The 55,932-nt window shown below is 62.7% G+C and carries 58 protein-coding genes (2 of these 58 running past the window's edge); 24 read left to right on the forward strand and 34 right to left on the reverse strand.

Features of this window, described 5'->3' with window-relative positions:
* The 6 genes from J2W46_RS02315 to J2W46_RS02340 form a co-directional block, all read right to left on the reverse strand.
* A protein-coding gene (locus J2W46_RS02315) for an enoyl-CoA hydratase/isomerase family protein (RefSeq protein ID WP_310350957.1) crosses the window boundary here: on the reverse strand, positions 1-819 show its 5' portion. Its footprint begins 342 nt before the window's first position; the window shows 819 of its 1,161 coding nt (coding positions 1-819); the start codon lies at positions 817-819; its stop codon lies off the left edge, out of view.
* Entirely contained in the window at positions 816-1,652 is an 837-nt protein-coding gene (locus J2W46_RS02320; RefSeq protein WP_310350960.1) for an enoyl-CoA hydratase, read from the reverse strand. The genes J2W46_RS02315 and J2W46_RS02320 overlap by 4 nt, the downstream gene beginning before the upstream one ends.
* On the reverse strand, positions 1,649-2,578 hold the full coding sequence (gene mmsB / locus J2W46_RS02325; RefSeq protein WP_310350962.1) for a 3-hydroxyisobutyrate dehydrogenase: 930 nt from the start codon (positions 2,576-2,578) through the stop codon (positions 1,649-1,651). Before mmsB ends, J2W46_RS02320 begins: the two co-directional genes overlap by 4 nt.
* 28 nt (positions 2,579-2,606) lie before the next feature.
* Complete coding sequence (locus J2W46_RS02330; RefSeq protein ID WP_087751106.1) at positions 2,607-4,115, reverse strand: CoA-acylating methylmalonate-semialdehyde dehydrogenase; 1,509 nt, start codon at positions 4,113-4,115, stop codon at positions 2,607-2,609.
* A gap of 80 nt (positions 4,116-4,195) precedes the next feature.
* Complete coding sequence (locus J2W46_RS02335; protein WP_310350968.1) at positions 4,196-5,899, reverse strand: AMP-binding protein; 1,704 nt, start codon at positions 5,897-5,899, stop codon at positions 4,196-4,198.
* A 95-nt stretch (positions 5,900-5,994) separates the two neighbouring features.
* Positions 5,995-7,128, reverse strand: a complete 1,134-nt coding sequence (locus J2W46_RS02340; protein WP_288824018.1) for an acyl-CoA dehydrogenase family protein — start codon at positions 7,126-7,128, stop codon at positions 5,995-5,997.
* A gap of 211 nt (positions 7,129-7,339) precedes the next feature.
* Between J2W46_RS02340 and J2W46_RS02345 the strand changes: the two genes are divergently transcribed.
* The 5 genes from J2W46_RS02345 to J2W46_RS02365 all read left to right on the forward strand — a co-directional run bounded on the left by J2W46_RS02345 (position 7,340) and on the right by J2W46_RS02365 (position 12,891).
* Positions 7,340-8,377, forward strand: a complete 1,038-nt coding sequence (locus J2W46_RS02345; RefSeq protein ID WP_310350969.1) for an AraC family transcriptional regulator — start codon at positions 7,340-7,342, stop codon at positions 8,375-8,377.
* A gap of 81 nt (positions 8,378-8,458) precedes the next feature.
* Positions 8,459-10,174 carry an NfeD family protein gene (locus J2W46_RS02350; RefSeq protein WP_310350971.1) on the forward strand — a complete coding sequence of 572 codons (1,716 nt, stop codon included), beginning with the start codon at positions 8,459-8,461 and terminating at the stop codon, positions 10,172-10,174.
* Positions 10,175-10,222: 48 nt separating this feature from the next.
* A complete protein-coding gene (locus J2W46_RS02355; RefSeq protein ID WP_020066230.1) occupies positions 10,223-10,996 on the forward strand; it encodes a slipin family protein in 774 nt (257 codons plus the stop codon).
* A gap of 120 nt (positions 10,997-11,116) precedes the next feature.
* Positions 11,117-11,377, forward strand: a complete 261-nt coding sequence (locus tag J2W46_RS02360; RefSeq protein ID WP_310350973.1) for a DUF4148 domain-containing protein — start codon at positions 11,117-11,119, stop codon at positions 11,375-11,377.
* A gap of 212 nt (positions 11,378-11,589) precedes the next feature.
* Complete coding sequence (locus tag J2W46_RS02365; protein WP_020066232.1) at positions 11,590-12,891, forward strand: NCS2 family permease; 1,302 nt, start codon at positions 11,590-11,592, stop codon at positions 12,889-12,891.
* Between the two features lie 30 nt (positions 12,892-12,921).
* Here the strand turns inward: J2W46_RS02365 and J2W46_RS02370 are convergent, their stop codons facing one another.
* Entirely contained in the window at positions 12,922-13,212 is a 291-nt protein-coding gene (locus J2W46_RS02370) for a DUF1488 family protein (protein WP_025597272.1), read from the reverse strand.
* Positions 13,213-13,609: 397 nt separating this feature from the next.
* Here J2W46_RS02370 and J2W46_RS02375 point away from each other — a divergent pair, with 397 nt between their 5' ends.
* Both J2W46_RS02375 and J2W46_RS02380 read left to right on the forward strand, forming a co-directional pair.
* Positions 13,610-15,586 carry a sigma-54-dependent Fis family transcriptional regulator gene (locus J2W46_RS02375; RefSeq protein ID WP_310350976.1) on the forward strand — a complete coding sequence of 659 codons (1,977 nt, stop codon included), beginning with the start codon at positions 13,610-13,612 and terminating at the stop codon, positions 15,584-15,586.
* A 244-nt stretch (positions 15,587-15,830) separates the two neighbouring features.
* Positions 15,831-16,142, forward strand: a complete 312-nt coding sequence (locus J2W46_RS02380; RefSeq protein ID WP_088173879.1) for a 2Fe-2S iron-sulfur cluster-binding protein — start codon at positions 15,831-15,833, stop codon at positions 16,140-16,142.
* Positions 16,143-16,191: 49 nt separating this feature from the next.
* Here the strand turns inward: J2W46_RS02380 and J2W46_RS02385 are convergent, their stop codons facing one another.
* A complete protein-coding gene (locus J2W46_RS02385) occupies positions 16,192-16,395 on the reverse strand; it encodes a DUF1653 domain-containing protein (RefSeq protein ID WP_088173880.1) in 204 nt (67 codons plus the stop codon).
* A 29-nt stretch (positions 16,396-16,424) separates the two neighbouring features.
* The gene (locus tag J2W46_RS02390; RefSeq protein WP_310350979.1) at positions 16,425-17,069 is read right to left on the reverse strand and encodes a helix-turn-helix transcriptional regulator; all 645 of its coding nucleotides are present in this window, start codon (positions 17,067-17,069) and stop codon (positions 16,425-16,427) included.
* Between the two features lie 195 nt (positions 17,070-17,264).
* On the opposite strand from J2W46_RS02390, the gene J2W46_RS02395 reads away from it, so the two are divergent.
* The 5 genes from J2W46_RS02395 to J2W46_RS02415 all read left to right on the forward strand — a co-directional run bounded on the left by J2W46_RS02395 (position 17,265) and on the right by J2W46_RS02415 (position 20,852).
* Entirely contained in the window at positions 17,265-17,483 is a 219-nt protein-coding gene (locus J2W46_RS02395) for a hypothetical protein (protein WP_020066239.1), read from the forward strand.
* A gap of 533 nt (positions 17,484-18,016) precedes the next feature.
* The gene (locus tag J2W46_RS02400; protein WP_027775843.1) at positions 18,017-18,298 is read left to right on the forward strand and encodes a hypothetical protein; all 282 of its coding nucleotides are present in this window, start codon (positions 18,017-18,019) and stop codon (positions 18,296-18,298) included.
* A 163-nt stretch (positions 18,299-18,461) separates the two neighbouring features.
* Positions 18,462-18,737, forward strand: coding sequence for a translation initiation factor IF-1 (gene infA, locus J2W46_RS02405; protein ID WP_013343004.1), 276 nt, complete (start codon positions 18,462-18,464; stop codon positions 18,735-18,737).
* Between the two features lie 381 nt (positions 18,738-19,118).
* Entirely contained in the window at positions 19,119-19,694 is a 576-nt protein-coding gene (locus J2W46_RS02410; RefSeq protein ID WP_020066242.1) for an ANTAR domain-containing response regulator, read from the forward strand.
* A 9-nt stretch (positions 19,695-19,703) separates the two neighbouring features.
* On the forward strand, positions 19,704-20,852 hold the full coding sequence (locus J2W46_RS02415) for a CmpA/NrtA family ABC transporter substrate-binding protein (protein WP_310350980.1): 1,149 nt from the start codon (positions 19,704-19,706) through the stop codon (positions 20,850-20,852).
* Positions 20,853-21,005: 153 nt separating this feature from the next.
* On the opposite strand, the gene rhaS is transcribed toward J2W46_RS02415, so the two are convergent.
* From rhaS to rhaM, 6 genes are all read right to left on the reverse strand, one after another.
* On the reverse strand, positions 21,006-22,013 hold the full coding sequence (rhaS, locus tag J2W46_RS02420; protein ID WP_310350981.1) for a rhamnose ABC transporter substrate-binding protein: 1,008 nt from the start codon (positions 22,011-22,013) through the stop codon (positions 21,006-21,008).
* 55 nt (positions 22,014-22,068) lie between these two features.
* Positions 22,069-23,085, reverse strand: a complete 1,017-nt coding sequence (locus tag J2W46_RS02425; RefSeq protein ID WP_310350983.1) for an ABC transporter permease — start codon at positions 23,083-23,085, stop codon at positions 22,069-22,071.
* Entirely contained in the window at positions 23,078-24,139 is a 1,062-nt protein-coding gene (locus tag J2W46_RS02430) for an ABC transporter permease (protein WP_310350985.1), read from the reverse strand. The genes J2W46_RS02425 and J2W46_RS02430 overlap by 8 nt, the downstream gene beginning before the upstream one ends.
* A complete protein-coding gene (locus tag J2W46_RS02435) occupies positions 24,136-25,665 on the reverse strand; it encodes a sugar ABC transporter ATP-binding protein (protein ID WP_310350987.1) in 1,530 nt (509 codons plus the stop codon). Before J2W46_RS02435 ends, J2W46_RS02430 begins: the two co-directional genes overlap by 4 nt.
* Before the next feature lie 61 nt (positions 25,666-25,726).
* A complete protein-coding gene (locus J2W46_RS02440; protein ID WP_087753321.1) occupies positions 25,727-26,620 on the reverse strand; it encodes an amidohydrolase family protein in 894 nt (297 codons plus the stop codon).
* Positions 26,621-26,674: 54 nt separating this feature from the next.
* Positions 26,675-26,998, reverse strand: a complete 324-nt coding sequence (gene rhaM / locus J2W46_RS02445) for an L-rhamnose mutarotase (protein ID WP_088174007.1) — start codon at positions 26,996-26,998, stop codon at positions 26,675-26,677.
* Between the two features lie 127 nt (positions 26,999-27,125).
* On the opposite strand from rhaM, the gene J2W46_RS02450 reads away from it, so the two are divergent.
* The gene (locus J2W46_RS02450; protein ID WP_310350989.1) at positions 27,126-28,121 is read left to right on the forward strand and encodes a LysR family transcriptional regulator; all 996 of its coding nucleotides are present in this window, start codon (positions 27,126-27,128) and stop codon (positions 28,119-28,121) included.
* Positions 28,122-28,136: 15 nt separating this feature from the next.
* On the opposite strand, the gene J2W46_RS02455 is transcribed toward J2W46_RS02450, so the two are convergent.
* From J2W46_RS02455 to J2W46_RS02480, 6 genes are all read right to left on the reverse strand, one after another.
* On the reverse strand, positions 28,137-28,919 hold the full coding sequence (locus tag J2W46_RS02455; protein WP_310350991.1) for an SDR family NAD(P)-dependent oxidoreductase: 783 nt from the start codon (positions 28,917-28,919) through the stop codon (positions 28,137-28,139).
* Between the two features lie 38 nt (positions 28,920-28,957).
* Positions 28,958-30,136: an L-rhamnonate dehydratase gene (gene rhmD, locus J2W46_RS02460; protein WP_310350992.1), complete on the reverse strand. Its 1,179-nt coding sequence runs from the start codon at positions 30,134-30,136 to the stop codon at positions 28,958-28,960.
* A 50-nt stretch (positions 30,137-30,186) separates the two neighbouring features.
* Entirely contained in the window at positions 30,187-31,512 is a 1,326-nt protein-coding gene (locus J2W46_RS02465; protein WP_310350994.1) for an MFS transporter, read from the reverse strand.
* Between the two features lie 113 nt (positions 31,513-31,625).
* Complete coding sequence (locus J2W46_RS02470) at positions 31,626-32,378, reverse strand: SDR family NAD(P)-dependent oxidoreductase (protein WP_020066255.1); 753 nt, start codon at positions 32,376-32,378, stop codon at positions 31,626-31,628.
* A 262-nt stretch (positions 32,379-32,640) separates the two neighbouring features.
* Complete coding sequence (locus tag J2W46_RS02475) at positions 32,641-32,985, reverse strand: hypothetical protein (protein WP_020066256.1); 345 nt, start codon at positions 32,983-32,985, stop codon at positions 32,641-32,643.
* Positions 32,986-33,155: 170 nt separating this feature from the next.
* Entirely contained in the window at positions 33,156-34,418 is a 1,263-nt protein-coding gene (locus tag J2W46_RS02480; RefSeq protein ID WP_310350996.1) for an MFS transporter, read from the reverse strand.
* Positions 34,419-34,783: 365 nt separating this feature from the next.
* Here J2W46_RS02480 and J2W46_RS02485 point away from each other — a divergent pair, with 365 nt between their 5' ends.
* Complete coding sequence (locus J2W46_RS02485; RefSeq protein ID WP_087753327.1) at positions 34,784-35,056, forward strand: hypothetical protein; 273 nt, start codon at positions 34,784-34,786, stop codon at positions 35,054-35,056.
* Positions 35,057-35,114: 58 nt separating this feature from the next.
* Here J2W46_RS02485 and J2W46_RS02490 read toward each other — a convergent pair whose 3' ends face one another.
* A complete protein-coding gene (locus J2W46_RS02490) occupies positions 35,115-35,423 on the reverse strand; it encodes a hypothetical protein (RefSeq protein WP_310350998.1) in 309 nt (102 codons plus the stop codon).
* A 619-nt stretch (positions 35,424-36,042) separates the two neighbouring features.
* On the opposite strand from J2W46_RS02490, the gene J2W46_RS02495 reads away from it, so the two are divergent.
* Complete coding sequence (locus J2W46_RS02495) at positions 36,043-36,369, forward strand: H-NS histone family protein (RefSeq protein WP_088173890.1); 327 nt, start codon at positions 36,043-36,045, stop codon at positions 36,367-36,369.
* Positions 36,370-36,400: 31 nt separating this feature from the next.
* Here the strand turns inward: J2W46_RS02495 and J2W46_RS02500 are convergent, their stop codons facing one another.
* Complete coding sequence (locus tag J2W46_RS02500) at positions 36,401-36,853, reverse strand: low molecular weight phosphatase family protein (protein WP_310350999.1); 453 nt, start codon at positions 36,851-36,853, stop codon at positions 36,401-36,403.
* Positions 36,854-37,058: 205 nt separating this feature from the next.
* The gene (locus J2W46_RS02505; RefSeq protein ID WP_310351002.1) at positions 37,059-37,739 is read right to left on the reverse strand and encodes a J domain-containing protein; all 681 of its coding nucleotides are present in this window, start codon (positions 37,737-37,739) and stop codon (positions 37,059-37,061) included.
* 457 nt (positions 37,740-38,196) lie between these two features.
* Here J2W46_RS02505 and J2W46_RS02510 point away from each other — a divergent pair, with 457 nt between their 5' ends.
* From J2W46_RS02510 to J2W46_RS02530, 5 genes are all read left to right on the forward strand, one after another.
* Positions 38,197-38,856, forward strand: a complete 660-nt coding sequence (locus tag J2W46_RS02510; protein ID WP_310351004.1) for an NADPH-dependent FMN reductase — start codon at positions 38,197-38,199, stop codon at positions 38,854-38,856.
* Between the two features lie 327 nt (positions 38,857-39,183).
* Positions 39,184-39,399, forward strand: a complete 216-nt coding sequence (locus J2W46_RS02515) for a hypothetical protein (protein WP_020066265.1) — start codon at positions 39,184-39,186, stop codon at positions 39,397-39,399.
* Positions 39,400-39,529: 130 nt separating this feature from the next.
* Entirely contained in the window at positions 39,530-40,447 is a 918-nt protein-coding gene (locus tag J2W46_RS02520; RefSeq protein WP_310351007.1) for a ferritin-like domain-containing protein, read from the forward strand.
* A gap of 14 nt (positions 40,448-40,461) precedes the next feature.
* Positions 40,462-41,916, forward strand: coding sequence for an indoleacetamide hydrolase (iaaH, locus tag J2W46_RS02525; RefSeq protein ID WP_310351009.1), 1,455 nt, complete (start codon positions 40,462-40,464; stop codon positions 41,914-41,916).
* Between the two features lie 12 nt (positions 41,917-41,928).
* On the forward strand, positions 41,929-42,813 hold the full coding sequence (locus tag J2W46_RS02530; RefSeq protein WP_374726796.1) for a CDP-diacylglycerol diphosphatase: 885 nt from the start codon (positions 41,929-41,931) through the stop codon (positions 42,811-42,813).
* 57 nt (positions 42,814-42,870) lie between these two features.
* Here the strand turns inward: J2W46_RS02530 and J2W46_RS02535 are convergent, their stop codons facing one another.
* From J2W46_RS02535 to J2W46_RS02575, 9 genes are all read right to left on the reverse strand, one after another.
* Entirely contained in the window at positions 42,871-43,683 is an 813-nt protein-coding gene (locus J2W46_RS02535; RefSeq protein ID WP_374726797.1) for a MetQ/NlpA family lipoprotein, read from the reverse strand.
* Positions 43,680-44,729 carry a formylglycine-generating enzyme family protein gene (locus J2W46_RS02540; protein WP_310351011.1) on the reverse strand — a complete coding sequence of 350 codons (1,050 nt, stop codon included), beginning with the start codon at positions 44,727-44,729 and terminating at the stop codon, positions 43,680-43,682. Before J2W46_RS02540 ends, J2W46_RS02535 begins: the two co-directional genes overlap by 4 nt.
* A gap of 17 nt (positions 44,730-44,746) precedes the next feature.
* Positions 44,747-46,705: an arylsulfatase gene (locus J2W46_RS02545; RefSeq protein ID WP_310351013.1), complete on the reverse strand. Its 1,959-nt coding sequence runs from the start codon at positions 46,703-46,705 to the stop codon at positions 44,747-44,749.
* A 144-nt stretch (positions 46,706-46,849) separates the two neighbouring features.
* Positions 46,850-47,281: a hypothetical protein gene (locus J2W46_RS02550; protein WP_310351016.1), complete on the reverse strand. Its 432-nt coding sequence runs from the start codon at positions 47,279-47,281 to the stop codon at positions 46,850-46,852.
* Between the two features lie 76 nt (positions 47,282-47,357).
* Positions 47,358-48,461, reverse strand: a complete 1,104-nt coding sequence (locus tag J2W46_RS02555) for an extracellular catalytic domain type 1 short-chain-length polyhydroxyalkanoate depolymerase (protein WP_310351020.1) — start codon at positions 48,459-48,461, stop codon at positions 47,358-47,360.
* A gap of 43 nt (positions 48,462-48,504) precedes the next feature.
* Complete coding sequence (locus J2W46_RS02560) at positions 48,505-48,930, reverse strand: CopG family transcriptional regulator (protein WP_020066275.1); 426 nt, start codon at positions 48,928-48,930, stop codon at positions 48,505-48,507.
* Between the two features lie 209 nt (positions 48,931-49,139).
* Positions 49,140-49,541, reverse strand: a complete 402-nt coding sequence (locus J2W46_RS02565) for a hypothetical protein (RefSeq protein WP_310351022.1) — start codon at positions 49,539-49,541, stop codon at positions 49,140-49,142.
* A 313-nt stretch (positions 49,542-49,854) separates the two neighbouring features.
* Complete coding sequence (locus J2W46_RS02570) at positions 49,855-50,727, reverse strand: SDR family oxidoreductase (RefSeq protein ID WP_310351024.1); 873 nt, start codon at positions 50,725-50,727, stop codon at positions 49,855-49,857.
* Between the two features lie 27 nt (positions 50,728-50,754).
* Positions 50,755-51,687 (reverse strand): NADP-dependent oxidoreductase, encoded by a 933-nt coding sequence (locus J2W46_RS02575; RefSeq protein WP_310351025.1) that lies wholly within the window; start codon positions 51,685-51,687, stop codon positions 50,755-50,757.
* A gap of 108 nt (positions 51,688-51,795) precedes the next feature.
* Between J2W46_RS02575 and J2W46_RS02580 the strand changes: the two genes are divergently transcribed.
* The 4 genes from J2W46_RS02580 (at position 51,796) to J2W46_RS02595 (ending at position 55,213) form a co-directional block, all read left to right on the forward strand.
* On the forward strand, positions 51,796-52,680 hold the full coding sequence (locus J2W46_RS02580) for a LysR family transcriptional regulator (protein ID WP_310351027.1): 885 nt from the start codon (positions 51,796-51,798) through the stop codon (positions 52,678-52,680).
* Between the two features lie 150 nt (positions 52,681-52,830).
* Positions 52,831-53,811: a fatty acid desaturase gene (locus J2W46_RS02585; protein ID WP_310351030.1), complete on the forward strand. Its 981-nt coding sequence runs from the start codon at positions 52,831-52,833 to the stop codon at positions 53,809-53,811.
* Positions 53,812-53,940: 129 nt separating this feature from the next.
* The gene (locus J2W46_RS02590; RefSeq protein WP_310351033.1) at positions 53,941-54,582 is read left to right on the forward strand and encodes a TetR/AcrR family transcriptional regulator; all 642 of its coding nucleotides are present in this window, start codon (positions 53,941-53,943) and stop codon (positions 54,580-54,582) included.
* Between the two features lie 232 nt (positions 54,583-54,814).
* Positions 54,815-55,213, forward strand: coding sequence for a VOC family protein (locus J2W46_RS02595; RefSeq protein ID WP_310351034.1), 399 nt, complete (start codon positions 54,815-54,817; stop codon positions 55,211-55,213).
* Between the two features lie 47 nt (positions 55,214-55,260).
* Here J2W46_RS02595 and J2W46_RS02600 read toward each other — a convergent pair whose 3' ends face one another.
* On the reverse strand, positions 55,261-55,932 hold the 3' portion of the coding sequence (locus tag J2W46_RS02600) for a LysR substrate-binding domain-containing protein (protein ID WP_020066282.1). 282 nt of this gene lie beyond the right edge of the window; only the last 672 of its 954 coding nucleotides appear in the window; the start codon falls outside the window, past its right edge; the stop codon is at positions 55,261-55,263.

Below are 55,932 nucleotides of genomic sequence, written 5' to 3' on the forward strand. Positions count from 1 at the left end.
GCGTTCGAGATCGTGCCGCAACGTCGCCATGATTCTGTCGACGCCGGAACGCCGGTCGAAGTGCCGCTGGATCAGTTGCGTGAATGGCGTGATCGCCGCGTGCGGCACGATGTTGCACGGCGGCTCGACGACCCCGCGCAATGCGCTCAGGAGATCGCCCTCGTGCGACATGTGCTGCAATCGCTGTTCGCAAGAAACCAGCCAGTCGGCAGGCACACATTGATCCGCCAGTTGCAGCCGCAACGCATCGGCGCCGGATAAAGTCGCGCCGGTCAGGCCCACGTACAACTCGAGCTCCGCGGGCATCACGCTCAGAAAACGCGTTGCGCCGACGTCCGGCAGGAAGCCGATGCGCGTCTCCGGCATCGCAATCTTGCTGCGCTCGGTGACGACGCGCAAACGCGCCGCCTGTCCGAGGCCCATGCCGCCGCCCATCGCGATACCGTCGAGTATTGCCACCACCGGCTTCGGGAAAGTGTGCAATGCGTAATCGAGCCGGTATTCGTCGACGAAAAACGCGAGCCAGCGGCTGTCGCCGCTTGTGGCGAGCCGGTGCACTTCGCGCACATCGCCGCCCGCACAAAAGCCCTTGTTTCCAGCCCCTTTCAAGGCGATCGCGACAATGCTGTCGTCGTTGCGGCAATGCTCGACGAGCACGGCGAGCTCGCGAATCATCGCGTGCGACAGCGCATTGAGCGCTGCCGGCCGGTTCAGCGTGATGACGGCGACACGGTTGATCACGCGAAACTGGATTTCTCGTTGAGCTTCGCCGCCTGTAACGGACGCGTTCTCGGGCACGACGCTCTGCAAGGCGCTCATCGTTGCGTCTCCCCGCGAGCGTGTGCTGCTTGCGTAGAACTCGTTGTGTGTTCGCCTTGCGCGATCTGCCAGCGCGGCGTGCGTTTTTCGAGGAACGCATTAACGCCCTCGCGCTGATCGGCACCGTCGAACAGATCGACAAAGTGCTCACGTTCCACTGCAAGCGCGGCTGAACGCGGCACGCCATTGCGCGCCTGATGAATCAGCGTCTTGCTGAAGCCGACTGCCTGCGGGCTCAGTGTCGCGACGCGCGCCGCCATGCTCAACGCAGCCTCGCGCGCGGCGCCCTTCTCCACGACTTCTTCAACCAAACCGATGCGCAGCGCGGTCGCCGCATCCACGCGTTCGCCGGTGAGAATCATGCGCTTCGCCCAGCCTTCGCCGACGAGCCACGGCAGCGTTTGCGTTCCGCAACCGCAAGGCAGCAGGCCAACTGCGGTTTCGGGCAGCGCCATCACCGCGTGCTGTTCGGCGATCCGTATGTCGCACGCCAACGCGCATTCCAGCCCGCCGCCCATCGCAAAGCCGTTGATCGCAGCGATCACCACGGGCCGCGCATTCTGCAACGCTTCAAAGGCCGCGCCGAAGCGCACTGCCGCGACGCGCGCCACTTCGCGATTGCCGTCGGCGAAAGCATTCAGATCGGCGCCAGCACTGAAGAACTTCGGACCTTCGCCGGTAATGACTATTGCGCGGACACGAGTCTCGCCGTTCAGGCGCTCCACCGTCTGCTGCAACTGCAACAGACCGTCAGGTGTGAATGCGTTCGCAGGGGGACGCTTCAGCGTGAGTTGCGCGACGGCGCCCTCATGTGCGTAGTCGAGTTCAATCATCGCGCATCTCCATTACCGGTGGCTTTGGCGGTGTTTTCCGCGGTCTCGTGACGATAGAGCTTGATGACTGCGGAAAAGTCCAGACGACCCGCGCCTTTTGCGCTCATCGTTTGATAAAGCTGCTGCGCGAGTGCGCCGAGATAGACCGGTTGACGCGCGAACCTGGCGGCGTCGGTGGCCAGTCCGAGGTCTTTCAGCATCAGATCGGTGCCGAAGCCACCGCTGTAATCCCGCGACGACGGCGCACTATCAATTACGCCCGGCATCGGGTTATACGTGTCGGAACTCCAGCAGCGCCCCGTCGACGTATTGATAATGCCGGCCAGCACTTTCACGTCGATGCCGAGCGCTTCACCCAGCGACATGGCTTCCGCCACGCCGGCCATCGTGATGCCGAGCACGAGGTTGTTGCAGATCTTCGCGATCTGGCCGGTGCCGGTATCGCCGCAATGCACGATGTTCCTGCCCATCGCCGACAACACCGGCTTGACCTTCTCGTACGCACCGGCACTGCCGCCGACCATGAACGTCAACGTGCCCGCAGCCGCACCGCCGGTTCCGCCCGACACGGGCGCATCGACGAACGTGTTGCCCCGTTGCTGCGCGAGTTCGGCAAACGCCTTCACGCTTGCCGGATCGATCGTGCTCGAATCGACGATGGTCACGCCTTGCGGGATGCCGGCCAACACACCGTCGTCCGCGGTCAGTACGCTGCGCACATGCGCTGCCGCAGGCAGCATCGTGATCACGCATTCGACGTCGGCCACCGCCGCTTTTGGCGAAGCGGCAGCGTGAGCGCCCGCGTCGACGAGCGCCTGCACCGCTTGCTCATTCAGGTCGAATACATTGACCGCGTGGCCGGCCTTCAGCAGGTTGTGCGCCATCGGCGCGCCCATGTTACCGAGCCCGATAAAGCCTATTTTCATGATCTCGTCTCCGTTCTCGCGGCGTCGTTCAGCGCAGGCTGATGGTCGTGTTCACGCCGTCGTTGACCGTGTCGTCGTCGAACCAGCGCGCGGTGACGGTCTTGGTCTGCGTGTAGAACTGCACGACCTGCTTGCCATAGGGGCCGAGGTCGCCGAGCTTCGAGCCGCGCGAACCTGTAAAGCTGAAGAACGGCACGGGCACCGGAATCGGAATGTTGATGCCGACCTGGCCCACGTCGATTTCGCTCTGGAACTTGCGCGCCGCCGCGCCGCTCTGCGTGAAGAGGCCGACGCCATTGCCGAACGGATTGCTGTTGACGAGTGCGATCGCGTCGTCGAGCGTCGCCGCGTTCAGCACGAGCAGGACCGGCCCGAAAATCTCCGTGCGATAGATCTCCATCTCCGTGCCGACGTCCGAGAATATCGTCGGGCCAATGAAATTGCCTTGCTCGTAGCCGGGCACCGTCACGTCGCGGCCGTCGAGTGCGAGCGTAGCGCCCTCTTTCACACCGGCTTCGATCAAGCCCAGAATGCGCTCTTTCGCCGTGCGCGAGACAACGGGGCCGATATCGGTGTTCGGCTCGTTACCGGCGTTCACCTTCAGCGTCTTCGCCTTGGCGACTAGGTCCGGCAGCCATTGCTGCGCGGCGCCCACCAGCACCACGACCGAAGTCGCCATGCAGCGCTGTCCGGCCGCGCCAAAGCCCGCACCGGCAAGCGCGTTCAAGGTCTGTTCGCGGTTTGCGTCGGGCAGCACGACGGCGTGATTCTTTGCGCCCATCATCGATTGCACGCGTTTGCCGTGCTCGCTGCCGAGGCGATACACATGTGTGCCGACCGCCGTCGAGCCGACGAACGAGACCGCTTTTACCAGTTCGTGCGTGCAGAGCGCATCGACCACGTCCTTGCCGCCGTGCACCACGTTCAGCACGCCTTTCGGCACGCCCGCCTCCAGCGCGAGTTCGACCAGCTGCATTGTCGACATGGGGTCCTGCTCAGAAGGCTTCAGCACGAACGTATTGCCGCATACGATCGCCATCGGGAACATCCATAGCGGGATCATTGCGGGGAAGTTGAACGGCGTGATGCCGGCGCACACGCCGAGCGGCTGGCGCAGCGTGTAGGTGTCGACTCCACCGGCGACGTTTTCCGCGAATTCGCCTTGCTGCAAGCTACCGATAGAACACGCATGTTCGACCACTTCGAGTCCGCGGAAGATGTCGCCTTCTGCATCGGGAATCGTCTTGCCCTGCTCCGCGCTCAACGTCTTCGCGATACGCGGCATATGTTCGCGGATCAACGCCTGGTACTTGAGCATGATGCGCATGCGCGCGCCGATCGGCGTGTCCTTCCACGTCTTGAACGCGGCATGCGCCGAGCGGATGGCTTCGTCGACTTCACCCGCGGTAGCGAACGGCACGCGCGCCAGCACCTGTTGCGTCGCCGGGTTGACGACGTCGCGCCATTCGGTCGTCCTGGATTCGACGAACTCGCCGTTGATCAGCAGCTTGACGGTATTCGAAGCAATTGCGCTCATGCTGAAACTCCTGTGCGTTGGCCGCGTGACGGCCGGACAGTGACTGAAAACAGAAAATGTTTGATAACGCTTTGCGCGACTCAGCGCAGGTCCGGGAAATCTTCTTCCCAGTACTCGTCCGGCAAGCGCGCCGGTTCCGCCTGACGCTCCATTTCACGGCGCCGCAACTCGACGCGGCGGATCTTTCCGGAGATGGTCTTCGGCAACTCGCTGAATTGCAGGCGGCGAATACGCTTATACGGTGCGAGTTTTTCGCGCGAGAACGCGAATACGGCGCGCGCGAGCTCAGGCCCTGCCTGATAGCCGTGGCGCACCGTGACGAATGCCTTGGGCACCGACAGGCGCAGCGCATCGGCGCTCGGCACAACGGCCGCCTCGCCGATGGCCTCGTGTTCGATCAGCACACTTTCGAGTTCGAACGGGCTGAGCCGGTAATCGGACGATTTGAAGACGTCGTCTGCACGACCGACATACACGTAGTAGCCGTCCTCGCGGCGCAGCGCCACATCTGACGTGCGGTAAAAACCGTTGCGCATGGCTTGCGCGGTCGCTTGCTCGCTGTTCGCATAGCCTGTCATCAGACCGAGGGGCCGCTGCTTGCCATCGGGTCCGATCGGCAACGCGATCTCGCCTTCGGTCACAGGCTCATCGTCGGCATCGAGCAACTCGATTCTGTAGCCCGGCAACGGACGGCCCATCGAACCCGCAACAACCGGCTGCCCCGGCGAATTGCCGATCTGGCAAGTGGTCTCCGTCTGCCCAAAACCGTCGCGAATCGTAATGCCCCAAGCGTGCTTCACGCGCTCGATGATCTCCGGATTCAACGGCTCGCCCGCGCCGACGATTTCGCGCAGCTTCACCGGATAATCGGTGAGGTGCTCCTGCACGAGCATGCGCCACACAGTAGGCGGCGCGCACACCGTCGTGACGTTGAAGCGCACCAGCACATCCAGCGTGTCTTTCGGCACGAAGCGCGCAAAGTTGAAAACGAATACACAGGCCTGCGCATTCCACGGCGCAAAGAAGCAACTCCACGCGTGCTTGGCCCAGCCGGGCGAACTGATATTCCAATGGATGTCGCCCGGTTGCAGGCCGATCCAGTACATCGTCGACAGGTGGCCGACCGGATAACTTTGATGCGTATGCTCCACGAGCTTCGGCTTGGACGTCGTGCCCGACGTGAAGTAAAGCAGCAGCGGATCGGCGGCGCGCGTCACACCGTCAGGCGTGAATTGCGGCGATGCGTCATACGCCGCCGCAAGATCGATCCAGCCGGCGCGCGGTGTGCCCACTGAGAGACGTGTCAACGGCACGTCGAGCGAATCGAATTTGGATAGCTCGGCACTGTCGACCACCACGAAGTTCGCGCCGCCGATCTGCACGCGGTCGCGCACGTCGTCCGCGGAAAGCTGGGTCGTGGCCGGCAGGACAATCGCGCCGAGCTTCATTGCGGCGAGCATGACGTCCCACAGTTCGACGCGATTGGGCAGCATCAGCAGCACGCGGTCGCCGCGTTTTACCCCGACGCTGCGCAGGAAGTTCGCCATGCGCGCGGAGCGCTCCGACATTTGCGCATACGAGAGACGCAGCCCTTCGCTGGCCGGGTCGTCGACGATCCACAGCGCGGTGTTGTCGTTGTCGCGTGCGATGACGTCGAAGTAGTCGAGTGCCCAGTTGAACTGTTCCAACGCGGGCCATGCGAATTCGCGGTAAGCGCGCTCGTAATCGGTTCGATGGCGCAATAACAGGTCACGCGCGTCGAAAAAGGCTTTCGCTGCAGTCATGGTCGTCTCCTGATGGGCGCGGTATGAATCCGCGTTTGCTCGGGTTTAGTTTTATCCGCAAGCTATTTTGCGCTCAAACGCCGTTCGCGCAGCGTTCAAACGTGACGCGCGATCACCATGCGCTGCACTTCGCTGGTGCCTTCATAAATCTGCGTGATGCGAGCGTCGCGGTAGTGGCGCTCCACCGCGTAGTCCTCGAGATAGCCATAGCCGCCGTGAATCTGGATCGCGTTCGAGCAGACCTCTTCTGCGACCTCGGACGCGAACAGTTTCGCCTGCGATGCCTCCGACAAGCACGGCTCGCCCGCCGAGCGCAGGCGCGCCGCGTGATGCACGAGCAGACGCGCGGCGTTCAGGCGCGTGGCCATGTCGGCGAGCATGTTCGCAATGGTCTGGTGGTCTTTCAGCGCCTTGCCGAATTGCATGCGCTCGCTCGCATAGGCTCGCGCGGCGTCGAACGCGGCTCGCGCAATACCCACGGCTTGCGCCGCGATGCCGATGCGCCCGCCTTCGAGATTCGACAGCGCGATGCGCAAGCCCTCGCCCGGTTCGCCGAGCAGATTCGCTTCAGGCACCGCGCAGTCGTCGAGTGAAATCGGACACGTGTCGGAGGCGCGAATGCCGAGCTTGTGTTCCGGCTTGCCGACGTTGAAGCCCGGCGTATCCGTCGGCACGATGAACGCGGACAGGCCACGCTTGCCGCGGTCGGGATCCGTGACCGCGAACACGATCGCGATGTCGGCTCGCGCGCCGTTGGTCACGAACTGCTTGCTGCCGTTGAGTATCCATTTGCCGTCGCAGAGCACCGCACGCGTGCGCAGATTGTTCGCTTCAGAGCCCGCCTGCGGCTCGGTCAGGCAGAACGCGCCTATGCGCCGTCCGGTCGCGAGGTCGTGCAAATAGCGGTCTTTTTGCGCGTCGCTGCCGAAGTTCAGGATCGGCCCGCAGCCGACCGAGTTGTGCACGCTCATCAGCGTCGCGCATGCGGCGCAGCCCGCGGCGATTTCCTCCAGGGCGAGCGCGTAGGCCACGTAGTCGGTGTACGAGCCGCCCCACTGCGACGGCACGATCATGCCGAGAAACCCCAGATCGCCCATTTGCCTGACCACGTCCGCCGGCAGTTGGGCGTCGCGATCCCATTGGGCAGCGTTCGGCGCGAGGCGCTCGGTCGCAAAGTCGCGCGCGGCGTCGCGGATCATGCGTTGTTCTTCGGTGTAGAAGCTGTCCATGGGTCCGAGTCCATTGCTTGCGTTCGAGGCCAAGTGTAGGCAAGCGACTCGCCGGCTTCGATGCTCAGCCCGATCATTGTGTGTGAGCGCGTTTGCCATACTGGTACGATGCAGTACTGTCCGCGCGGCCTCTGTCTCGACCCGTGTCGAATCACCATTGGGAAAACGTTGAGCGCGATTGCCACTCTTCCACGCTTGCGAATAAACGCTGATGAAGACCGATAAAGGCACGATCTCCGTGAGTCTCGTCGAGGAAACACTCGCGCTTGCCAGGGCACGCGGTTTCGACGCGCTCCCGCTCGCTGAGGCTGCGGGCATCGCCGCGCCCATGCTGGCGTCGCCGAAAAGCCGCGTGTCGTCGGCGCAATACGGCGCGCTGTGGGCGGGCATAGCACGCGCGCTCGACGACGAGTTCTTCGGTCAGGACTCGCATCGCATGAAATGCGGCAGCTTCATCGCGATGACGCAGACGGCGCTCACGGCGCGCAACGGCGCGCAGGCGCTGGCGCGAGCGGTTGGCTTCATGCGGCTCGTGCTGGACGACCTGGGCGCGTGCATCGAGACGGACGCCCAGCGCGTGCGGCTGCGCTTCGTCGAACGCAAAGGCGCAAAGCCGCCTGCGATGTTCGCTTACGCGACGTATTTCATCGTCGTCTACGGGCTCCTGTGCTGGCTCGTCGGACGCCGCATACCGTTGATCGAGGCGCGCTTTCGCTGCGCGGAACCTCCCGCTGCGCACGAGTACCGGCTCATGTTCTGCGACGACATGGCATTCGGGCAACCGGAGTCGTACGTGGATCTCTCACCCGTATTCGCCGAGCTGCCCGTGATCCAGACGGCGAAGTCGGCCAAGCCGTTCCTGCGGGACGCGCCAGCAAGCTTCATCGTCAAATACCGTAATCCCGGCTCGTTCGCCGCGCGCGTTCGCAAGACGCTGCGCGCGCTGCCCATGATGAACTGGCCCGCGGCTGACGAGATGGCCGCGCGCCTGCACGTCGCCGAGGCGACGATGCGGCGGCGGCTGAAACAGGAAGGTCATACCTATCAGTCGATCAAGGACGACCTGCGGCGCGACATTGCAATCGGCGAACTGCAGCAATCCGGGCGGACGATCGCGGACATCGCCGCGTCGGTAGGCTTCGCCGAGCCGAGCGCATTTCATCGCGCATTCCGCAAATGGACAGGCATGCGGCCCACCGACTACCGGCCGGTGCGTGCGGACTTCACGCGGCGCCTAGAATCGGACTAAGCTGTAAGCAGCAGGCCAGTCTTACTGGAGTGTCGGCCCGCGCCGGTCGATACCCGTCGACGGCGCGCGGCGCCCTTAGCGATGAGCACGTATCCGCGTCGCCCGTTCCGGCAATCCGGCGCGCATCGGCCGTTTATCCACGGCGGTGTTGTGCGCCGGCTCATGCGCGGCATGACCGCGCGCGGGATGCTTTTGACGTTCGTAATCGGGGTCGCGCTTGCGTGGGTGTCCGGCTTCCTGTTCGCGTCGCGCGAATACTCGTTGGCGCTCGCGGCCCAGGCGGCGCCGGTCACTACACAGGCCGCCACCGGGCATATGCCCAATAGCGTCGTCGTGATTCCGGTGAGCGGCGCGATCGGTCCGGCAAGCGCCGACTTCATTGTGCGCAGCCTGCAGCGCGCCGCCGACGACCACGCCCAGCTCGCGGTGCTGCAACTGGATACGCCGGGCGGGCTCGATACGTCCATGCGGCAGATCATCAAGGCAATACTCGGCTCGCCGGTTCCGGTCGCGACATTCATCGCCCCGAGCGGCGCGCGGGCGGCGAGCGCGGGCACCTACATCGTCTATGCGAGCCACATTGCGGCGATGGCGCCGGGCACCAATCTCGGCGCGGCGACGCCGATCCAGATGGGCATCGGCGGCGCGGAGCCGCCAGGCCGCGACAAACCGGGACTGCCCGGCTTGCCCGGCACGGACGACCGGCAGCCGAAGGCGCCGGCCGGTCCAGCGGGCGCAGCTTCCGGCACTGCATCCGCCGGCGCTTCGGGCAACGCTTCGCGCGGCGCGGCAAGTGACGCCGCTATCGGCGCCGCAAGCGCGCTCCCGCTCGACACTCAATCGACAGAACTGCGCAAGCAGGTCCACGACGCCGCTGCCTACATCCGCGGCCTCGCGCAAATGCGCGGGCGCAACGCCGATTGGGCCGAACGTGCGGTGCGCGAAGCGGTGAGCCTGAGCGCAAGCGACGCGCTCGCGCAACATGTCGTGGATCTGAACGCGCGCGACGTGCCGGATCTGCTGCGCCAGCTCAATGGCCGCACGGTCACGACGACCACCGGCAACGTCAAGCTCGCGACAGCCCAGGCCCCCGTCGTGATGCTCGAAGCCGACTGGCGCAGCCATTTTCTGGCGGTGATCACCGATCCGAACGTCGCGCTGATGCTGCTGATGCTGGGCATGTACGGCCTCTTCTTCGAGTTTGCCAATCCTGGCTTCGTGCTGCCGGGCGTGGTCGGCGCAATCAGCTTGCTGATCGGTCTGTTTGCCATGCAGATGCTGCCGGTCAGCTACGTCGGCCTCGGTTTGATCTTTCTCGGCATTGCGTTTCTGATCGGCGAGGCGTTCCTGCCGACGTTCGGTTCGCTTGGCTTCGGCGGGATCGTCGCGTTCGTGATCGGCGCGTTGATGTTGATGGACACCGATGTGCCCGGTTACGGCATCCCGTTGCCGATGATCGCCGCCGTCGTCGTATTCAGCGTGCTGTTCGTGCTCGGCGTGTCGAGGCTCGCGCTGCGCGCGCGGCGCAGGCCGGTCGTGACCGGTTCGGAAGGGTTGATCGGCAGCGTGGGCGTGGTGCTCGAAGGCGGTCTGCCTGTTGGCACCACCGCGGCCAATGGCATGGCCGCCGGCTGGGCGCAGGTCAAGGGCGAGCGCTGGCAGGTGTCGAGCGCGGTTCCCGTCGCGGCGGGCCAGGCGGTGCGAGTAACCGCGCGCAATGGGCTGACGCTAACGGTTGTGCCCGTGGCGCCCGTTGAGGGAATGGTGGAGCAAAGGGTGCGCGTGGGATCGGAGTAAGCGCTGAAGCGCTAACTCTGGTCCATCGCTCTGCATGGGAGACAGTTCATGATTGGGTTCACTTTTGGTTTCTCCAGCATTCTGATCCTGATGGCGGCCGCGCTCATCGCTTCGTCAATCAGGATCTTTCGCGAGTACGAGCGCGGCGTCGTGTTCATGCTCGGGCGCTTCTGGAAGGTCAAGGGGCCGGGGCTCGTGCTTATCATTCCGGTCGTGCAGCAGGCTGTGCGCATGGATCTGCGCACCGTCGTATTCGACGTGCCGCCGCAGGATGTCATCACGCGCGACAACGTCTCGGTGAAGGTCAACGCCGTCGTGTACTTTCGCGTCGTCGATCCGGAAAAAGCCGTGATTCAGGTGGCGCGCTATTTCGAGGCGACCAGCCAGCTATCGCAAACCACGCTGCGCGCAGTGCTCGGCAAACACGAACTCGATGAACTCCTCGCGGACCGCGAGCAACTGAACGCCGACATCCAGAAAGTGCTCGACGCGCAGACCGATGCGTGGGGCATCAAGGTCGCGATCGTCGAAATCAAACATGTCGATATCAACGAAACCATGATCCGCGCGATTGCCCGTCAGGCCGAAGCGGAGCGCGAACGGCGCGCCAAGGTGATTCACGCGGAAGGTGAATTGCAGGCGTCGCAGCAACTGCTGCAAGCGGCGCAGACGCTCGCGCGCGAGCCGCAGGCGATGCAGTTGCGCTATCTGCAAACCCTCACGACGATTGCCGCCGACAAGAACTCGACCATCGTTTTCCCGTTACCGGTCGATCTGCTGAATGCGGTGGTCGAGCGTCTCACCAGACCGCCGCCGCCTTGATCCCGCACCCTGCTTTCGCTCACCGGACGAAACGGTGCATTGTCTCCCAACGCCTTACTCCGGATACCTGCGAAATCTAAAATGTTTGAATCGTCTATCACCGCTCCTAGGGAGCCTGTCATGAAAGTGTTCTTTCGATTTGTACTCGGCGCGCTATTGGCCGCCGCCAGCATGAACGCCGCGTTTGCGCAGTCGTCAACTCGCCCCTACGATCCCTCCGCGCCGAAAACGCGCGCCGAGGTCAAGGCCGATCTGGGCGAGTGGCTCGCCGCCGGGTACGACCCGCTCGACTGGATCGATTACCCGTACAACGCGCAGCGCGCCGCGAGCATCGTCGCCGAACGGCGCTCGCAGCAGCCGGCGCCGAGCGTCACGCAATAAGCGCCTTGCTGCCGAACGGCAGGCTGCGCTGCCCGCACCCGCGATTGCAACGGTCGCGAGCGGCGGGTGGCTCGAACGCGGCCTGCCGTTCTTCGCTTGAATCCGGCTTCGGCCATCTCGGCCATCTCGGCGCGACATCGTAAATTCGCTTGCGGCTCCGGCGGGGGCGCTGGCAAGGTATCATCTCGCCCCTACGACGAGAGACCCGCCATATGGATTCCATAAAACGCTACTTTGGCCTCGACGCGGCCGGCACAAACCTGCGCACGGAAGTGCTGGCCGGCCTGACGACTTTTCTGACCATGGCTTACATCATCTTCGTCAACCCGGCAATTCTGGGCGACGCAGGGATGCCGAAAGACGCCGTGTTCGTTGCGACCTGTCTGGTCGCGGCGCTGGCCTCGCTGATCATGGGCCTTTATGCGAACTACCCGATAGCGCTCGCGCCCGGCATGGGTCTGAATGCGTACTTCGCGTACACCGTGGTCAAGGGCATGGGTTTCACGTGGCAAGCCGCGCTCGGCGCAGTGTTCATTTCCGGTTGCCTGTTCCTCGTGGTCACGCTGTTTCGCGTGCGCGAAGTGATCGTCACCGGGATTCCGCACTCCATACGCATTGCCATTACCGGCGGCATCGGCCTCTTTCTCGCGATCATTTCGCTGAAGACGGCCGGCGTAGTGGTCGGCAATCCGGCCACGCTCGTCACGCTCGGCGATCTGCATAACCCGCATGTGGTGCTCGCGGTCATCGGCTTCTTTGCCATCGTCACGCTCGACTACCTACGCGTGCGCGGCGCAATTCTGATCGGCATTGTCGGCGTGACGGTGCTGAGCTTTTTCTTCGGCGGCAACCAGTTTCACGGCATCGTCTCAGCGCCGCCGTCAATTTCGCCGACACTGTTTCAGCTCGACATTCGCGGCGCATTGTCTACGGGCGTGCTGAACGTGATTCTGGTGTTCTTCCTCGTCGAATTGTTCGATGCAACCGGCACGTTGATGGGCGTGGCCAATCGCGCGGGCTTGCTGGTGGAAGGCAAGATGCACCGCCTGAACCGCGCGCTGCTCGCTGACAGCACTGCCATTCTGGCCGGCTCGATGCTGGGCACATCGTCCACCACTGCTTACATCGAGAGCGCGTCGGGCGTCCAGGCAGGCGGGCGCACCGGCATCACCGCGATTACCGTGGCCGTGCTGTTCCTCGCCGCGCTGTTTTTCGCGCCGCTCGCGGGCGTGGTGCCCGGTTACGCGACGGCGCCGGCGCTGCTCTACGTGTCGTGCCTGATGCTGCGGGAAATGGTTGACCTGCCGTGGGACGACGCAACCGAAGTCGTACCGGCCGCGCTCACCGCATTGCTGATGCCGTTCACCTACTCCATCGCCAATGGCGTGGCGTTCGGTTTCATCTCGTATGCGGGGCTGAAGCTGCTCACGGGCCGCGCGCGTCAGGTGAAGCTGGTGGTGTGGATCATCGCCGCGATTTTTCTGTTCCGCTACTTCTATCTAGGCAGCGAGTAAGTTCACACCGGGCCCGGCGTGCCGCTCTCCTCAGGCACGCCAGTTCGCTTCATAAAAGCGCACATAGCCGCTTCGCAGCACGACGCACTGCGCGCTCGTTTCCGACAGGAGGCGCCGCGTGGCTGCTTCGATTCGCTCACGATGCGTGTCGAATGCGCCCACCATGTCTTCGAGACGCGGTGAGGCGGCGCCAAAATGATCTTCCAGCGCTTCCGCGGTGATCATGCACTCGACCCTCTGCCCATCGACCAGCGCCGGAAACGCCAGGGTGAGTTCGCGACCTGAATATTCAGGACTTTCGTTCGGGAAAAGTATCTGCATGGGAGTCACCTGGAAGTTGGGCACTGCGCATGATTCGCATGGGTAATGCGCACGCCGGTTGCAGCTGGTCGCGCCTTCAGCTTCTTCCTCCTTGTCTAATGCTGGCGACGCGGGCTCGTCATCCGTTGCATGCGGACGCAGTTCGCGCCCCGCGAGGATGATTTGATTCACTTTAGACGAGTTCGCGCGCGGCGCAAGTTTTCCTTTTTGTTTGCCTGATCGCGGTGCGGCGCGCGCACAGATTGTGCACGGTGCGTCGTGCCGCCGCGGTATTTTCCCTGCCGCGCACAAGCGTTGACGTCCTGTACTATCGGTGTTGGGCCGCAAGCGTGCATGCTGCGCTGCGGCATCGAAAGGCGGGCAATGTACCCGCCTATCCGATTACCGGAGACATGCCTTGACCCATCGCACTGCAACGCCGCCCACCGTGGGTCGGCCCGACGTCATCGCGCAAGCTCACGCGCGCTCGGTCGAACTCGGGCTGCGCGCATCGGAAACGCCGGATTTTCATCCGCTGAACCGGCCTGCACTGCGCGAACTGGTGGATCGCAATCAGTCGCTTTATACGCACGCATTGCCGGTCATGGAAACGCTGCACGCGCAGATCGTCGACACGCAAAGCATGGTGCTGCTGACCGACAGCCGCGGCGTGATCCTGCACAGTCTCGGGGACAGCGACTTCGTCGAGAAGGCGAACCGTGTCGCGCTCTGTCCGGGTGTGTCGTGGGCGGAGGCCGATCGGGGCACGAATGCTATCGGCACTGCGCTCGTCGACGCGCAACCGACCGTCGTTCATGCAGATGAACACTTTCTGCACGCTAACCGTATTCTCACCTGTTCATGCGCGCCGATTGCCGATCCGTTCGGGCACACCATCGGCGCACTCGACGTCAGCGGCGACACACGCGGCTTTCACAAACACACGCTCGCGCTCGTGCGCATGTCCGCGCAGATGATCGAAAATCATCTGTTCTCCAATCAATTCGCCGATGCGGTCCGCGTGCACTTCCACGCGCGCGCTGAATTCATCGGTACGCTCTTTGAGGGACTTGCCGCGTTCGGCGCGGACGGTACATTTCTCTCGGCAAACAGGAGCGCGTTGTTCCAGTTCGGCCAGCCGCTCGCCGCTTTGCAGAGACAACCGTTCCACGCACTGTTCGGCGTCCCATTCGCCCACGTGCTGCAGCAGATCGCGCGGGCGCCCGGCGAGAACACCGTGCTCACGTTGCCGAGCGGAGTGCGGGTCGTCGCGCGCGGCGAATATTCCGCGCAGCGTTATGTGACGCAATCAATCGGCGAGACGGAAGGGTCGCGCGGCGTTGCGTCGAAAAGTGCGCGTGGTGTGCCGCATACCGCCGATCCGGCGCCGCTCGCTACGCTTGAAACGCTCGACACCGGCGACGCGAAAGTGGCCGCGATTCTGGCGCGCGTGGCCAAGGTTCGCGGCCGCGATATTCCCATTTTGATTCTCGGCAAAACGGGCACCGGCAAGGAGTGGCTCGCGCGCGCGATCCATCACGATTCGCCGCGGCGCGCGGCGCCGTTCGTCGCGTTGAATTGCGCATCGCTGCCCGATACGTTGATCGAAGCGGAGTTGTTCGGCTATGAGGACGGCGCGTTCACCGGCGCTAAAAAGCGGGGCAGCGTCGGCAAGATCGTGCAAGCCGACGGCGGGACGCTGTTTCTCGATGAAATCGGCGATATGCCACTCGCCCAGCAAGTACGGCTGATGCGCGTGCTGCAGGAACGCACGGTGCTGCCGCTCGGCGGTACTCGCGCGATTCCGGTGGATCTGCGGATCGTGTGCGCGACGCACCGCAATCTGCGCGCAATGATCGCAGAAGGCACCTTCCGCGAAGATCTGTACTACCGGATCAATGGACTCGTAGTGACCTTGCCCGCACTGCGCGAGCGCACGGATCTCGCCGCGCTGGTCGAGCGGATGCTCGAACTCCAGCCCCAGGCCGACGGCTTGCCGCGCCGCGTTTCTGCGGCGGTTCTCGAGCGCTTCATGCAATGCCGCTGGCCCGGCAATCTGCGGCAACTGGCCAATGTACTGCGCACCGCAAGCATCATGGCCGAGGGCACGGATCAGATCGAACTCGACGATCTGCCCGAAGACTTTCTGCACGATTGCGACGACGCGGCGGCCGACGAGAACGCGCCGTCAACCCTCGAAGCCGTTGATGATGCGACAGGCGATGCAGGCAGAGCGCACACGCCTCAGCCTTCGCGAATGGACGACTGGCAGGCAGCGCTAATCGCGCAGACGCTGGCGCGCCTCGACGGCAACGTGTCGGCCGCGGCACGAGAACTGGGGCTCGCGCGCAATACGGTGTACCGGTATTTGCGGCGCGGTGGGGCGGCACATTAGGTGTTGTTGGTGCGGGGTTGTTGGTGCGGGGTTGTTGCTTAGTGCACGCGCTGCGACCGTGTCACCGCGAGCCGCCAGCCGCATGCTGCTAGTCGAGTGCTGCTCGTCGAGTGTTCGCCTCATAAGCTTCGCACTGCGGTCGGCAACCGCGTGGCGGCCGGTTCACGGCGCCGCCCGCCTATTGGCCCCGCGCGTTCTCCATCCGCCGTGTAAAGTGTGACGCGTCCAGCAACACATTCACACGATGTCCGATCAAAACCGCCCGCCTCTCGTTCGCGTGGAGCCGCTCGGCTGCAGCTTCGAAGCACCCGATACACTGACGATTCTCGAAGCCGCCGGCTTTGCGAACCTGCGTCTGCCCCGCTCGTGCCGCAACGGTACCTGCCGAACATGTCTGTGCAAAATGACGGCTGGACGCGTGCGCTATACGATCGAATGGCCCGGACTCAGCCGTGAGGAAAAACAGGAAGGCTACATCTTGCCGTGCGTTGCGATCGCCGAAACGGACGTAGTGATTGAAGTACCGGAAGCGACAGAAGTCCCGCCATCACGCTAAACAGCGCGGCGAAAGTTCCCCCATGCGGGTGCGTCCGGTGTGCGCGCGTTCACTCTATCGCCGCGAAGCGCGGCACCTTCGCGCCCTCATGCTCCACGAGTTCGAAGAACACCGACGCCGGGCGCGTCCAGATCGTGCCATTGGCCGCTCTGTAGACGATCATCGTGATAGCCGGATCCGACTCCAGCGTCGCCTCGCATATCAGTTCGTAAATACCGCCTTTGTAATGCCGGTAACGTGTGGTCTGCACCATTCAATTGTCCTTGTGAGAAAGCGCCAGATTCAGCCGCCCTCTTTCATCTGCTTCAGAATTTTATAGACGGTCGCGCGCCCCATCGTCAGCACGGCGGCGACGTAATTCGCCGAACTGCGTCCGCGAAACGCGCCCTGCGCATGCAGCGCCTCGACGATTTCACGCTTATGCTCGCGCGTGAGCGCGTTGATGCCGATTTGCCGCTCGCGCAGCCACGTATGCAGGTAAGTGTTGATCCGGTCCTGCCAGTCGTCGCGAAAGAGGTCTTCGGCAGGTGCATCGGTCAGATTGCCACCGCGGATAAACAGATCGAGCGTGGAGCGCACGTCCTCGAACACGGCAATATTGAAGTTGATGCACAGCATGCCGGCGGGCTTGCCGTTGTCGTCGAACAGAATGTTGCTGACGCAACGCATGCGCCGGCCGTCCCAATTGAGCTTCTCGTACGGGCCGATGGTGCGGCCGCGCGCCGCGTAGTGCACTTCGTCCAGCACCGAGGGGCCGCCTACTTCCAGCTTCGACAGATTGTTCACGAGGTAGGCGATGGTCTGATCCCGTAAGTCGTGAATCACAACCTCCGCGCACGGGTAGAAAAGCGCAGCGATGCCGTCGGCGATGGGAGCGTAACGCTCGAGCAGCAGGTCTTTCACAGGAGACGCGGTTGTCTGGCGCATTGAAAATGGCAGCGTTCGAGGGCGCTGTGTTGAAGGCGAATGATCGAAAATCGGGCAGTTCCAGCGATGTGCGGCCCGCCCGGCAACTCGCCATTGTAGCCACCCGCATGGCCGGCGGAGCGCGGCGAATTTTGTCCTCGTGGCAAGCGCTATTTTTTCGTGCGATAAAAGGCGATCTACTTCACGGAGCAGCAGATGGCAACGCTCGAAGCATTTCGCGCCGTGCTCGACGACAAGAGAACGCCGGAAATCATTCGCAACCACATCATCGATTCGCTGCAATACGCGCTGCGTAATCACGGACAGATTTTTACGTCGAAGGAAGTCGAATGGCTCGCCGCGTGGGACGACGCGCGCATTCCGCTCGCGGCCTCCCGCGAATTACAGAAGCGCATCGCCGAAACGTCCGGCTAACCGGCTTTTCTGGGCTTTCCTAGGCTTTCCCGGTCTTTTCCGCTCTTTCGGGCTTTCTGGCGTCCCGCCGGAAGCCCTTCGGGCGGGCGGTCTGTTCGTGCGGGGAACTTTTTGCTATCCAATTAGCCCTATTTAGTGCATCATATTGGAATAGTCGTATTCCGCATTTGCAGCACTGGCAGTCTCAACCCGGCATTTTTTCGCGGCATCTCCGCAACACCCCCGACTGTTCGGCCGCCGCCCGCCGGCGATCCCGTCACTCCGGCAATGCGCCGCCTGCATTAGCCGTCGCGAGTTGTGCAGCTGTGTTGTTCAACGGGTTTCCGCTTCCCACCCGCTGTCCGCGCGACATCAGCGTGTTTTTTCTCCATCGACTCCGCGACTTTGCGCGGCGCGCTCAAGCCCTTCCCATTGGGCCTGTGCCAACCTTTTTCCATGGCGGCGCGCCTCAGGGTGCTGCGCTGCCCGGCCAGTCGTGCCGCGCGTAACACGCGTGACACACCGGCCACGTAATCCAGGATACTTATATGCTTATGAACTCAGCAGTCAAGACGTACAAGGGTTATGAGATTCACCCGCTCGTCTATCCGCGCCGTCCGACAGACGGTCAGACGAGCCGCAATCCGGACGCAGGCTACGACGCGTCGGTGCGCATCTGCCGTGTCGGCGCCAATGCGGCGGCCGAGGGCCGTGTGTTCCGCCTGCAGTATCTGTTTCCGTTCGACGGCACGGGCAAGGCGCGCATTGCGTGCATGGCTCACGCCGAACAACTGATCGACGGCCGCGTGGACGGCCAGTCGGTCGCCGATCTTTGAGCGGCACGAGCCGCGGCAACACGCGCGGCACTAGTATCTGCGCATAAATCGGCGCATAAGCCGGTGCCGCAAGCGGCGGGCTCGAACCCGCTGGCAACCGTATCAGATGAAGCGCCGCCGCAAGGCGTCGCGCACCCCTTATCCCATCGACCAGGAGTTATGCATGGCGAAAGAAGAACTGCTTGAACTTGACGGTATCGTCGACGAAGTACTTCCGGACAGTCGTTACCGCGTGACGCTCGACAACGGCGTCGTAGTTGGCGCTTACGCGTCCGGACGCATGCGCAAGAACCATATTCGTATTCTCGCGGGCGACCGCGTGACGCTGGAACTGTCGGTCTACGACCTGACCAAAGGACGGATCAACTTCCGTCACAAAGACGAGCGCGCAGGCGGTGGCGGCGCTGCCCGTAGCAACTCGCAATTCCGTCGCCGTTAAGGCGAACGGCACGCGGCCCCATTCGGGCTAGCTGGCGTGCCCCTGCAGCAACGTTGTTCGCGAAGCCTTTCGCGCGCCTTCTCCGGTTCGGCTCGAGTCGAATCTGAGCGGCGCGCAGCGGCGGCGCTTTATCTCAGCAGTTCGTCGCGACGATCGTTGCGATGTCAATCGCGCTTCTTGCGCTCTCGCCGTTTGCCTGTACCCCCATGCTCGCTTCTTTTCGCGCCGCTTCGGTGCATGGCTCTTGCACGCCCATTTGTGGTGCATGACTCAGTCATCAAGCTTGCGTTGAATCCCCGAGACGCCGCGCGTACAAAGGCTTCGCGGTTAATGGCATAGACGTTGCTTGAATGATGGTCAGTCGTCGATTGCCACTACTCCATGCTGCGTGTTCTCCTCGTCACCGATACCGACAAGCCGATAGGCGACCTGCGTGACGCGCTCGCCCGCCTCGGCTACGAGATGCTCGCCAGCACCGCGACGCCGCACGCGTTGCATAGCGTAGTTCAGAGCGAACGGCCGGACGTCATCATCATCGATACGGACTCGCCTTCGCGCGATACGCTCGAACAGCTCGCGGTGATGAACGCGACCGCTCCGCGCCCGGTCCTGATGTTCAGTCACGACGCCAACCAGCAGTTGATCCGCGACGCCGTGGGCGCGGGCGTGACCGCCTATCTCGTCGAAGGGCTGGCAACCGAACGGCTTGCGCCGATTCTCGAAGTCGCGCTTGCGCGGTTCGCGCAGGAATCGCAGCTGCGCGAACGCCTCGCGCAAGTCGAAAACGAACTTGCGGAGCGCAAGCTGATCGACCGCGCCAAACGCCTGCTGATGGATCAGCAGAAAATCACCGAGCACGCCGCCTACGCCACGCTGCGCAAACGCGCGATGAATCAGGGCGTCAAGCTCGCCGAGGTCGCGCGCGCGGTCGTCGCGTCGGCTGAATCGCTCAAGTGAAGCACGTCCATGAACACTCCCAGTCACCTCGCATCGTCAGCATCAGCGCCGTTGGAGAAGACCCACTTGCGGCTCGGCTTCGTGGCGCTCGCCGATGCCGCGCCGCTCGTCGCCGCGAAGCTGCTTGAATTCGGTCACGCGCACGGCCTCACGCTCGAACTGTCGCGCCAGCCTTCGTGGGCTGCCGTGCGCGACAAGCTGCTATCCGGCGATCTCGACGCGGCGCACACGCTCTATGGCCTCGTCTACGGAGTGCAACTCGGGCTGGGCGGTCCGCAAACCGACATGGCCGTGTTGATGGTACTCAACCGCAACGGCCAGGCGGTCACACTGTCAAGCCGTCTCGCGGATGCACTCGCCGAACATGGCAACTTGCCCGAAGCGCTCGCTACGCTCGGCCGCAAGCCGGTATTCGCGCAGACGTTCCCGACCGGTACGCATGCGATGTGGCTGTATTACTGGCTCGCTGCGCAGGGCGTGCACCCGTTGCGCGACATCGAAAGCGTGGTGATTCCGCCGCCGCAAATGGTCGCGGCGCTCGCGGAAGACAAGCTCGACGGCCTGTGTGTCGGCGAGCCGTGGAACGCGATGGCCGAAGCGGAAGGCGTCGGCAGAACGGTCGCGTATACGAGCGAAGTGTGGCCCGATCACCCAGAGAAAGTGCTCGCGTGCCGGCGCGATTTTGTGAGCGCGAATCCGAACACGGCGCGCGCGCTCGTGCAGACGATGCTCGAAGCGTGCCGCTGGCTCGACGGCCCCGGTCATCGCACTGAAATCGCGCGCTGGCTTGCCCGGCCGGACTATATCGGCATCGACGAGGCCCTGATCGCGGCGCGCTTTGGCGACAAAATTCCGGCCTCCGTGCCGCGCGGTTTGCCAATGCGCTTCTTCGACAACGGAGAGGTGAACTACCCGCACGCATTCGAAGGCGCGTGGTTCCTGACGCAGTTCGAGCGCTGGGGCATGATCGACGCACGCAGCGATTACACGCAGATCGCGGAGAGCATCAACCAGACGCAGCTTTATCGCGAAGCCGCCGCGCAGGTGAAGGTTGCGGTGCCCGCGCAAGAGAACGCGCGAACGTTCATGGACGGCAAGGTGTGGGACAGCGCGACGCCGTCGGCTGATTTTGCGCGTGCATTCGAGGTTCGACGATAAGCTTGCATGCCGGGCCCGGACTTCGTTCCGGAGCAAGGTAAAGGCGATAGACGCGGATATTCAGGTCGCTGTCATCAAAACAATCCGCGAGGCGCACCAGCGGTCTATCGCCCCGCTTCCTGCGCACCTCGCTCTCCGCCCCGACCGCCGCGCTCAGAAATTAAACTTGTCGATATTGCTCGCATCGAACGTTGTCGGCGGTCCGAGAATGATCTCGCCTTGCGGACCGATCGTGCGCTTGCCGAGCTTGCCCGCATCGAACGATTCGCCCTCCTTACCGTTAATCGTTCCCGACGCGAGCGCTGCCGCCGCGTAGCCGGCGAGATAGCCCAACTCGTTCGGATCCCACAGCTGGAATGCCTTGACCGTGCCGTTTTTCACGAACGCGCGCATCTGGTTCGGCGTGCCGAGGCCCGTTACCGCGACTTTGCCCTTGCTCGACGACGACGAGATGTAGCGCGCCGCCGCCGCAATGCCGACCGTAGTGGGCGCGACAATCGCCTTCAGGTTCGGATATGCCTGCAGCAAGCCCTGCGTTTCGACAAACGACTTCTGATCGTCGTCATTGCCGTAAGCGATTTTCACCAGTTTGATCTTCGAGTACTCGGGCTTTTTCAGCTCCTCCTGCATCCACTTGATCCACGTGTTCTGATTGGTCGCGTTCGGCGTCGCGGACAGCACCGCGAATTCGCCTCCGCCGCCCATCAGTTTCGACACGAGTTGAATCTGACCACGGCCGATGCCTTCCGCGTTCGCCTGGTTCACGAACAGTTGACGACCCTCGGGTGCCGTGTCCGAGTCGAATGTGACGACCTTGATGCCTTGCGACATCGCCTTCTTCAGATAGGGCACGACCGCGTTGGCGTCGTTGGCGGCAATCACGATTGCATCCTGACGCTGGGTGATCAGCGTGTTGATGTACTGCACCTGCGACGACGCCCCGGCATCCGACGGCCCCACCACCTTGCCCACGCCTCCGAATTCCTTGATTGCGGCGAGGCCGCCGTCGTCGGCAATCACTTCGTATGGGTTGTTGATCTGCTTCGGCACGAATGCGATCTTCAGGCCATTTTTCAGGCCCGCGGCGGGCGCCGCGCAACTGATCGCGAGCAACGCAACGCAGAGCGCCGCCGCGCCCGTGTGACGTAGTGGTTTGAACATGAAGTGTCTCCTGCCGTGTAGTTGGACGTTGTACTGTCCGGGTTTGATGATGACGTTATTGAGAAGAAGCGGACCTCGCGATGAAGCGCCGGTCACGCGCCGCGCGCCAGCGCGCAACCAGATTGGGTATCAGCACCGATGCAAGGAGCAATACGCCGGTGACGATGGTGAGCGTCTCGCTCGAAACGTCGTCGAGCGTCAATGCGTTCTTGAGCACACCGATAATCAGCAGCGACAGCAGCACACCGATCATCGAGCCGCGTCCACCGAAAATGCTCACGCCGCCGAACAGCACCGCCGCGATCACCGACAACTCGAAGCCCTCGCCGTTGTCGCCTCGCGCGCTGGTGAAACGCAGCGTGTAGATCACGCCTGCAAGCGCGCTCATCAGACCGGACAGCACGAAAAGACGCAACCTGATCTTCGTGACTTCGATGCCGGAGAACGCGGCGGCAGTCGGATTGGCGCCGATTGCGTACAGGCTGCGGCCAAACGCTGTGGACTGCAGCAACACGGTGAACAGCACTGCGCCGACAATCACGATCGCAAACGGCAACGGGATAAAAGTTCCGCCGAGCGTATCCATGCCGAACGCCGTATAGGCCGGGGGAAAATCGGCGACGGCCTGGTCGCCGAGAAGTACGTAGGCAAGCCCGCGAAAGAGTGCGAGCGTGCCGATGGTCACCGCGAGCGATGGCAGGTTCAGCTTGACGATCACGAGCCCGTTCAGCAGGCCCGCCAAAGCGCCGGCAACCAGTACGAGCGCGATCACGACAGGCATCGGCAAGCCCATGTGCCACAGCACACCCATTAACGCGCTGGATGCACCGAGTACCGAAGCCACCGACAGATCGATTTCAGCGGCAACGATGATCAACGTCATCGGCAGTGCGATCAATGCGATCTCGGTGAGATCCGCCAGCACGTTGCTGAGATTCGCACCGGTCAGAAAGACCGGCGACAGCATTCGCCCGAGCGCGATCGACAGAATCAGCACGATCACGAGCAATACTTCCCATTGCAGCGGCGTTTCGCGTTTGCGCGTGAGCAGCGCGGAATCGGGTTTAGCCATGATCGCGTTTCCTCATCATGCGTTTTGCGACGGAGCGGGCGAGCAACGTATCGGCGGTAATAGCCGCGACGATCAGCGCGCCTTCGATCGCCTGCTCCCAGAATGGAGAGACGTGCAGCACGACCAGTGCAATGCTGATCACGCCCAGCACGAGCGCGCCGAGCGTCGCACCGAGTATCGTGCCGACGCCGCCCGTGATCGCGACGCTGCCGACAACGGCAGCCGCGACGACCTGCAGCTCGATGCCCTTTGCGGTGCTGGCGTCGACGGTGCCGAAACGCGCAAGCCACAGCGCGCCCGCGAAGCCAGCAATTGCACCGGACAGCAGAAAACCCGCCATGACCCGTCGTTCGACGTTGACGCCCGCGAGACGCGCCGCCTCGGGATTCGAGCCGATCGCATAGTGCTCACGGCCGCCGCGAAACTGCTTGAGGTAAATAGCGAGAGCAAGCAGCACGACGAGCGCGATCAGCGCAAGCGTCGGTATGCCGAAGAAGGTGCCGGTCGCAAGCCGCGAAAAGGTATCGGGCAGACTGGTGGCGTTGATCTGTCCGCCGTGCACCCACGCATAATCTGCACCCCGAAATATATAAAGTGTGGACAGCGTCGCAACGAGCGACGGCACGCGCCCCACCGCCACGAGCAGCGCATTGATGCCGCCTGCCACGAGACCGATGCCGAGCCCCGCCGCGAGGGCGACGACCGCCGGCATCTGCGGAAATGCGACGTACAGGCTGCCCACGGCATAGGCGCTGATGCCGACCGTCGAGCCCACCGACAGATCGATATGACGCATCAGAATGACCACCGTCATGCCCGCGGTCAGCAGGCTGATGATCGACACATTGAGCAGCACGTCGCGCAGATTCTGCAGATTCAGGAACTGCGGCCTCGCGAGAGCGGTGCCCACGATCAGTAGAATCAGCACGACGAACAGCGTCGTCTCGCGGCTCTTTGCGAGGTTCGCTGCGAAGCCGCCCGCTGTGGCCGGCGGGCGCTTGGAAGGCGGCGGCGCCTGGACCGGCGCGGGGTGAGTCGAAGAATGGCGCATCATGCCGCGTTCCCTAACGGTGGAATCGGTTGTCCCAGCGCCGCGGCCATGATGCGTTCTTCGTCGGCCTCGGCCCGTGCAATGTCCGCACTGATCCGCCCCTCGTGCATGACCAGTACGCGGTCGGCCATGCCCAGTACTTCCGGCAATTCGCTCGAAATCATCAGCACTGCCATGCCGTCGCGCACCAGTTCGGCAAGCGCGCTATACACCTCCGCTTTCGCGCCGACGTCGATACCGCGAGTGGGTTCGTCGATAATCAGAACCTTCGGGTTCGTGGCGAGCCACTTGCCCAGCACGACTTTCTGCTGATTGCCGCCCGACAGCGTGCCGACCGGCGCATTGGGATCGCCCGCTTTCAGCCGAAGACGCGTGCCCCACTGGTTCGCGAGTTGCGTCTCGCTGCGCGTCGTGATGAGACCGTGTCTGACGAGACGGCCGAGCACTGTCATCGACGCGTTGCGCGCGATGCTCAACTCCAGCGCGAGTCCTTGCTGCCGGCGGTCTTCCGGTACGAGCGCGAGGCCGGCGCGCACGGCGGCAGCGGGACTGCCGGCCGTAAGTGGTTTGCCGCCTATCTGGATGTGGCCGGCGTCGAGCGGGTCGATGCCGAAAATCGCACGCGCGACTTCGCTGCGACCCGCGCCGACCAGCCCCGCCAGCGCCACGATTTCGCCTGCCCGCACGTCGAAAGAAATGTCCTTGAAAACGCCCACGCGCGTGAGCCCTCGCACCGACAGGCGCACTTCGCCAGGCGGTCGCTCCGCTTTCGGATAGAACGTCTCCAGATCGCGGCCGACCATTTTTGACACGATCGCGTCGGTGTTCAGATCGGCGGTCATGCCGTCGAACACCTTCGCGCCGTCGCGCATGATCGTGACGCGTTGCGTCAGCGCGAAGACTTCGTCGAGACGGTGCGTGATGAAGAGTATCGCCACATCGCGCTCGCGCAGCGTGCGCACGATTGCAAAAAGACGTTCCACTTCCGTCAGCGACAAGGCCGCTGTCGGTTCGTCCATGATCAGTACATTGGCGTTCAGCGACAACGCCTTTGCGATTTCGATGACTTGCTGATCTGCAATGGACAAGCCGCGCACCAGTTGATCCGCGCGCAGATCGACGCCGAGCGAGGCGAGCAGTCCGTCTACCTCGCGGCGCATCGCGTCGTATTGAATGCGCCCGAACCGGTCGACCGGTTGCCGTCCCATGAAAATGTTTTCCGCGATCGACAGATCGAAGAACAGTGTAGGTTCCTGATAGATCACCGCGAGCCCGGCATCGCGTGCTTGAGCAGGCGTGGCGAAGCGGCGCGCGACGCCGTCCACCAGCAGTTCCCCGCTATCCGGCTGATGCACGCCTGCAAGAATCTTCACGAGCGTCGACTTGCCCGCGCCGTTCTCGCCGAGCAGCGCGTGCACTTCCCCCGGCCACAACGAGAGATCGCCGTCCGATAGCGCGCGGACCCGGCCGAACGATTTGCTCGCGTGCCGCAATTCGAGCCTCGGCACGGCGGATGTAGGTTGCTGCACTGCGTGTCTCCTTCTTTTACGTTACGGCGTGCCCGTCCTGCTTGTGTCCACGCGACCCGCTTCAGATGCGATAGAAACGCTCGGCGTTACCGCAAAAGAGCGCCTCTTTCTCTGCAGCGCTCGCACCCTCGACAATCGTTGCATACGCATGCCACAAACCCGCGTAGGAGCCGAACAAGCGATCGACGGGAAAGTTCGACGCGAACATTGCGCGCTCGACTCCGAACGCGTCGATCGTTTCGAGCACGTAGGGCCGCAAGCTTTCCACAGTCCACTGATGATCGAACATCGCAAGTCCGCTGATCTTCACGCAGACGTTCTCGCAATCCGCCAGCATGCGCATGCCGTCGCGCCACGCCCGATAGCCGGCGACGCTGTCGCGATCGACGAACATGCCGGCATGGTTGACGGCGAAGCGGGTGTCGCCATAAGCGCGCGCCAACGCTGCGGCCTCTTCCATTTGCGACGGATAAAGTTGCAGGTCGAACGACATGTCGTAACGGCGCAGCAACGCAAAGTTCTCACGCCATTGCGGCTCGCGCATGAAATGGCGGCCCACATAGTCGAACAGCCTGTTCTCGTGCACGTTGAGAATCTGCCGGATGCCGCGCGTATTGGCAAACGACGCATGCGCTTCGAGCAACGCGGGCGCGTCGGCTGAGGACAGGTCCACCGCGGCGACAATCGCGTTCGGCATGCCGCGCGATTCATGACGATCCGCAATGCCTTGCAGCCAGCGCGTTTCCTCGACGGGGTCGGCGGGATCGTGATTCGCTTCCACGTGCACCACTTTCTTCACATCGATATCCCCGGCTTCGCCGAGCAGATCGGCGAGCAGATAGTCGTGCTTCAGGTCGCGCGCATCCCCAACAAACGACACGCCGGGATTTTCAAGCCACGGATAGCGATGCGTCTTCAGGTCCCACAAGTGAATATGCGAATCGACAACCTGCATGCGATGCCTCCGTCGTTTCAAGCGTGCAATTCAGCGTGAACGTCAGCTCGAACTTCAGCCGAGCGAACTCAGACGAAACACCTGTTCGAGCGGTTGCTGATGCGGCGTGTGGTCCGGGGCTGTATGCATGATGTCGGCCATGTAATCCCACCATTTGCGCATGACTTCGAGTTCAGGGAGCGCGTCCATCGTGTGATGCGTGGTTCGCGTGAGCACGGCGAATAGATGATCGGTGCCGGGGTCGAAGAAAATCCGGTACTCGCGCACGCCCGCGTTGTGCAACGCGTCAACAAGTTCTGGCCAGATCTCGGCGTGACGGCGCTCGTACTCCTCGCGCATGCCGGGGTTGAGCACCATCCGGAAAGCGATTGTCTCCATTGCGGCTGTCTCGTCGTTATTGGCGCCTTCGCGGCGAAGCGCCTGCAAAGACTATAATTCGTGCGTCGATAGCATCTCAATCCGTAGTTGGGATTGGGCGATCCACAAACCGAATCGCACGGCAACCATGAGCCAACTCTCAGCAACTGTCGCACTCGTCAATCGGCTCAAGTTCAAGCACCTCGCGCTGCTCGTCGCGCTCGACGACGCGCGCAACCTCCACCAGGCCGCCGAAGCAGTGAACGTTGCACAGCCGAGCGCCAGCCGCATGTTGGGCGATATCGAAGAGGCGTTCGGCTTTCTGCTGTTCGAGCGCAACGCGCGCGGCATGACGCCCACGCCGCTGGGCGTCGTCACGCTGGCCTACGCACGGCGTGCGCTCGCCGAACTCACGCGTTTCGCCGAAGACCTGGAAGTCAAACGACGCGGCGGACATGGACAGTTGACCGTTGGCGCGATCATGGGCGCGGCGCCCGATCTGATGGCAATGGCCGTCGCCGCATTGAAAACCGAAAGCCCGTTGCTGAACGTGCGCATTCTCGGCGAGACCAGCGACCAGGTGGTGCAATTGCTGCATCGCCGCGAAGTCGACCTTGCGCTGGGACGACTGACAAGTCCGTTGCAACACAACGATTTCTGTTTCGAGCCGCTCGCGCGCGAGACCTTGCTGCTCGTCGTGCGTTCGGTGCATCCGCTTGCGAGCCGGGCGCGCATGACGCTGCGCGAACTGATCGACTGGCCTTGGGTTGCACAGCCGGTAACCAGTCCGGCGCGCGTGCTGTTCGAGGAAGAACTCGCGCGTGCAGGACTTGCCACGCCGGTCAATCTCACCGAATGCGCGTCGATCTTCGCCACACTGCAACTGCTCGAAAACTACGATGCCGTGGCGATGCTGCCGGAGTCGGTAGTGCGCGATCATTTGCGCGGCAAGCTGCTCGTTGCGCTGCCGCTCGAGATCGGCAAGAGCCTTGCGGGCTTCGGTATTCTTACGCGCAAGGAAGAAACGCTCGCCGAACCCGCGCTGCGCTTCATCGAACTGCTGCGCGGCTTCTCGCGGCTGCTCGCACGCGAAGATACCGCTGCGTCCGCGCAAGCCGCTGTTGCCTCCGCTCCGGTCAGTTGATTTCGGCATCGCGCGTCATTGCAGATTGACGAACAGGCCGCCGTCCACCAGTAACGACGCGCCCGTCACATAACGCGCGCGGTCGGACGCGAGGAACACCACGCATTCGGCCACGTCTTCGGGACGGCCCAGCCGGCCCAGCGGAATGCGCTTTTCGAAGTAGGCCTTCTTCGCTTCGTCGGCGAGATCTTCGGCGTTCAGATCTGTTGCGATCGTGCCGGGCATAACTGAATTGCAGCGGATGCCGTACGGTCCTAACGCAACCGCGCATGACTGCATCAGCGAATGAACGCCTGCTTTGGTCGGCGTGTAATGCGTCTGCATGCCGCCGCCCACTAGCGCGCTGATCGAACCGGTCGCCACAATCGCCCCGCCGGTGCCTTGCGCTTTCATTTGCTGCGCGGCCGCCTGCGTGACGTAGAACGCGCCGTTCAGATTGACCGCGACTGTAGACTCCAGCACCTCAGCCGGCATGTCGAGAAACGCATGGAACGGACAAATGCCCGCGTTGCTCGCGAGCACGTCGACCTTGCCGAATGCTTCGACGGTCTGGCGCACGAGTAGCTGGCCCGTTTCGCGCGCGGCAACGTTGCCTTCTACTGCGATCACGCGCCGCCCGAGCGCTTCGATCTGCTCGACCACTTCGGCGACCGCGGAACGGCGTCCGTACGACGCGTCGTTATCGCCCCAGTAGTTGATCGCCACATCCGCGCCTTCCGTTGCGCACGCAACGGCTATCGCGCGGCCAATGCCGCGTGAGCCGCCTGTGACGATCACAACCTTGTCCTTGAGAAGCACGTCATTCTCCTATGCTGGGTGATCCTGACTGCGGCCCATCAACGCGGATAAGGCTGCACCAGCGCACATTCCGGATTGAGCCTCACGCCGAAGCCCGGTGTGTCCGGCACCTTCATTCGTCCATTCACGGGCACCGGTTCGTCGAGCAGAAGCGGCGTGAACATGGGCACCACTTCGTCGGCCTTGGGCGCCATCATCAGGAACTCGGAGAAAGGCGAGTTATGACGCGTGACGACAAAATGGTAGCTATACACGGACGAACCATGCGGCACCACCATCACGTTATGAGCATCCGCAAGTGCCGATATCTTGATCAGTTCGGTGATGCCGCCGCACCAGCCCACGTCCGGCTGGATCAGATCGCAGCATTGCATTTCAAGCAGCATGCGAAAGCCCCAGCGCGTCGCCTCGTGTTCGCCCGTGGACACCATCATGCCGCGCGGCACGTTGCGGCGCAGTTCGGCGTAACCCCAGTAGTCGTCGGGCGACAGGCACTCTTCGATCCATTTGAGTCCGTACTCGTGCGCGGCGTGCGCGAGGCGCGTTGCGTACGGCACGTCGAGACTCATCCAGCAGTCATACATCAGCCAGAAGTCGTCGCCCACGCGGCTGCGCATGTCCGCGAGCTTTTCGAGGTTGAGTTTGAGCCCGGCTTCCCCTTCTGCCGGGCTATGCTGCAACGGCAGTTTTCCGCCGATGAAACCCATCTCCTTCGCCAGGTCGGGACGTGCGCCGGTCGCATAAAACATGAGTTCGTCGCGCACGGGACCGCCCAATAGCTGATACACAGGCTCCTTGCGCACCTTTGCGAGCAGATCCCACAAGGCGAGATCGACGCCGGAGATCGTATTGAGAACCACGCCCTTGCGCCCGTAGTAAAGCGTGGCGTAGTACATCTGATCCCACATCTTCTCGATGTCGGTCACGAGCTGACCTTCAAGAAAACGCGCGAGGTGTTTCTCGACGATGAACGCGCCGATTTCGCCGCCCGTCGTCACCGCGAAGCCGACCGTGCCGTCGCTTGCTTCTATTTCGACCACCAGCGTGCCCAGCACATTGATGCCGAACGACTGGCGGCTCTGGCGATACTCGGGATAGCGCGCCATCGGTGTGGAGATGTGATCGTCGATCCAGTGTCCGCCGGGCTGATCGTGATAGTCCGCGCCGCCGCCGCGGACGATGAAGGCACGCACGTGCCGGATAGTAGGCATGGCCATGAGAGAGGGGCTCCGTGATAGGCGTCGAACGTGTCGCCGGAAATGTGCCCTTAGCGGGCGCGGTGCAGCAAGTCGTGGGTTTTGCCGGGTGCCTGTGCGTGACCACGCAGCAGCGTGCCGATCAGCAGCGCGGCGATGAAACTCGACGCGCCCAGCACGACCAGTCCCGCAGATGTCGAGGAAAACGCGTGTTCCGCAGCGGTGCGCAAGCTGGGCGCAATAAAGCCGCCAAGGCTGCCGAGCGAGTTGATCAGCGCGATGCCGCCCGCGGCGGCCGCACCGGTTAGCAGGCGTGTCGGGAAGGTCCAGAAAAGCGGTTGAGCCGCGATGAAGCCGCTCGCCGCGCAACACAACGCAACAAGCCCGATCGCGGGGTCATGAGCGAGACCCGACACGCCGATGCCAAGGCCCGCGACGACAAGCAATGCCGACGCCCACAGACGGTGTCCGCCCGTGCGATCCGCGCGGCGCGGCACATACCAGGTCACCACGAGCGCGCACAGCCAGGGCAATGCCGCGACGAGGCCGACATGAAATCCCACTGTCGTGCCGAGCAGAGCTGCGACTTGTTGCGGCAGATAAAAGATCACGCCGTACACGCTCATTTGAATCAGCAGATAGATCAGCGAGAGCAGCAGCACGCGACGATCCACCAGCGCGGCGAGAAGGCGATGCGGCCCATGCGCAGACGCCGCACGCGCGTCTTCGTCGAGAGCCGAGCGCAGGCTTGTGCGCTCCTGCTCGTTAAGCCAGCGGGCGTTTTCCGGACGATTGTCGAGATACCAGAACGCCCAGACGCCGACGAGCGTTGCCAGAATGCCTTCGACGAGAAAAAGCCACTGCCAGCCCGCGAGACCCAGCGCGCCATTCAGTTCGAGCAGCAAGCCCGACAATGGACTGCCGAAAATAAACGCCAACGGTGCGCCGAAATAAAACATGCCGACGGCGCGTGCACGCGCGCGCTGCGGAAACCAGTGCGTCAGGTAATAGATCACGCCGGGGAAAAAGCCTGCTTCGGCAACGCCCAGCAAGAAGCGCAGCGTGTAGAACGTGGTGGCGGTATGAGCGAGACACATTGCTGCCGACACGAGTCCCCATGTCACCATGATGCGGCACATCCACGCACGCGCGCCGACACGATGCAGCAGCAGATTACTTGGCACTTCGAACAATGCATAGCCAACAAAGAACACGCCCGCGCCGAATGCGAACGCCGCGTTCGAGAGCCCCGTGTCGTGTTGCAGCGCTTTTTGCGCGAAGCCGATGTTCGCGCGGTCGAGAAACGCCAGCACGTACATCAGCAGCAGGAAGGGCAACAGCCGGCGCATTACCTTGCTGTTGATCGCCTCCAGTGAAGCGCTCGCATGCGGGTCCATGTCGTCTCCTTCGCGCAACTCGCGTTGGCGGCTGCGCGGTTCTTGTATATCGTGCTGCTTGCGGCTCGTATTTTTCGGGGCGCCGTATATCCGCGCGACGCCCGCGCGAATGCTCAGTAAGTGGCGCGTCCGCCCGAAAGGTCGAATACCGAACCGGTGCTGAACGCGCAGTCTTCGGATGCGAGCCAAAGAATCAGCGACGCCGCTTCCTCAGGCAACAGGAAACGGTTCATCGGAATCTTCGAGAGCATGTAGTCGATGTGCTGCTGCGACATCGAATCGAAGATCTCGGTCTTGGCCGCAGCGGGCGTGACCGCATTGACGAGAATGTTCTTCGTCGCGAGCTCTTTGCCGAGCGATTTCGTGAGGCCGATCAGCCCCGCCTTCGACGCGCTGTAATGCGAGGCGTTCGGGTTGCCCTCTTTGCCCGCCACCGACGCGATGTTAACGATGCGTCCATAGCCCTGCTTCAGCATCTGCGGAACGACCGCGCGGCACGTGAGGTACGGGCCGATCAGATTTACGTCGATCACGCGGCGCCAGACATCAGGCTCCAGTTCCCACGTGGTGCCGTTGCCGCCCGTAATGCCCGCGCAGTTGACGAGTACGTCGATCGCGCCGTGATCGGCGACGGTCCGTTCGACAGCTTGCGCCACCGCCGATTCTTGTGTGAGCTCGACGGTCACTGCCGTCACCTTGCCGAATTCGCTGAGTTCGCGCTGACTGCGCGCGAGACGTTCGGCGTCGACGTCCCATAGGGCGACCGACGCGCCCGATTGCAGCGCCCGTTGCGCCACCGCGTAGCCGATGCCGCGAGCGCCACCGGTAATGGCGACAACGCGTCCGTCCAGATCGATTCGATTCATTTGTGTCTCCTGTCGCACGGTTCACGTGCGCCCAAGTTGTTGTAGCCGTTAGCGTCCGTGTTGCGCTTCACGCCAATATATGAGCGACGCGATGCCTCAACAATCCGAGAATTGGAAAGGTCGATAACAAAAGCGGATCGGGGCGTGGCGGCGCACAAGGCGCCAATGCGACAGGACTTTGGGAAAGGACTGGGGGAAAGGTTACGGCAACTGCGAGGTCTGGCCGCGAGCGCCGTCGCGACCGTGCATCAATAAGGCCGCATCAAAGCGCTTCCTGGCAAAGCGCCATCATTCGCTGAACCATCGTGCTTGCTTCGTTCAGCTCCATTTCGCTGGTGAAGAGCGCCTGTACATTCGACAGTCGCACGGCAACGCCCGCGTCCTTCAGATCCCGGCTCGCGATCTTCAAAGCGAGCTGCCCGATGTTCACGCGTTCGAGCCAGTCCATGCTCATGTTGTTTTTCGCGAGCCACTGGCGGCAGCATTGGACGACGTGATCCACACGCCAGTCCGCACTGAGTGCATAGGAGGCCGCTGCGATCGCTACGAGAAAGCACAGCAGTTCCGCGCGCGTAGCAGAGGGTCGTGTCGATTCCGTGTGTTTCATCCGCTTGTCTTTTGCGTGGGTGGCGTCCGGCTTTCGCCTGGCTTACGGCTTGTGCTTCGTTCATCAGCACTCGCCGGGCGTGTCAAATGTATAGGTAGTCAGCAAACGAAATTGCGGGCGCGCGCTTGAAAATCAATACCGCATCGACGCCCGCAGACCTGATTGCGTGACTAGTCTCCACACGCCGCACTGCACTCGGCGCAAGCTACCGCTTTCGGCGCGAGTTTGCCCGCGCCGCTTCGGCCGAAGCTCACGAGCGCCGCCAGGCCGAGCAACGCGAGGCCGCTGCCGAACAGGAAGTCGGTGGAAATGCCGATCTGATCGACCACGATACCGCCGACTAGCGAGCCTACCGCGATCGCCACCTGAATGATGCTCACAAAAAGCGCAGAGCCCGCTTCCGGTGAATCCGGCGTTGCCTGCTGAATCCAGATGCTGAAGCACAGCGGCAACGCGCCGAAAGAAACGCCCCACGCGAGCACGAGCGCGACGACGCCGATCGACGAATGCTGCAACATGGGCAGCAGGATGAGCGCGAACATCAGCAGCGAGATCATTGCACCGAGCGAGATTTTCAGGTTGCGCGTGACCGTCGACGAAACCGCAAAGTTCGAGAAGAACCCGATGATGCCGAAGCCAAGCAACAACCAGGTGACAGTCGCCATCGAGAGATTTGCATTGCGCAGCAGGAACGGCGTGATGTACGTGTACGACGAGAAATGCGCGCCGAACACAAGCCCGACCATCAACATGCTCCTGCGCGGATAGGGCCTGCGCAGCAGCGAAACCAGATCGTTCAGCCGCAATGCGACGCTCGACGGCAACGACGGCACGAACAGGAACTGCGCGATGAGCGCAGCCGCGACGAGACCGCCCGTTGCCATAAACGACGCGCGCCACGACGCGAAGCTGGCAATGAAGGTTCCGAGCGGCACGCCGATCACCGTCGCACAGGTCACGCCGGTGAGAATGGTGGCCATTGCGCGGGCCGAATCTTTCGGCTGCACGAGGCGCCCGGACGCCGCAGTCGCGAGTGTCCAGAAACCGCCCAGCGCGGCGCCGAGCAATGCGCGGCCCACCAGCATCAAACCGAAGTTCGGCGCAAACGCGGAAATCAGATTCGACGCAAGCAATAAGGCCGTGAGTAACAGAAACACGAGCCGCCGATCCATTCGACCCGCGACCAGCATCAAGCCGGGCGCCGAGATCGCGGCGATTACGCCGGGCACAGTGACCATTAAACCGGCCGTACCGGCAGACACGCCGAGATCGGCGGCGATGCGCGGCAACAGGCCAACCGGCAAAAATTCCGTGGTGACGAACGCGAAGGCGCCGATCGCAACGGCCACGACTGCGAGCCACGAGCGTAGCGACGACGATGGCGCATCGCCGGGCGCGACGGCGCTCGCCGGCAGATTATCTTCTCTTAACATAGTATTGTTTGCGAGTTATTAACAACGAATGGGATTAGAGCAACTGCACATTGCTAATCACCTTCGAAGATCGACTCGCAAGCTGTACGGCACGAGTAAAAAAGCAGGCCATATTGGCCTGCTCTGAATTTCGATCGACGAAGTGGTGGGTGCATGCTGGACGGAACACACCTTAACATCGTATTAAATCGCTCGCTGAGCCCTGCGAAAAATTGCAGTTGCGGGTGGGGTTATTCGAGCGATTCGAGCGTCGTTGTGCGCTCACCTTTCCTGCGACGGCGACGCACGGCAGCGTTGGGCATGACGCTTGCTGAATGCGCGGACAGCATCTAGCGCACTCATCGCTCACTCAAAGGAATTCGAACATGGTTAGCACCCGCCCCTGCACCGCGACCTGCGTCATCGACGGCATGCCGGTCACCCTGACCTTTTATCCCGACAGCGGCATATTGCGGATCGCCGATCCGTCGGGTACATGTATCAAGGAAACGCGCTGGCATGCGTCATGGCGTTCGCTGCTCGACGAGTTTCGCCGCTTCGGCGAGCGCGCCGCGATGCAAGGACCGGGAGTCGAGGCGATGGTGAGCCGCATCGTCGAAAGCTCCGAAGACACAAGCGCGCAACCCGCGCTGGCATGAACGGAAACGCGAGGCGGTGCGCCAGCTCGGAGCGCGCCACCTCGACGTATTGCGCGGCTTACCGCCCGAAGTAAATCCTGCATTGCGGGCCACCCGAACAGGGCATATTTTGCCGGGTTCCCGATTCTGAGCGCCCTGCCGCCGTCCCGCCATAAGAGACATTCTGAACGGACTGAGAAGCCGTTCCCGCGGGTTCTATTAACGACATGTCGGTCGTTGCCTGTGCCGATTCGTTCGCGTGCTGCATCAGCCTGTGGCCGGAGGTTGTGCCGGCACCCGGCTGAGTTGGCGCGTCGTCGGCGTTTGCGGCTCGCGGTGCGAGGAAAAGAACGGCGCTCACCACCGCCATCAATAAACGAAGTTTCATGGTCCAGACTCCTTGAATCCGGCGCAGCAGTATCGCCCCTCCCCAATAATCGATCTGCGTAAAAAACTTTCTGGCCGATGGAGGCCGACGCAAGTGCCAATAGCGACGCGGGCCCGCTGCGTCGACCCGTCGAATGCAACCAGCAACGAGTCGCCCGCGCCCTGGCCGGCGCCGGATACGCTAGTGCGATGCGGGATCAGGCGCCTCAGGCTGGAAAACACGGATTGTTCTCTCCGCTATTCTTTTATAGTTCGGCCGCCACGGAATTCAAATTGGCGCACGGAAACGGTGAACAATACTGGGGGCGGAGCGAACAACCTTCGCATGAGCGTTCAAATGCGACAAAATCAGTTAAAACGGTGCGTGCATTGCGCGCGCAGTGCGTTATGATGCTGTCATAACCACAAGAAAGGGCCGCGCGCGGAACGCCGTCGTAAGACAGTGCGTGGACGCGAGACCAGCCGCCCAAATCAGTGCATCGTCATCATCGTTGTTTCCAATTTCGATCAATAACCTCACCGCGGACCGGCGCCATTTAATTGGACTCGAAGCTCTCGCGGGTTTCCCTCGCAATCTGCATTTGACAGAACGCTGGACGCTTTAGAAGGACTAATATCTTATGGACGAAAGGAAGCGAGATAGCATGATTGCGTATCTCCGCCATCGCATGGAAGAGTTTGGCATCAAACCGGAAGACCTTGCCGCCCTGCTAGCATCCGAACCTGCCACGCAAAAGAACGCACGCTACCGCAGCGCGACAGGAGACAGCTGGGACGGCCAGGGGGAAATGCCCCAATGGCTCAAGCAGGCAATCAGCGCAGGCCAATCAATCGACCATTTTGAATTATCGGCTCCGCCCGCACCCGCGCCGCAGCCGAAAAAGCGCGTCGACTGGAAGAACGATCCATTTGCAGGCAGTCCGCTCGCGCGCTCGAACGAGCACTGAGTGGCCGGCGGCGCCGCGCTATCGCTACACGTTACAGGTTGGGCAAACTGGCAGGAGCACGAGTGCGTGCACCGCGGGCCGACATCGCTCGCGACAGCAGCGCATCTTGCGGCGCTTCAATAAAGGCGCTTAACTGACGCACGATTTGCCAGAACACCTTTTGAAACACGCGAACGCGCTCTGACTCGGATATACCGTCGGCGAGCGGATTGGCAAAATGCCAGGCAGCGAGTTCGGGGTCTCCCGGAAAGGCGGGCGCATGCGGAGCCGCAACGCTCGCGTCGAGCGCGACCACGAGGTCCATGCGGGGCGCCCATTCGCCTGTGAATTCAAGCCAGCTTTTCGGGCATAGCACGCCGAGGTCCGACACGCCGGGCCGCAATTGCGCGACCGTCAATGGATGAACCCGCAAGGCCGGCTCGGGCCCTGCGCTGAATGCCTCGAACCGGTGCCCAGCCAGTTCCCGAAGCAAAGCTTCCGCCATGATGCTGCGTGCTGAATTCTCACGACAGAGAAACAGCACTTTATATTTCCTGGTCACGCTTACCCCGTACTCTGTTTTTGTATCTTCTATGTGCGATTGTGCCCGCTGAGTCTTGCGCCCCCGTGACAGTACGATGTCTTTAATCCGCGCGCTACGGGAATTTGCCCCTGGAAACGCCCTGAAGTGGGCGAGCGAAGCCAGATAATCAGAACTTCAGCCCATTGAGGAACTGAAACCACAGCCCGCCCAAGCCTCCGGCCGGATGTGTCTCCCCTGCCGCTTCCTCGCGTTTGCCGTGGGCTGCGCGAGCGGCATGCGCGTCGCGATCGGCAGTTTCTTCGCTATGAGCGCCCGCCGTTGCCGGTTCAAATGAGCTGTCGGCGCCCGCTTCGCCGGGCGCGGCCTCAGTAGCAGTTGCGTTCACCGTTGTCTCGCGCCGCGAAGCCTGCAACGCCGCCACGCTATCCGCGATCTGCGCGGCGCGCGCGGGATCGCATTCCCGCCCGAGCAGTACGCCGAACACGACATCGCGGTTATGGCCTTCGTCGGCGAAACGCATTGCAAGTGCGACCATTCTGGCGTAAGCCGCCTCTTCTGCTGCACGTGCCGCTGCCTCGCGCTCCGCCTGTGCCTGTTGATGGCGCGAGCGCTGCCGCTCCCATTCCCCCATCTGCTCGGCGTAGACGGCGTCGTACACCTTGCGTTGCTGCGCGTCGGACAGAATCGCGTAGGCGTCGCGAATCTCCTGGAAGGTGGCGCGCGCAACTTCCTCGGCGCCCACGTTGCGGTCGGGATGCCACTTCATCGCGGCCTTGCGGTACGCGCGTTTGATTTCTTCGCCGGTGGCGTGCATGGGCACGCCGAGGGTGTCATAGAGGGTTGCCATTTGCCTGCTCGAACTCGCCGGGTATCGTGTCGCGGACCATCGTAGCACGCGATAAACGGCTGGACCGTGAACGCGCGGCGTCTGCACGTCGTACGAACCGGCGGACAAAAAAAGGCCCCGCCACGAAGGTGGCGAGGCCGAGTCCCATGTCAAGGAGTGTCATGGAGGAGACGCTTCGATCATAGCGGCCACCACTTGCGCCCCCAACCAATTGTTCGCCATATGCTTATCGGGGCCGGTGAAGTGCGGACAATCAGATGCGCTCGGCGCAAATCGACACGGACGGAGCCACCCAGGCGCACACCCACGCCTCGCGGTTATATGGTTAGAACAAAAAGTCGCTTCGTGCGGGGCCTCGCGCTCATTAAGATGGTGCTTCAAAGTCCGGTTTAGCCGGGCCCGCCTCAGCGCGGACTCGCGCGAAAGCGCCGTGATCCGCTACAGAAGGAGCATTTCGTTGACCAGTTTCGACCATAACCGCCGGCCGCTCGTTGTCGGCATTGGCGGCACGACGCGGGCGGCCTCGTCGACCGAGCGAGCGCTCGGCCTTGCGCTGCGCGGCGCTCAGGCGGCGGGTGCCACCACCCGGCTGTTCGGCGGCACGTTCCTGCATAGCCTGCCGCATTACGCGCCGGAACACAGCGAACGCACCGACGAACAGCTCGAACTGATCGAAGCCGTGCGCCACGCCGACGCGCTGATCATCGCGACGCCGGGCTATCACGGCGGCGTCTCCGGACTCGTCAAGAACGCGCTCGACACGCTGGAGGAACTACGCGCCGACGAGCGTCCGTATCTGGACGGCCGCGCGGTCGGCTGCATCGTGACCGCTTATGGCTGGCAAGCCGCGGGTTCTGTGCTGACTTCTCTGCGCTCGATCGTGCACGCGTTGCGCGGCTGGCCGACGCCATTCGGGGCCGGCATCAACACGCTCGAAACGCGCTTCGATAGTGTCGACACCTGTTCCGACGCAAAGGTGGTCGATCAACTCGCTACGGTCGGCCAGCAAGCCGCGCAATTCGCGCTGGCCTTCAACGCGCATCGCGCGGCAAGCCCGAATGCATCGGGCACCTCACAGCAGCACGCACAACCCGCACGTCTGCTGCACGCGGTTTAATACCCCTCGCCTACGACGCCCCCGGCCGCATTCGCGGACCCGGGGCACTCGCGCTTGTGCGAACCGTGCGCCACATAACAGACTAATAACGTTGCGCGCGGGATAGTGTGTCCGAAACCGGCAAACATGCCGTTACCCGGTCTTCTGACAAGCGTTCCGGACCTCCGCTAATTTGCTTGCGAAGAAAGATTGGTTCACGGGCCCTTCAGTGCGGCCTACGCTTGAGCCTGCCCGCCGACTCATCCGCCGCCTGATGCCCACGCAAACGCGTGGCGTCATATGCACCGGCTCCTTGCAACATAAGCGGGCATCTTCACTGCCACAACTATGAATTCACATATTCGCTACAAGGGCTACGAAGTTGCACCGGCCGCGCAACGTTTGCCCAATGGGCTGTTCGCCGCCAACCTGACCATCGAAAAAGCCAGCGCGAGCCGCAGCCAGGCATATTGTTTCGACGCGCTCGATTATTTCTTCGACGAAGAACATGCACTCGACTACGCGTTTCGCTGGGGACGCATGTGGGTCGATAATCAGCAGTGACCCCGCAGTGACCCGCAGTGCCGCCCAGTCGCCACGATCATCAGGCGCCGGCAGTGCACCGCAGGCGCCGTATCCCGGGGCAATGTGACAGAATAGGCGACACATCGAGTTCGCTCTCTGTACGCTTGCCATGTCCGACTCATTGATAGATGTTGCCGAAGACCACAGCCTGCGCCACTGGACCTTCACCGGCACCGCCCGCGTGAAGATCGGCTCCGAGGCGCACAAGCACATGTTCTGCCGCATGTTGCTCGAGACTCACGATCCCTACAAACCCGCCGTGATCGACTGGCCTGCGCTGTCGCCCGATGCCCTCGAGCGGCTGTGCTCGCTGCCCATCTGGGACATTGCGGTGCAGACCGAAGGCCGCGCGTCGATCAACGTTCACACTTACGCCGAGCAACTGAGCGACCCGCTGCTTCGCGAAGCCATTACGATGGACGGCGACGAAGAGGCCCGTCACAAACGCGTGCTCGCAAAACTGATTACGGCATACGGCATCGAGATCGCGCCCGAACCGCACTATCCGCCGCCGCGCGATCCCGAATGGGCATGGATGCGCACGGGCTACAGCGAGTGCATCGACAGCTTCTTCGCGTTCGGCCTGTTTCGCGCCGCGCAGCAGTCAGGCTATTTTCCCGAAGCACTCGTCGAAACTTTCGAGCCCGTGATCCAGGAAGAAGCGCGCCACATCCTGTTTTTCGTTAATTGGGTCGCGTGGCATCGACATAACATGCCGCTGTGGCGCAGGCCGTGGCACGCGTTGCGCGTGGCCGCGATCTGGGCCGTGCTGATCTGGGAGCGCGTGGCGATCGCGAGAGGCATCGACGCGAACGGCGTCGCGCACGACTCGAACTTCCTGCCCGCGAACAGCAGTGTGATCGGCAAAGGGCTCGAAACGCCGGAACTCATCGAGCTATGCCTCGCGGAGAACGAGCGCCGCATGAGCGGCTATGACGTGCGGCTGCTGCGTCCGCGGCTCGTGCCCACGCTCGCGCGATTCGCGTTGCGTTTCATCACCCGTTCGCGTCAAACAAACATTGCATGACAAGGAGCACGTCCATGACATGGACCGTCGATGAACAGCTTGCGTTGAGTGCAACCGACGCAGTCGCCGCGATCCAGTCGGGCAGGCTCAAGGCAACAGATTACGTCGCGACACTTCTCGCGCGAGCGGCGGCGCTCGGCACGCTCAACGCGCTGACCGTGATCGATCTCGACGGCGCGCTCGCGGCCGGCCGGCGCATCGACGCGCTGCCCGCGTCGGCGAGAGCGCAACTGCCGCTTGCCGGACTGCCGGTCGTCGTCAAAGACAACATCAATACCGCGGGACTGCAGACCTCCGCAGGCACGCCTGCTCTCGAAGGTTTCGTGCCCAGCACCAACGCCCGTTCGGTGCAACGTCTCATCGACGCCGGGGCGATCATTCTCGGCAAGGCCAACATGCACGAGCTCGCGTTCGGCATCACGAGTACCAATCTCGCGACGCATGCCCGGCCGGTGCGCAATCCGTACGATCCCACGCTGATTCCCGGAGGCTCGTCGGGCGGCACGGCGGTGGCAATCGCTGCACGCATTGCGCCCGCGGGGCTCGGCACCGACACCGGCGGCTCGACTCGCATCCCCGCCGCGTTGACCGGCACCGCGGGCTTTCGTCCGTCGGTTGGCAATGGCGGCGCCGAGCGGCGCTATCACGACCCTGACGCCGTCGTGCCGATCAGCCATACCCGCGACACCGTGGGGCCGATGGCGCGCACAGTAGCCGATATCGCGCTGCTCGACGGCGTGATTACCGGCGAGGGTGCGTTGCCCACCGTCGCGCTGAACGGCTTGCGCATCGGCTTGCCGGCGCCGCTGTGGGAAGGTCTCGCGCAGCAGGTCGAGGACGTCGCGCGCGCCGCGCTGAAACGGCTCGAAGCTGCGGGCGTTGTTTTCGTGCCGGTGGCGATGAGCGAACTGAACGACCTCAACGGCATGGTCGGCGGCCCGATCGCTATTCACGAAGCGCGCGACGATGTGAACGCCTGGCTCGTCGCCAACCAGGCGCCGGTGCTGACCGTCAGCGAACTGGCGGCTCGCATCGCGAGCCCCGATGTGCGTGCAATTTATGACGCGGTGATCGCAGGCTCGCTCGACGCGCATTACGAGGCGGCGCTCAATCACTGGCGGCCATTGCTGCAGACCTATATCGCCGCTACTTTTGCCGACGAACGTCTCGATGCGCTGCTGTTTCCCACCACACGGCTCGCTGCGGTGCCGATGGACGAGATCAACGGTTCATCGACGGTCTCCATCGACGGCGCGCCGCCCATCGATACGATGGAAGCGTTCCTGCGCAATACCGATCCGGCCAGCACGTCAGGCATTCCCGGACTATCCTTGCCCGCGGGAATGAGCGCACACGGTTTGCCGGTCGGTCTCGAACTGGATGGGCCGCTTGGCAGCGACAGGCGTCTGCTCGCCATCGGCGTGGCGTTCGAACAGTTATTGGGCACATTGCCGCCGCCCGTGCTTTAAGCAAAATAAAACATGCCGATAGAAATAACTCGCCCTCAAGCTCACGCTCAAGATCATGCTCACGTTCAGGCTCAAGCGCCGATAAGAACACCTCCAGATACGCCTCGATTTTCCGGATCCGATGGTCGCCGACCAACGGAGACACGCACACGTTACTTCCGGCGCGTCGTCGCGGCGCTGGGCCTCGCGCTTGCCGCCGCCGGATGCGCGCGTCTTGCGGCCGTCGATCCCAATGCGTTATGGAAGATCGTCGACATGCGCTGCGTGCCTTCGCAACAGGCGACCGGCACGCCCGGTCAATGCACGTTCGTGGATCTCGACAAACGCTATGCAATCCTGAAGGATATCGTCGGCCGCTCGCAGTATCTGCTGATTCCGACCGACCGTATCAGCGGCATTGAAAGTCCGCTCGTGCTCGCGCCACATGCGCAGAGTTATTGGGCCGACGCGTGGGCCTCACGCGACTACGTGAATCGCTCAGTCAAGCGGACGCTGCGCGACGATCAGTTGGGGCTTGAAATCAACTCCCAGTTCCGCCGCTCGCAAAACCAGTTGCATATTCATATCGATTGCATGCGCCGCGATATCAGCGACGCGCTCGCGCGCCACGCGAAAGACGCGCCCGGCGAATGGCATTGGGACACGCTTGACGGCAACCGTTACCGGATCATGCGAATTACCGCGCTGAGCGGCACGAGCGATCCGTTTCGCATTGTTTCGCGCGACAACCGTAACGCCGATGCAATGGCGATGCAAACCATCCTTGTCACGGGTGCGGGACCATCGGCAGGGAAAGATGGCTGGCTCGTCGTGAACAGCGGCCTCGATGCAGACAATGGCAGCGGGTCCGCCGAAGGTCTGCTCGATCACTCATGCCACGTGGCCGACGCCTCATAGCAGCAGCGGATTCGAGAGCCGGTCCCGTGCGCGTGCAGGATGCGAGCGGGAACGCGCTCACCATGGCCGGCGCACAGAGTCCTGATAGCGCGTCAGAATGAAATGCGCTACATCGTTCGAGTGATAAGCCGAGACCAGTTGCGCGACCCACGGCTCGCCCCGCTCGGCCTCGCGCACCGCCAGCACGCCGGCGTACGGTGAGCGGGCGTCCTCAATGCCGATGCTGTCGCGTGCAGGATAAAGTCCGGCCCGTTGCGCGCTCTCGCTGTCCATCACGACAATCGTTGCCGCATTCAACGCCGCGACGAGCCGGTTGCGGGGCAGCGCACGCAGCGTCAGGTTCAGGCGATTGCCCGTCACATCTCGCAACGTCGCGTGAAGGCCGGCGCGGTCGTCGAACGTTAGCAGCGTGTAGTTCTGCAGCAGGACTAGCGCCCGCGCCATGCCTTCCCGGTCGTCAGGAATGACGATGCTGGCGCCACGACGGATTTGCGCGAGGCTCGTCAGTTGGCGCGAGTAGAGCGCCATGGGAAGGGTGACCGTCGTCGCCACTTCATAAAGCGAATAGCCGTGTTTTCTGCGCGACGCTTCAAAACCTGGGCCGTCTTCGAAGCTCGCGGCGTCGATACGATGCGCGGCAAGCGCCGCGTCGATCTGCGCACCGCTATCGAACGTCACCACGTCGATGTCGAGTCCGCGAGCGGTTGCGACGCGCCGCACTTCGTTCATGATTTCGGCATGCGTGCCGCGCGTGACGCCGACTTTCACCACCGGCTGCGCGGCATCCGCGAAAACTGTTGCTCCCCACATAGCCGCCGCGCCGATCAATACCGCGCTGATCGCTGCGTTAACAACACGTCGCGGATTCATCCTTTGGTGTCCCGCAAGATGGTCCTGAACCCGATATGCGATGCCGGCAGATCCGCTTCCTGTTGCTCGCGCGAAGACGCCCTGTAGCGCACGCAGTAATCTCGCGAGCACAGGAACGAGCCGCCCTTGATGACCATCGGCGTATCGTGTCTGTGCGTGGGCGGTGCGATTGCCGCGGTATCGCCATTCGTATGCGATTGGTGTTCGCCCGTGTAGACGTCCCTGGTCCACTCCCATGCATTGCCGATCATGTCGTACAGCTTGAACCCGTTGGCCGCATAACAGCCGACAGGCGACAGACCCACATGCTTGTCCTCGTTCGTATTGAGAACGGGGAACACGCCTTGCCAGTAATTTGCGGCGGGCTTGCCTTGCGCGTCGCGCGGCGCCGTGTCGAGGTCCGCGCCCTCCTGCCCGCCCTTCGCCGCGTATTCCCATTCAGCCTCGGTCGGCAAGTCGCGGCCGAGCCACTGTGCATACGCGAACGCATCGGCTTGCGTGACGAGCGTCACCGGTTGACTCATCTGCGCGTCGATGTTGCTGCCCTCGCCCGTCGGATGCCGCCACGATGCCCCCTTGACCCAGCTCCACCACGCCAGGTCGCGTGCGTTCATTTCTTCCCGCGTCGGAATGTGGAAGACCGCCGCGCCGCCCTGCTTTTCAGCGTCGGTGACGTAGCCGGTCGCGCGGACGAACTCGGCGAATTGCGCATTCGTCACATCGGTCTGATCGATCCAGAAACCGCCGACGCGCGTAAGGCCGTCGCCCACCGGCCGCTCGTTTGCATAGCCGCGTGTGCTGCCGAGCACGAAGGTGCCGCCATGCAGATGCACCATGCCGGCCTTCGCGTCGTCGCGCCAGCCGGCGGGCAGACCCGCGTAGCGCTCGCACTGCGCTTCTGAGCCGAGCGGCGCAAGCGGGCGTGCGCGGTTCATATCGTCGAAGCCCGCCGTTCGCGCGGGCCACGCCGCGACCGCGAACGCGACGCAGAAAACGGCGGCGAACAGGCCGCCAAAGCCGGCAAGCGTTCTTGCTCTGATGCTCATGACAGAAGCAATCCCGCTCAGTAGTAGCCGCGCGGCCGCAGGGGTTCGACGCCGCCGACAGTGGACATGTATGCGTTCCACTGCTGCACGAGTCCGTCGATGATCGACGGATTCTGCGCCGCCACGTCTGTCGTCTCGCCTCTGTCCGAGGTCATGTCGTACAGCTGCCAGTGACCATCGACGGGTCCGAGCGGCGGCTCCGTCCACAACGCCTTCCATTTGCCGTCGGCGCTGCGCAGATAGCCGCGGCCGTACGCTTCATCGCCGAACGACGCGGTATGCACGGCGCTGTTCGACTGGTCGTTCAGAACCGCCAGCAACGATTGCCCCGTGACGGGATACACGTAGCGGTTGTTGTAGACCACCTTGCCCTTGTTCTGATCGACGCCCGTCAAAGAATTGATCAGCGGCGGAGCGGGCTGCGTCGGCGGCGTAACGCCCGCGACGGCGAGGAACGTGGCCGTGTTGTCGGTGACGTGCGTGAAGACACGCAAGGTCGGTTTCTGCACGGTCTGCCCGGGCAAATGCACGATCAACGGCGTCGATACGCCGCCCTCGCCGGAATAGCCCTTGGTCAGACGGAACGGCGCCGCGCTGACTTCGGCCCAGCGCAGTCCGTACTGCAAGCGCTTCGCGTTCTGCAGCCCGTTGTCGGTGCCGAGCGTCGAGTAGACCGGCTCCGCTGCGTTCGCCGTATCCGTCGCCGTCGGGTCCGCGCCGGAGTCGATCGGCCAGCCTTCGGCCCCGTTGTCCGACTGAAACATGATGAACGTGTTGTCGTACTCGCCGATGTCTTTCAGATGCTGGATCAGCAGGCCGATGTTGTGATCGAGGTTGTCGACCATGCCGGAATAGATTTCCATGTAGCGCGCCTGCGCTTTCTTTTCATCGGCTGACAAACTGGCCCACGACTTGTTCACATTGCCCGGACCGTAGTCGCTATAACCTTGCGCGGCGCTATGGACGGCGCTGACGTATTTCGCGTTGACGGTGCCGTTGCCCGCGGTCGCAGGCGTAGCCGCGAGCGTTTCAGGCGCGCCTGCATACGGGTTGAAATCGGCGGGAATGATGCCGAGTGCCTTTTGTCGCGCGATGCGCGCCGCCCCAACCGCGTCGTAGCCGGCGTCGTATTTGCCCGCATACTTGTGCAGGTACGGCTCAGGCACCTGCAACGGCCAATGCGGCGACGTGTACGCCGCATACGCAAAAAACGGCTTGCCGTCGCCTCTGTGCGAATCGATGTACGAGATCAGTCTTTGCGTATAGAAATCGGTCGAATAGAACACGGCCGGGCTGCCGCCCGCGCCGCCCGGTTGTCCCGGCTGACCGGGCTGAACGTACTGCCCGTCTTCGGTGTAGTTCTTCGAGCCGGCGGGCTCGTGTGCGAAGTGATTCGTGGCGGCGCCGCCGAGCAGCGCGTAACTATGCTCGAAGCCCCATTGGTCCGGCGTCTGTCCACTGCCCGTTGCGCTGCCCACAATGCCCGAGCCGATATGCCACTTGCCCGCCATGTACGTGTGATAGCCGGCGTCCTTGAGCAGTTGTGCGACCGACAGCGCGCGATCGTTCAGATAGCCTTCGTAGCCGGGCAGACCTTTGCGCTCGTCGGTCGGCACACCCATCGTGCCTTCGCCAACCAGGTGGTGGTCGGTGCCCGAAATCAGCATCGCTCGCGTGATCGCGCAAACCGTGCCTGTGTGATGGTTCGTGAGAATGCGTCCGGATTGCACGAGCGCATCGAGATTCGGCGTGTCGATGTCGCCGCCGAACGCGTGGATGTCCGAGTAGCCGAGATCGTCCGCCATGATGTACAGAATGTTCGGGCGTTTCGCGGCCACCGGCGTGGCAGCCGGCGGTGTTGGAGAAACCTCGCCGGAACACGATGCAAGCGCAACGATACTGGCAACGGCGGCACCGAGTGCCCGCAGCCTGGGAATGGTGGGGAACGCCGCCGGATGCGAACTCGAGCTTTTCATTGTTGTATCGGCCGTGGTTGTCTGAGCGCGAGATGGTAGCAACCGGTAATTCGCCGCCCAACCAAGGTTTAGTGAAAAGCTAGAGACGTTCTGTGCTAAAGGATCGATGTACCTTTGCGTCTGTGCTGTTTGCTGCTGCGGGTATCAGTGGTAAGTAGTCGTGGACGACTGCAGTTTCGTCAGCACGCCGCGTCTGAACGCGAACCAGCCTTGCGAACCTTGCATCACGACTTCCTCGCCTTGCCAGAACACGCGCTTGACCGTCATACGCGCGCCAACGCGCTGCACAAGTGCAGGACGGTGGCGAAAGTCGTAAAGCACCGGACCCGAATCGGTCTGCACGAGCATGCGTCTGACCGCGTCATCGGCGTTGCCCATGTCGTCGAAATGCGTGAGCGTATTCGCACCGAAGCGATCGAATACTTCGTTGTCGAGCATCGCCGTGAAATCATGCCCTGCGCGAACGAATTGCAGCTTGCCCGACGGCGTATCGAGCGGGCCCGAGTCGTTGCTTTGCGCATGAACGCCAGTGGCTAAAGAGATGGCTGCGAGCGCAGCAACTAGTAGTCGTCTCATGTTGCCTTTATCCAGAGTGACAGCAATTCATCGGTCGGCGCGATCGCCACCGCGCGCGAACCGAAAACCAACCGCACTATCGCCGCTGCGGATGTTCGAGAAAGAATCGCAACATTTCCGCGCTCGCGTCAGGACCCGCGGGATCCGTATAGCTGCCCCGCGCATTGCCGCCGGCCCATGCGTGCGGGGCGCCGTGAATGGTCCACAGTTCTGCGTCGATACCGTCCGCCGACACGAGCCGCGAGACGGTACACGCGCGTCCGCCTGCATCGGTCCGACGCTGCTCGCCGTCGCCTTGCGGCCGCACTGAGAAGCCGTCGACGAGTTGCGCCGCATTGCGTATGTTAACCGTGGCGTCGGCGTCACCGTGAAAGACGATCACCGGCCGCTTCGGTAACGACGCGGTACCGTGCGCGCCGCGCCGCGCCTGCACCGGACGCTTGCCGCCTTTCATCGCTGCGAGTGCGGACGGAAGATCGTGCGCGCATCGTGCCGGAAGACCCGAATGCACGCCGGCCGCTGCGTAGAGTTCCGGATATTCGGCGACCATGATCGCCGCCATTGCGCCACCGGCCGAGAGCCCCGCGACGTACACGCGCGCGGGATCGACGTTCTGCTCCGCAATGATCTCGCGCGTGATGCCAGCGATCAACGAGGGCTCGCCGCGTTCGCATTGCTGGTCACCGGGCTTGAACCAGTTCCAGCATTTCGACGGATTAGCCTGCTGCGGCTGCTCCGGGTAAGCGACCAGAAATCGATGCCGCTCCGCAAGTGCGTTCATCTGTGTGCCCGCGGCGAAATCGTCGGCGTTCTGTGTGCAACCGTGCAGCATGACGATCAACGGAAGCGGCTCGCCCTGGCTTTCCGCCGGCACATACAGCCGATATTGCCGGCGACCGGCGGCGTTCGAAAACGCGTGCGTGCTGAAGTGTCCCCGGTCCTGGATATCGGCGCGGGCTTCGCGCGCATTGACCGTCTCGGCGTGCTTTGCCGCCGGCCGCTCGAACGGAACGGTGAACGCTTCCGGCGTGGCATGCCAGGACGCTGTTCCATGCGTAGAGCCCTCGGCGTTGCCGCCCAGAGCACGTTGTATTGCTTCAGTCGCTTCGGCGGGTCCACGGGTGCGCAGCAAGGTCATTGCTTCGCGCATCGAGGTCAAAAAACCTTCATCGAGTTTCATCTGTTTTGTCCGGTAATCGTGTTGAGTGTCGTGCGTCGGGCAGTTAGCGGATTCTGCCGGCGAGCGCCGTCTTGACCGCAGCGGATGCGTGAAACGCTCCGAGCACGACAACGCTGTCAATGGTCGCAAGCGCGAGTTCGGGGGTGACGTCGGCAGCAATGCTGGCCAGTCCGAGCACCTGAATCGTGAGACGCTGATGCGCCGCACGAACCGCCTCGAGATCCTCTCGCGAAAAATGCTGTAGCCCGAGCACGAGCGCGCGGCGGCTCACGGTCTCCTGAACAACCTGCGCGTGCAGCGCAAGCTGGTTGCGGATAGCCGTGCGGATCAGGTCGGTCCGGTTCGAATAGAAACCTTCCTGCACCAGCAGATCGATTTGCCCCAAGTCAACGGGGCCGAGGTTGATCGTGATTTTTTCCGACTCACCGCCCTTTGGGCGAGTCGCGAGGTTTGCTGTCGAGTTTTCCATGTTTCCATCCGAATACCATCCAATGGGATGGTTATAGGCTTCTTTCGGATGCGGTGCAACATGAAAATTGGGGGCCATTACGGTTGTGGGCGGCCACACGCGGTCGTTGCGCGGCGCTGTTTAGATCAGCGTTACGCGCCGCGTTTAAATGATCAGTGGAGAATTTGCTTCGACGTCTTACCCTGCGAAGCACGCAGGCCGCGCACGAGCTAACCAAAAAACCGCGCCCAGGCCGCGCGGATGCGCCGCCCGCGATCTTCGAAGAGATATGAGCCGCCCAGCGCGAATAGACCTGAAATGATGCCGGTCAACACGTGCTCGACGACGGGGATGCGGTAGTGACTCGGATGCGAATAGGCATCGCCAATCGCTGTCAGGCAGCCGACGACCAATGCATTGCCGTATCGGTGCGCATAGAGTTTCCTCGCCGGTGTGAAAGTCAGCAGTACGGCGAGCACGCCGGTGAACAGTCCCGTCTGCAGTGCAATCGCCCAATGCGCGAGGCTTAGCAGATTGCCCAGACTCCCAGGCATGCACGTCATACATGCACTGGTCGGCTGCCAGAATCGCCGTACGAAGAGCCTGAGGCGTTGCTTCCATTCGACTAACATGATGTGTTTCCGGTCGATGCCCCGTCGCGGACGCTAGCTGCCTATCATCGGCATTCTCTTCACACGTTTGGGCGCGCCCATTCGCCGGATGAGCAGCAGGCCGGCGTCCTGCTCATGACGATTCGCTTGCCTGCCGCCGAGCTGACAGTAACCAGAATACGGTCGGAAGAATACGCCGGGAGGCGGGCTGGCTAACGGACGCGTGTCCATCCCATAACGATATGCGCTGTGCGACCGGTTCGCTAACGCGTTTCGCACTAGCCGCCCCTTCGGCCGTTCCGCCGCCCACTCATCACGCTCCGTCACCCGCCGACTACTCACTCAAGCCAAGCATCTCGTGCACGGCATCACGATAGGTCCGCAACGGCCGTCCCAGCATCTTCGAGAGCTCATCCACTGCATTGTCATCCGCGCGCATGCCGTGGCTCTGGATGCCAGCCATCATCAGACGCATGTCGTAGGCCATCCAGTCGGGCCCATTCCCTGCCAGTTGCTGCTCGAAACCGTCCAGGTCATCGCCTGCGTAGCGGATTTCGCGCTGCAACGCTTCGCTCCAGATGCGCGCAACCGACTCGCCGGTCAACGCTTCGGGGCCCACAACTTCGAGCGTGCGGCCGGGCAGTGCATCGGATGCGCGGTGCCGCGCCAGCAGTTCGGCCGCGGCGGTGTCCGCAATGTCCCGTACGTCGACCATGTTCACGCCAGCGTGGCCGATAGGCATCGGATAAATGCCGTGGCTCTCGACGACGGACTTGATGCGCTCGTCGTTCTGTATGAAGTAGGCGGGACGCAGAATGGTCGCGGGCATGTCGAGGCTTTGGATCATCCGCTCGACGGTGTGCTTGCCTGTGAAATGAGGCACATTGGTATAGAGGTCGGCGTGAATCACTGACAGATAGACGATGCGCTCGATGCCCGCATCTCGCGCCAGGTTCAACGTGACCAATGCCTGCGTGACTTCGTCCGGGACGACCGCGTTGAGCAGAAACAGCGTGCGCACCGACGACAACGCCGCGCGCATCGAACTCACATTGCTCATGTCGCCGACGACTTCCGCCACGCCCGACGGAAGCGCCGTTTTACCCGGCGCTCGAACCAGCGCTTTGACTTCGACGCCGCTGGACGCGAGGCGCTGGACGATCTGCATACCTACGGTGCCCGATGCACCGGTGACGAGGATACTCATGATTTGCTCCAATTCTGGAAAGTCGATTTAAAGGAAAAAATCCGCCACGGTTTTGCCGACCTGTGGCTGGGTCCGATTGCGTTCGATCGCCGTGGGCAACTCTTCGAAGCGCACGACGGCACTGACCTTGGACTGCAAACGCCCGTGCGTCACGTCGTCGGCGATCTGTTGCAGCCGCGCGGCATCCGGCGAGTTCACGAACCACAAACCGCGACGCCCGGCCGGGGCGCTCGTCAGAATGTCCGGCGACGCGGTGCTCACCACGACCCCATCTGCAGAAAGCACGGACCAAGAGCGAGCAAGCACGTCGCCGCCGACATAGTCGAGAACAAGATCTACGCCGCTTACCAAGGTTTCGAACTGCTGCTGGTCGTAGGCGATGACATGGTCCGCGCCGAGGCTGCGGACATAGTCCACATCGCTGCTTAGGGCGGTCGCAAACACCTCGGCGCCGGCCCGATGCGCGTACTGCACCGCGAATCCGCCCAGACCGCCGGCCGCGCCCTGAATCAGGATGCGCTGTCCGGCACGTATCGGTCCCGCGAAGTTAAGGCTTTGCCATGCCGCCACCGCTGCGACGGGTAACGCTGCTGCCTCCACGAAACTCATCGAGTCGGGCATCGTGGCGAGGTTGGCCGCGTTCACCGCCACCATTTCGGCGTAGGCGCCCAGCGCGCCCGGCGCACCCATGACGCGGTCGCCTTTGCGCAACCGGGTGACGCCGGGGCCCACTGCCTCCACGACGCCGGCCAGCTCGATGCCGAGAACGGTCGGCAACTCCAGCGGAAAAGCGTCCCTCACGTAACCCTCCCGAACCTTCCAATCCAGTCCATTGACACCGGCGGCATGCACACGGACGAGAACCTGGCCAGCTTCCGTCACCGGTGCGGCGACGGAAGAAATCGTGATGGCGTCGGGGCCGCCGTATCTAGTCAGGACGACTGCGCGAACGTTGTTCATAAGAAACTCCTTTGAGCGTTTGGTTGCCGTACACCCCAACAATAAGGAGTTTCACATTCAAAACAAAGACCTTAGAATCGAGACCCGCCGTATCACAATTGAGACACCATGGACCTGAACGCGCTAGACGACTTTCAACTCGTGGCCGCTCACGGCGGTTTTGGCAAAGCGAGCCGCGCCAGCGGCCGTTCCAAAGCCACGCTGTCGCGCCGCGTCGCCGACCTCGAAGAAGCGTTGGGCGTTCGGCTCATTGAGCGAGGCACTCGTAGCCTGGAGTTGACCGAGGCCGGCCAGTTGCTGCTGACCCGAACCGAAGGGCCGATGCACGAGGTAGCCGAAGCAGTCGCGGCGGCACGAGACGGGCTCGCCACGCCGCGAGGCCGCCTACGCGTCGCGGCACCGTTGCTGTTTTCGCAGATGGCGCTGGGACACCTCGCCGCTCAGTTCATTGCCAGCTATCCCGAAGTGGAACTCGAAGTGGTCGCGGACGATCGCCCCGTCGATCTCGTCGACGAGCATTTCGACGCGGCCATCCGCATCAATCCACACAGCGACAGCACATTGGTCGGCAGGTGCTTCGCCAAGGACCGGCTGGTACTTGCCGCTGCACCATCGGTTCAAATGCCGCAAGGCAGCGGCGATAAACCTGTCCCGGTTCCGGCCGTCGTCATGCCGAGCTATCGCGACGGAGATGTCTGGTCTGTCCGCAATGGTCAATTCACTGTCGAGCCACAACCTGTTCTTCGGCTGTCTTCGCTGTTGATGGTCCGCGACGCCATTGCCGCCGGCGCCGGGGCGGCCATGTTGCCGGAGTCGATCATCGGCGGTCTGCTTGAGGGCGGCAAACTGGTGACATGGGGAATCGCGGGCAACGACGTCGAGCTTTGGGTCCTGCACACGTCCCGTCGTTTGCAAAGCCCCAAAGTGCGGGCCTTCGTGGAGTTCATGTGCAGCCAGTATCCAGAAGGATCGTTCACTATTCCGACAAAGTGAATTTGCCCCGGTCGTTGCCCGGTCGCAGTCGGGCCCGACCCTGGCCGCCCTTACCCGTCGCGGCGAAAATGCAATCCTGAACAAATTGGTTCTGAGGCGGCGCATCGCTCGGTAGGATCGCATCAAACATGCATCCGACCGATTCAGCCGATGGCGATCTACCTCGACGACACACAACGCAAAGCCATCGCAAGGCTGGCAACGAGTTGGACCTGGCGCACGCAATGGCCCACATGGCTACTGATCGTCGCGATCTACGGCGCATGGTTCGGCGTTGCGATCCATGCGCGCGTACTCGGCCTGCCACTGACCGCAGCCCTGCTCGCGTTGGTCAGCGCGTGGTACATGTCGCTGCAACATGAACTGCTCCACGGCCACCCGACATGCTCACCGCGCGTGAATGCACTCTTTGGCTTCGCGCCGCTGGCCGTGTGGTTTCCGTATCGCGTGTATCGCGAGTCGCATCTTCAGCATCATGACGACGCGCATTTGACGCAGCCCGGGCGCGATCCGGAGAGCTATTTCGTCGATGCTCGTGTGTGGCACCGCGCAGGCTGGGCGATGCGCGCGCTGCTCATCTGGCGCAATACGTTTGTAGGCCGCCTGGTCGTGGGACCGGCGTTTGCGATTGCGGCAACTGGCGTCGATGCATTGCGCAAGGTAAAGCTCGGCGACTGGCACGACGTACCCGCCTGGCTCGCGCACTTCATCGCATTGGCCGCGCTCACCGCGTGGCTGCACTACGTGTGCTCTATTCCGGCGTGGGTGTTCATCGTCGGCGTGGGGTATGGGTCGATGTCGCTCGGCTCGATTCGTTCATTTCGCGAGCACCGTGCCGCAAACGATATTGAACATCGCACGGTTTTGAACGAGGCGGCACTCTTCTGGCGGCTGCTCTTTTTGAATAACAATTTTCATCTGGTCCATCACGACTTGCCGCATGTGCCGTGGTTCGCGCTGAAAACTGTCTATCAAGCGTCCCGCGAGCAATACATCGAGCGATCCGGCGGTTTTCTGGTCGCGGGTTATGGCGAATGGCTCGCGCTCCACGCGTTCACGCCGGCCGAGAACCCGCTGCATGACGGATCGCGCCGTTTCGAGCCCGTATCGACAGAAGCCGGACTCACGTAGGAAACGCGCGCTTCGTCAACACGCGGCGCGAGCAATTGGAAAGCCGCTAGAGGTCAACAGGGGTCAATTTGCGCGCGGACTGCTGCACGGTAAAATCCGAGCGTACACTCGCTTCTACCAGGCCGCATCGTGAAGACAAGCAGGCGCCAGTCACTTAAACCGCGCAAGGTTCCGCAGCAATCCCGCGCCCAGCAAACCGTCGCCACCATTCTTGAAGCGGCAGCGCTCGTTCTCGAAGTCAAAGGCTCGGACGGTCTGAATACCAATCTCGTCGCGCAGCGCGCGGGAGTCAGTGTCGGCACGCTGTATCAGTATTTCCCCAACAAGGACGCGCTTATCGTTGCGCTCAGCAAACGCGAGCTGGCCGTCTTCTTTGCGGAAGCGCAAGGCGCGTTGCACGAGCCGACGGGGCAGAGCGCGTTGAAGCACCTGGTCACCGTCTCCGTGCGCCAGCAGCTGCGTCGCCCCGCGCTGGCCCGTGTGCTCGACTTCGAAGAAAACCGCCCTGCTATCGCAAGAGAACTCGCCAAATCGAAAGCAGCGTTTCGCGAGGTGATCGAGCAGATTCTGGCGCGCGACGATATTCCGCCGCAGACCGACATGCAGATCGCCACGGACGATCTCGTTGCGATCGTCCGTGCAATCGTGGACGGTGCGGGCGAACGTGGAGAATCGGATCGTGCGGGTTTGGAAGCACGGGTCGGCCGGGCATTGAGCGGATATTTGGGTATCGTGGATCGACAGCTTGAAAAGCCGCGATCCCGTAAATGAACAACGCGCTCAAATACGAGCAAACGCTCGGATTGAAAACGTCTTAACACTGCGCAGCCCTTGCCAGTGCTGGCCGTAGCAGACTTGAAAACGCGCTGCGCAATGCGAGTTTCAAAACCGAGCGATCACTCGCAAAATGGATTCCGTGGGGAGCAACACAGTCGGGTCAGCCGGTTATAGGCCGGACGCCGCGTTCTCCACGACATCTTCAACGTATTCTGCGAGCGCAATCATGAATCTTCACAAAGAAGCGAAGCTCAACCACCTGAGCTTTCCCACTACCGACGTAGTCGAGACCGCTGCCTTTTTCGAAAAATACCTGGGCTGCGAAGTCGTCGCCGCCGGCGAGCACCGTCTGCTCAAGCGCAATGGTTTCGACATTGTTCTGGAGCACATCACGGGCGAAGCACCCGTCTGGCCAAACAACTTCCATTTCGGGCTGGAGGTTGCCAGTCTGGACGATCTCCATACTTTGCATGACGAATTCCTGCAGGGCGGCGTGCAAATGGAAACGGGCGTGTTCAATAACACACGCGGATCGCGGTTCTTCTGCCGCGCGCCTGGCGGCCTGCTGATCGAGGTCAACACTCGCGCCGACATGCAGGACGATCAGTGGCGCAAGCTGTTTTAGTCTTTGTCACACGAACGGTTGAACCGCGCCCCTGAAGGCGAAGCCCGTCAAACTCCCACCCGCTGCTTTGCCCGAGCGCGCGGCGCGCCGCTGCGCGCCGGCGGCACAACCTCCGCGAGCAGCTCGTCATGTAGTCCACGCAAGACTTCCACGAACGCCAAAGCTAGGCGCTCCCGCGGCCTGTGCGGCGGAAACAGCAGATAGGTCTGAAAGCGCGTGGCCGGCACGAACGGGCGAATGGCGATGTCCGGCCCGGCATAGTCGCGCGCGACGATCGGATGCGCGAGCGTCACGCCCATGCCGTGACGGACCATCTCGCAGCACATTGCCGTGTATTGCGCCTCGATTGCCAGCACGCGCTGCACGCCCGCACGCAGGAACACCTCGTCCATCAACGCGCGCGTACCGTCACCGTGACAAAGCGAAATGAACGACTCGCCCTCCAGGTCCTCTGGCTTGATGATGCGTTTTGCCGCGAGCCGATGCGCAGCCGGCATCACGCACACGGCGGCCACGTCCGATAGCTGCTCGACCTCGCAATCGGATGCCTCGCTCACGTACACCGCCACCCCCAGGTCGCAAAACTGCGAAGCCGTCCAATGGTTGACCGTGGCCGACGTATTCACATGAAGCGACACCGTCACGTCGGGAAATAGCTCGACAAAGCGTTTGATCGCATGCGGCACCAGCGTCATGCCCGCCGAAGGCATGGCTGCGAT

The organism is Paraburkholderia strydomiana (assembly GCF_031456815.1).
In the GTDB taxonomy this organism is placed as follows: Bacteria; Pseudomonadota; Gammaproteobacteria; order Burkholderiales; family Burkholderiaceae; genus Paraburkholderia; species Paraburkholderia caledonica.

Coding starts and splice junctions, on each gene's coding strand:
- J2W46_RS02320 (WP_310350960.1), bottom strand. CDS start 1,652: ATGATTGAACTCGACTACGCACATGAGGGCGCCGTCGCGCAACTCACG.
- mmsB (WP_310350962.1), bottom strand. CDS start 2,578: ATGAAAATAGGCTTTATCGGGCTCGGTAACATGGGCGCGCCGATGGCG.
- J2W46_RS02330 (WP_087751106.1), bottom strand. CDS start 4,115: ATGAGCGCAATTGCTTCGAATACCGTCAAGCTGCTGATCAACGGCGAG.
- J2W46_RS02335 (WP_310350968.1), bottom strand. CDS start 5,899: ATGACTGCAGCGAAAGCCTTTTTCGACGCGCGTGACCTGTTATTGCGC.
- J2W46_RS02340 (WP_288824018.1), bottom strand. CDS start 7,128: ATGGACAGCTTCTACACCGAAGAACAACGCATGATCCGCGACGCCGCG.
- J2W46_RS02345 (WP_310350969.1), top strand. CDS start 7,340: ATGAAGACCGATAAAGGCACGATCTCCGTGAGTCTCGTCGAGGAAACA.
- J2W46_RS02350 (WP_310350971.1), top strand. CDS start 8,459: ATGAGCACGTATCCGCGTCGCCCGTTCCGGCAATCCGGCGCGCATCGG.
- J2W46_RS02355 (WP_020066230.1), top strand. CDS start 10,223: ATGATTGGGTTCACTTTTGGTTTCTCCAGCATTCTGATCCTGATGGCG.
- J2W46_RS02360 (WP_310350973.1), top strand. CDS start 11,117: ATGAAAGTGTTCTTTCGATTTGTACTCGGCGCGCTATTGGCCGCCGCC.
- J2W46_RS02365 (WP_020066232.1), top strand. CDS start 11,590: ATGGATTCCATAAAACGCTACTTTGGCCTCGACGCGGCCGGCACAAAC.
- J2W46_RS02370 (WP_025597272.1), bottom strand. CDS start 13,212: ATGCAGATACTTTTCCCGAACGAAAGTCCTGAATATTCAGGTCGCGAA.
- J2W46_RS02380 (WP_088173879.1), top strand. CDS start 15,831: ATGTCCGATCAAAACCGCCCGCCTCTCGTTCGCGTGGAGCCGCTCGGC.
- J2W46_RS02385 (WP_088173880.1), bottom strand. CDS start 16,395: ATGGTGCAGACCACACGTTACCGGCATTACAAAGGCGGTATTTACGAA.
- J2W46_RS02390 (WP_310350979.1), bottom strand. CDS start 17,069: ATGCGCCAGACAACCGCGTCTCCTGTGAAAGACCTGCTGCTCGAGCGT.
- J2W46_RS02395 (WP_020066239.1), top strand. CDS start 17,265: ATGGCAACGCTCGAAGCATTTCGCGCCGTGCTCGACGACAAGAGAACG.
- J2W46_RS02400 (WP_027775843.1), top strand. CDS start 18,017: ATGAACTCAGCAGTCAAGACGTACAAGGGTTATGAGATTCACCCGCTC.
- infA (WP_013343004.1), top strand. CDS start 18,462: ATGGCGAAAGAAGAACTGCTTGAACTTGACGGTATCGTCGACGAAGTA.
- J2W46_RS02410 (WP_020066242.1), top strand. CDS start 19,119: ATGCTGCGTGTTCTCCTCGTCACCGATACCGACAAGCCGATAGGCGAC.
- J2W46_RS02415 (WP_310350980.1), top strand. CDS start 19,704: ATGAACACTCCCAGTCACCTCGCATCGTCAGCATCAGCGCCGTTGGAG.
- rhaS (WP_310350981.1), bottom strand. CDS start 22,013: ATGTTCAAACCACTACGTCACACGGGCGCGGCGGCGCTCTGCGTTGCG.
- J2W46_RS02425 (WP_310350983.1), bottom strand. CDS start 23,085: ATGGCTAAACCCGATTCCGCGCTGCTCACGCGCAAACGCGAAACGCCG.
- J2W46_RS02430 (WP_310350985.1), bottom strand. CDS start 24,139: ATGATGCGCCATTCTTCGACTCACCCCGCGCCGGTCCAGGCGCCGCCG.
- J2W46_RS02440 (WP_087753321.1), bottom strand. CDS start 26,620: ATGCAGGTTGTCGATTCGCATATTCACTTGTGGGACCTGAAGACGCAT.
- rhaM (WP_088174007.1), bottom strand. CDS start 26,998: ATGGAGACAATCGCTTTCCGGATGGTGCTCAACCCCGGCATGCGCGAG.
- J2W46_RS02450 (WP_310350989.1), top strand. CDS start 27,126: ATGAGCCAACTCTCAGCAACTGTCGCACTCGTCAATCGGCTCAAGTTC.
- rhmD (WP_310350992.1), bottom strand. CDS start 30,136: ATGGCCATGCCTACTATCCGGCACGTGCGTGCCTTCATCGTCCGCGGC.
- J2W46_RS02465 (WP_310350994.1), bottom strand. CDS start 31,512: ATGGACCCGCATGCGAGCGCTTCACTGGAGGCGATCAACAGCAAGGTA.
- J2W46_RS02470 (WP_020066255.1), bottom strand. CDS start 32,378: ATGAATCGAATCGATCTGGACGGACGCGTTGTCGCCATTACCGGTGGC.
- J2W46_RS02475 (WP_020066256.1), bottom strand. CDS start 32,985: ATGAAACACACGGAATCGACACGACCCTCTGCTACGCGCGCGGAACTG.
- J2W46_RS02480 (WP_310350996.1), bottom strand. CDS start 34,418: ATGTTAAGAGAAGATAATCTGCCGGCGAGCGCCGTCGCGCCCGGCGAT.
- J2W46_RS02485 (WP_087753327.1), top strand. CDS start 34,784: ATGGTTAGCACCCGCCCCTGCACCGCGACCTGCGTCATCGACGGCATG.
- J2W46_RS02490 (WP_310350998.1), bottom strand. CDS start 35,423: ATGAAACTTCGTTTATTGATGGCGGTGGTGAGCGCCGTTCTTTTCCTC.
- J2W46_RS02495 (WP_088173890.1), top strand. CDS start 36,043: ATGGACGAAAGGAAGCGAGATAGCATGATTGCGTATCTCCGCCATCGC.
- J2W46_RS02500 (WP_310350999.1), bottom strand. CDS start 36,853: ATGGCGGAAGCTTTGCTTCGGGAACTGGCTGGGCACCGGTTCGAGGCA.
- J2W46_RS02505 (WP_310351002.1), bottom strand. CDS start 37,739: ATGGCAACCCTCTATGACACCCTCGGCGTGCCCATGCACGCCACCGGC.
- J2W46_RS02515 (WP_020066265.1), top strand. CDS start 39,184: ATGAATTCACATATTCGCTACAAGGGCTACGAAGTTGCACCGGCCGCG.
- J2W46_RS02520 (WP_310351007.1), top strand. CDS start 39,530: ATGTCCGACTCATTGATAGATGTTGCCGAAGACCACAGCCTGCGCCAC.
- iaaH (WP_310351009.1), top strand. CDS start 40,462: ATGACATGGACCGTCGATGAACAGCTTGCGTTGAGTGCAACCGACGCA.
- J2W46_RS02530 (WP_374726796.1), top strand. CDS start 41,929: ATGCCGATAGAAATAACTCGCCCTCAAGCTCACGCTCAAGATCATGCT.
- J2W46_RS02535 (WP_374726797.1), bottom strand. CDS start 43,683: ATGAATCCGCGACGTGTTGTTAACGCAGCGATCAGCGCGGTATTGATC.
- J2W46_RS02540 (WP_310351011.1), bottom strand. CDS start 44,729: ATGAGCATCAGAGCAAGAACGCTTGCCGGCTTTGGCGGCCTGTTCGCC.
- J2W46_RS02545 (WP_310351013.1), bottom strand. CDS start 46,705: ATGAAAAGCTCGAGTTCGCATCCGGCGGCGTTCCCCACCATTCCCAGG.
- J2W46_RS02550 (WP_310351016.1), bottom strand. CDS start 47,281: ATGAGACGACTACTAGTTGCTGCGCTCGCAGCCATCTCTTTAGCCACT.
- J2W46_RS02555 (WP_310351020.1), bottom strand. CDS start 48,461: ATGAAACTCGATGAAGGTTTTTTGACCTCGATGCGCGAAGCAATGACC.
- J2W46_RS02560 (WP_020066275.1), bottom strand. CDS start 48,930: ATGGAAAACTCGACAGCAAACCTCGCGACTCGCCCAAAGGGCGGTGAG.
- J2W46_RS02565 (WP_310351022.1), bottom strand. CDS start 49,541: ATGTTAGTCGAATGGAAGCAACGCCTCAGGCTCTTCGTACGGCGATTC.
- J2W46_RS02570 (WP_310351024.1), bottom strand. CDS start 50,727: ATGAGTATCCTCGTCACCGGTGCATCGGGCACCGTAGGTATGCAGATC.
- J2W46_RS02575 (WP_310351025.1), bottom strand. CDS start 51,687: ATGAACAACGTTCGCGCAGTCGTCCTGACTAGATACGGCGGCCCCGAC.
- J2W46_RS02580 (WP_310351027.1), top strand. CDS start 51,796: ATGGACCTGAACGCGCTAGACGACTTTCAACTCGTGGCCGCTCACGGC.
- J2W46_RS02585 (WP_310351030.1), top strand. CDS start 52,831: ATGGCGATCTACCTCGACGACACACAACGCAAAGCCATCGCAAGGCTG.
- J2W46_RS02595 (WP_310351034.1), top strand. CDS start 54,815: ATGAATCTTCACAAAGAAGCGAAGCTCAACCACCTGAGCTTTCCCACT.